The organism is Mesorhizobium sp. WSM4871 (assembly GCF_055811295.1).
Genome location: NZ_JBVVPU010000002.1, coordinates 72,430 through 114,135, shown reverse-complemented (window position 1 = coordinate 114,135; position 41,706 = coordinate 72,430). Strand labels below are relative to the sequence as shown.

The 41,706-nt window shown below is 63.7% G+C and carries 39 protein-coding genes and 1 pseudogene (1 of these 40 only partly in view); 18 read left to right on the top strand and 22 right to left on the bottom strand.

Annotated elements, in window-relative coordinates; genetic code table 11:
• From AC0L2H_RS03965 to nhaA, 4 genes are all read left to right on the top strand, one after another.
• Positions 1–1,178 (top strand): ATP-dependent helicase C-terminal domain-containing protein (locus tag AC0L2H_RS03965; protein ID WP_473588981.1); only part of this gene is annotated, 1,178 nt, incomplete at its 5' end.
• A gap of 207 nt (positions 1,179–1,385) precedes the next feature.
• Positions 1,386–2,711 (top strand): ActS/PrrB/RegB family redox-sensitive histidine kinase, encoded by a 1,326-nt coding sequence (locus tag AC0L2H_RS03960; protein WP_473589459.1) that lies wholly within the window; start codon positions 1,386–1,388, stop codon positions 2,709–2,711.
• A 75-nt stretch (positions 2,712–2,786) separates the two neighbouring features.
• The gene (locus AC0L2H_RS03955) at positions 2,787–3,350 is read left to right on the top strand and encodes an ActR/PrrA/RegA family redox response regulator transcription factor (protein ID WP_107649274.1); all 564 of its coding nucleotides are present in this window, start codon (positions 2,787–2,789) and stop codon (positions 3,348–3,350) included.
• A gap of 121 nt (positions 3,351–3,471) precedes the next feature.
• A complete protein-coding gene (gene nhaA, locus AC0L2H_RS03950) occupies positions 3,472–4,686 on the top strand; it encodes a Na+/H+ antiporter NhaA (RefSeq protein WP_473588980.1) in 1,215 nt (404 codons plus the stop codon).
• A gap of 311 nt (positions 4,687–4,997) precedes the next feature.
• On the opposite strand, the gene AC0L2H_RS03945 is transcribed toward nhaA, so the two are convergent.
• Entirely contained in the window at positions 4,998–5,498 is a 501-nt protein-coding gene (locus AC0L2H_RS03945; RefSeq protein WP_473588979.1) for an MmcB family DNA repair protein, read from the bottom strand.
• Between the two features lie 274 nt (positions 5,499–5,772).
• On the opposite strand from AC0L2H_RS03945, the gene AC0L2H_RS03940 reads away from it, so the two are divergent.
• Positions 5,773–6,036, top strand: a complete 264-nt coding sequence (locus AC0L2H_RS03940; protein WP_473588978.1) for a hypothetical protein — start codon at positions 5,773–5,775, stop codon at positions 6,034–6,036.
• Positions 6,008–6,499: a hypothetical protein gene (locus AC0L2H_RS03935; RefSeq protein WP_473588977.1), complete on the top strand. Its 492-nt coding sequence runs from the start codon at positions 6,008–6,010 to the stop codon at positions 6,497–6,499. The genes AC0L2H_RS03940 and AC0L2H_RS03935 overlap by 29 nt, the downstream gene beginning before the upstream one ends.
• Here AC0L2H_RS03935 and AC0L2H_RS03930 read toward each other — a convergent pair.
• The 5 genes and pseudogenes from AC0L2H_RS03930 to cueR form a co-directional block, all read right to left on the bottom strand.
• Positions 6,496–6,672, bottom strand: a complete 177-nt coding sequence (locus AC0L2H_RS03930; RefSeq protein ID WP_473588976.1) for a hypothetical protein — start codon at positions 6,670–6,672, stop codon at positions 6,496–6,498. The genes AC0L2H_RS03935 and AC0L2H_RS03930 overlap by 4 nt on opposite strands.
• 216 nt (positions 6,673–6,888) lie before the next feature.
• Entirely contained in the window at positions 6,889–7,407 is a 519-nt protein-coding gene (locus tag AC0L2H_RS03925; protein ID WP_473588975.1) for a hypothetical protein, read from the bottom strand.
• A 196-nt stretch (positions 7,408–7,603) separates the two neighbouring features.
• Positions 7,604–8,545, bottom strand: a pseudogene (locus AC0L2H_RS03920) (IS1595 family transposase).
• A 417-nt stretch (positions 8,546–8,962) separates the two neighbouring features.
• Positions 8,963–9,391, bottom strand: a complete 429-nt coding sequence (locus AC0L2H_RS03915; protein WP_473588974.1) for an OsmC family protein — start codon at positions 9,389–9,391, stop codon at positions 8,963–8,965.
• A 50-nt stretch (positions 9,392–9,441) separates the two neighbouring features.
• Positions 9,442–9,864 (bottom strand): Cu(I)-responsive transcriptional regulator, encoded by a 423-nt coding sequence (gene cueR / locus AC0L2H_RS03910; RefSeq protein ID WP_473589458.1) that lies wholly within the window; start codon positions 9,862–9,864, stop codon positions 9,442–9,444.
• Positions 9,865–10,090: 226 nt separating this feature from the next.
• Here cueR and AC0L2H_RS03905 point away from each other — a divergent pair, with 226 nt between their 5' ends.
• Positions 10,091–10,708, top strand: coding sequence for a L,D-transpeptidase (locus tag AC0L2H_RS03905; protein ID WP_473588973.1), 618 nt, complete (start codon positions 10,091–10,093; stop codon positions 10,706–10,708).
• A gap of 115 nt (positions 10,709–10,823) precedes the next feature.
• On the opposite strand, the gene AC0L2H_RS03900 is transcribed toward AC0L2H_RS03905, so the two are convergent.
• From AC0L2H_RS03900 to AC0L2H_RS03875, 6 genes are all read right to left on the bottom strand, one after another.
• Entirely contained in the window at positions 10,824–11,393 is a 570-nt protein-coding gene (locus AC0L2H_RS03900) for a NifU family protein (protein ID WP_473588972.1), read from the bottom strand.
• Positions 11,394–11,669: 276 nt separating this feature from the next.
• Positions 11,670–12,161: a universal stress protein gene (locus AC0L2H_RS03895; protein WP_107649287.1), complete on the bottom strand. Its 492-nt coding sequence runs from the start codon at positions 12,159–12,161 to the stop codon at positions 11,670–11,672.
• Between the two features lie 105 nt (positions 12,162–12,266).
• Positions 12,267–13,334, bottom strand: coding sequence for a tryptophan--tRNA ligase (gene trpS / locus AC0L2H_RS03890; protein ID WP_097576898.1), 1,068 nt, complete (start codon positions 13,332–13,334; stop codon positions 12,267–12,269).
• Positions 13,335–13,729: 395 nt separating this feature from the next.
• Positions 13,730–15,328 (bottom strand): murein biosynthesis integral membrane protein MurJ, encoded by a 1,599-nt coding sequence (murJ, locus tag AC0L2H_RS03885; protein ID WP_473588971.1) that lies wholly within the window; start codon positions 15,326–15,328, stop codon positions 13,730–13,732.
• A gap of 46 nt (positions 15,329–15,374) precedes the next feature.
• The gene (locus AC0L2H_RS03880) at positions 15,375–18,176 is read right to left on the bottom strand and encodes a [protein-PII] uridylyltransferase (protein ID WP_473588970.1); all 2,802 of its coding nucleotides are present in this window, start codon (positions 18,174–18,176) and stop codon (positions 15,375–15,377) included.
• Between the two features lie 33 nt (positions 18,177–18,209).
• Positions 18,210–19,061 carry a glycosyltransferase family 25 protein gene (locus AC0L2H_RS03875; RefSeq protein ID WP_473588969.1) on the bottom strand — a complete coding sequence of 284 codons (852 nt, stop codon included), beginning with the start codon at positions 19,059–19,061 and terminating at the stop codon, positions 18,210–18,212.
• 202 nt (positions 19,062–19,263) lie between these two features.
• Between AC0L2H_RS03875 and AC0L2H_RS03870 the strand changes: the two genes are divergently transcribed.
• The 4 genes from AC0L2H_RS03870 to AC0L2H_RS03855 all read left to right on the top strand — a co-directional run bounded on the left by AC0L2H_RS03870 (position 19,264) and on the right by AC0L2H_RS03855 (position 23,984).
• Complete coding sequence (locus tag AC0L2H_RS03870) at positions 19,264–21,768, top strand: heavy metal translocating P-type ATPase (protein WP_473588968.1); 2,505 nt, start codon at positions 19,264–19,266, stop codon at positions 21,766–21,768.
• A 42-nt stretch (positions 21,769–21,810) separates the two neighbouring features.
• Positions 21,811–22,200 carry a CopM family metallochaperone gene (copM, locus tag AC0L2H_RS03865; RefSeq protein WP_473588967.1) on the top strand — a complete coding sequence of 130 codons (390 nt, stop codon included), beginning with the start codon at positions 21,811–21,813 and terminating at the stop codon, positions 22,198–22,200.
• Between the two features lie 82 nt (positions 22,201–22,282).
• Positions 22,283–23,128 carry an aldo/keto reductase gene (locus AC0L2H_RS03860; RefSeq protein ID WP_473588966.1) on the top strand — a complete coding sequence of 282 codons (846 nt, stop codon included), beginning with the start codon at positions 22,283–22,285 and terminating at the stop codon, positions 23,126–23,128.
• A 97-nt stretch (positions 23,129–23,225) separates the two neighbouring features.
• Positions 23,226–23,984, top strand: a complete 759-nt coding sequence (locus AC0L2H_RS03855; RefSeq protein WP_473588965.1) for an MBL fold metallo-hydrolase — start codon at positions 23,226–23,228, stop codon at positions 23,982–23,984.
• A 3-nt stretch (positions 23,985–23,987) separates the two neighbouring features.
• Here AC0L2H_RS03855 and AC0L2H_RS03850 read toward each other — a convergent pair whose 3' ends face one another.
• The 3 genes from AC0L2H_RS03850 to mutS all read right to left on the bottom strand — a co-directional run bounded on the left by AC0L2H_RS03850 (position 23,988) and on the right by mutS (position 27,824).
• Positions 23,988–24,542, bottom strand: coding sequence for a TetR/AcrR family transcriptional regulator (locus tag AC0L2H_RS03850; RefSeq protein ID WP_473588964.1), 555 nt, complete (start codon positions 24,540–24,542; stop codon positions 23,988–23,990).
• Positions 24,543–24,550: 8 nt separating this feature from the next.
• Positions 24,551–25,015, bottom strand: a complete 465-nt coding sequence (locus tag AC0L2H_RS03845) for a nuclear transport factor 2 family protein (RefSeq protein WP_473588963.1) — start codon at positions 25,013–25,015, stop codon at positions 24,551–24,553.
• Positions 25,016–25,091: 76 nt separating this feature from the next.
• On the bottom strand, positions 25,092–27,824 hold the full coding sequence (gene mutS / locus AC0L2H_RS03840) for a DNA mismatch repair protein MutS (protein ID WP_473588962.1): 2,733 nt from the start codon (positions 27,822–27,824) through the stop codon (positions 25,092–25,094).
• 136 nt (positions 27,825–27,960) lie between these two features.
• Here mutS and AC0L2H_RS03835 point away from each other — a divergent pair, with 136 nt between their 5' ends.
• Together AC0L2H_RS03835 and AC0L2H_RS03830 are read left to right on the top strand one after the other, a co-directional pair.
• Positions 27,961–29,154, top strand: a complete 1,194-nt coding sequence (locus AC0L2H_RS03835; protein WP_473588961.1) for a glycosyltransferase — start codon at positions 27,961–27,963, stop codon at positions 29,152–29,154.
• 133 nt (positions 29,155–29,287) lie between these two features.
• Positions 29,288–31,567, top strand: a complete 2,280-nt coding sequence (locus AC0L2H_RS03830; RefSeq protein ID WP_473588960.1) for an NADP-dependent malic enzyme — start codon at positions 29,288–29,290, stop codon at positions 31,565–31,567.
• 72 nt (positions 31,568–31,639) lie between these two features.
• Here the strand turns inward: AC0L2H_RS03830 and AC0L2H_RS03825 are convergent, their stop codons facing one another.
• Entirely contained in the window at positions 31,640–32,317 is a 678-nt protein-coding gene (locus AC0L2H_RS03825; protein ID WP_473588959.1) for a hypothetical protein, read from the bottom strand.
• Between the two features lie 439 nt (positions 32,318–32,756).
• A complete protein-coding gene (locus tag AC0L2H_RS03820; protein WP_473589457.1) occupies positions 32,757–33,749 on the bottom strand; it encodes an adenosine kinase in 993 nt (330 codons plus the stop codon).
• Between the two features lie 261 nt (positions 33,750–34,010).
• On the opposite strand from AC0L2H_RS03820, the gene AC0L2H_RS03815 reads away from it, so the two are divergent.
• Together AC0L2H_RS03815 and AC0L2H_RS03810 are read left to right on the top strand one after the other, a co-directional pair.
• Positions 34,011–34,913 (top strand): DMT family transporter, encoded by a 903-nt coding sequence (locus AC0L2H_RS03815; RefSeq protein WP_473588958.1) that lies wholly within the window; start codon positions 34,011–34,013, stop codon positions 34,911–34,913.
• Between the two features lie 97 nt (positions 34,914–35,010).
• Entirely contained in the window at positions 35,011–35,781 is a 771-nt protein-coding gene (locus AC0L2H_RS03810; protein ID WP_473588957.1) for a sulfate transporter family protein, read from the top strand.
• Here AC0L2H_RS03810 and AC0L2H_RS03805 read toward each other — a convergent pair.
• The 5 genes from AC0L2H_RS03805 to AC0L2H_RS03785 all read right to left on the bottom strand — a co-directional run bounded on the left by AC0L2H_RS03805 (position 35,712) and on the right by AC0L2H_RS03785 (position 39,651).
• Positions 35,712–36,710: a proline racemase family protein gene (locus tag AC0L2H_RS03805; protein ID WP_473588956.1), complete on the bottom strand. Its 999-nt coding sequence runs from the start codon at positions 36,708–36,710 to the stop codon at positions 35,712–35,714. The two genes, AC0L2H_RS03810 and AC0L2H_RS03805, sit on opposite strands and share 70 nt — an antisense overlap.
• Before the next feature lie 14 nt (positions 36,711–36,724).
• A complete protein-coding gene (locus AC0L2H_RS03800; RefSeq protein ID WP_473588955.1) occupies positions 36,725–37,528 on the bottom strand; it encodes an isocitrate lyase/PEP mutase family protein in 804 nt (267 codons plus the stop codon).
• A gap of 412 nt (positions 37,529–37,940) precedes the next feature.
• The gene (locus tag AC0L2H_RS03795; RefSeq protein WP_473588954.1) at positions 37,941–38,597 is read right to left on the bottom strand and encodes an HAD family hydrolase; all 657 of its coding nucleotides are present in this window, start codon (positions 38,595–38,597) and stop codon (positions 37,941–37,943) included.
• 13 nt (positions 38,598–38,610) lie between these two features.
• The gene (dut, locus tag AC0L2H_RS03790) at positions 38,611–39,096 is read right to left on the bottom strand and encodes a dUTP diphosphatase (protein WP_107649309.1); all 486 of its coding nucleotides are present in this window, start codon (positions 39,094–39,096) and stop codon (positions 38,611–38,613) included.
• 84 nt (positions 39,097–39,180) lie between these two features.
• Positions 39,181–39,651 (bottom strand): Lrp/AsnC family transcriptional regulator, encoded by a 471-nt coding sequence (locus tag AC0L2H_RS03785; RefSeq protein ID WP_473588953.1) that lies wholly within the window; start codon positions 39,649–39,651, stop codon positions 39,181–39,183.
• Positions 39,652–39,766: 115 nt separating this feature from the next.
• On the opposite strand from AC0L2H_RS03785, the gene AC0L2H_RS03780 reads away from it, so the two are divergent.
• The 3 genes from AC0L2H_RS03780 to AC0L2H_RS03770 form a co-directional block, all read left to right on the top strand.
• Positions 39,767–40,021 carry a DUF6356 family protein gene (locus tag AC0L2H_RS03780; RefSeq protein ID WP_473588952.1) on the top strand — a complete coding sequence of 85 codons (255 nt, stop codon included), beginning with the start codon at positions 39,767–39,769 and terminating at the stop codon, positions 40,019–40,021.
• A gap of 16 nt (positions 40,022–40,037) precedes the next feature.
• Positions 40,038–40,832 (top strand): class II glutamine amidotransferase, encoded by a 795-nt coding sequence (locus AC0L2H_RS03775; protein ID WP_473588951.1) that lies wholly within the window; start codon positions 40,038–40,040, stop codon positions 40,830–40,832.
• A gap of 247 nt (positions 40,833–41,079) precedes the next feature.
• A protein-coding gene (locus AC0L2H_RS03770; RefSeq protein ID WP_473588950.1) for a class II glutamine amidotransferase crosses the window boundary here: on the top strand, positions 41,080–41,706 show its 5' portion. It continues 168 nt past the right edge of the window; only the first 627 of its 795 coding nucleotides appear in the window; its start codon is at positions 41,080–41,082; its stop codon lies beyond the right edge, outside the window.

Below are 41,706 nucleotides of genomic sequence, written 5' to 3'. Positions count from 1 at the left end.
CCCCCTCCTCCCGGCCCCCCCCCCCGGGGGCTGGCCGGGGCGCCCCCCGCCCCCCACCCCCCCCCCCCCCCCCCCCCCCCCGGGTGGGGGGGGGCGGCCCCCCCCCCCCGGGGGGGGGGGGGGGGCCCAGGTCGAGCGCGGCACCCCCACCCCGTCTCCCTCGCCTTGCCGCGCAAGGCTCGCTCGCCGACCCTCCCCTCGAGGGGGAGGGTAAAAGCGCCGGCGCCCTCCTCATCCATGCCTGGCCGGACCGCGTGGCGAGGGCGCGCGGCGAGCGTGGCCGGTTCGTGCTGGCCAACGGCTCCGGCGCGATGCTCGACGCCGCCGATCCGCTGGCCGGCGAGGCCTGGCTGGTCGTTGCCGACCTGCAGGGCAAGGCGCAGAACGCCCGCATCACCGCGGCGGCCGCGGTCGATGAGGCCGATATTCGCGCGGCTCTCGCGGAGAAAATCGAGACCCGCCGGGAAACCAGCTTCGACCGCGACAGGCGCGCCGTGCGCATGCGCGAGATCGTCCGCCTCTGCGCCATTACGCTGTCCGAGCGCATGCTGCCGGCGCCATCGGGCGCGGATGCGAATCGCGCCATCCTGGACGCCTTGCACGAACATGGCCTCTCGCTTTTGCCGTGGAGCAAGGAGGCGCAAACGCTGCGCCAGCGGCTTGGCTGGCTGCATCGCGGTCTTGGCGCGCCCTGGCCCGATATGTCCGATGCCGCACTTCTCGAAGGCCTTGACGACTGGCTGCTGCCTTTTCTCTCCGGCTCGGCGTCCTTCGCCGCGATCGATCAGGGCGTGCTTTCGGCCGGCCTGATGGCCCTGGTGCCGCACGACCTCCAGCGCAAGGTCGAGGCGCTGGCGCCGACCCATTTCGACGCGCCGTCGGGCAGCCATGTGCCGATCCGCTATGACGGCGAATGGCCGGTGCTGGCGGTCCGCGTGCAGGAGCTTTTCGGTCTCGACCGGCATCCGGCGATCGCCGGCGGCACGGTGCCGCTGACGCTCGAACTTCTGTCGCCGGCGCACCGGCCGATCCAGACGACGCGCGACCTGCCCGGCTTCTGGCGCGGTTCCTGGGCCGATGTTCGCACCGACATGCGTGGCCGCTACCCCCGGCATGTCTGGCCGGAGAACCCGCTTCTCGCCTCCGCAACCGCCCGCGCCAAGCCGCGCGGGACGTGAACCGGAGATTGAAAGTATCATGGACCAAGGCGTGTTGAGATTCAGGTCAGGCTGCGCCGAGCATGGTGGTTTCCGAGAACCGGAGCGGAGCGTACTTGAAGTACGTGAGCACCGGAAGCGCAGGAAATCACCGTTCGCAGGCCGGCATCACCTGAATATCAACACGCCTCATCGCACCGCTCCCTTTCCCGGTTATAATCCTTGGCCATGATAAAAATCCTGCACACGCCCGACTTCCAGCAAAGCCAGCGGCTGCGCCTCAACACGCTGATCAGGCTGCGCTGGCTGGCCATCGTCGGCCAGAGCCTGACGGTGCTCGTCGTTGCCTATGGGCTGGAGTTCCCGCTGCCGGTCAGCCTGTGCTTCGCGCTGATTGCCTGTTCGGCCTGGATGAACCTGCTGCTGACCTTCCGCTATCCGGCGGCGCATCGCCTGACCCCGCTCTCGGCCTTCGCCATCCTGACCTTCGACAGCCTGCAACTGGCCGGCCTGCTCTATATGACTGGCGGCCTCACCAATCCCTTTTCCGTGCTGATGACCGTGCCCGTGGTCATTTCGGCGGCATCGCTGCCGCTGCGGCTGACCGCCGTCCTCGGCGCGCTGGTGATGGTGGCGGCGAGCCTGCTGGTGTTCTTCCATCTGCCGCTGCCCTGGCACGAGGGCGCGCCGCTGGAGATGCCGTTCATCTATGTCGCCGGCATGTGGATGGCGGTGTTTTCCTCGATCGCCTTCACCGCGATCTATGCCTTCCGGGTGGCCGAGGAAGCGCGCCTGCTCGCCAACGCGCTTGCCGCAACCGAACTGGTGCTGCAGCGCGAGCAGCATCTGTCGGCGCTCGACGGTCTTGCGGCCGCCGCCGCGCATGAACTCGGCACGCCGCTCGCCACCATCGCGCTGGTCTCCAAGGAGATGGAGAAGGCGCTCGGTAAAGACCCGAAATATGGCGAGGACGTCACGCTGCTGCGTTCGCAGAGCGAGCGCTGCCGCGAAATCCTGAAGCGGCTCACCAGCCTGTCCTCCGAGGGCGAGGCGCATCTCTCCCGCCTGCCGCTGACCTCGCTGGTCGAGGAGGTGACGGCCCCGCATCGCGATTTCGGCATTTCGATCAAGCTTCGGCCCGGCGAGCGCATCGGCCCCGAACCGGTCGGACGGCGCAATCCCGGCGTCATCTACGGCCTCGGCAATCTGGTCGAGAACGCCGTCGACTTCGCCCGCAAGAGCGTCACCATACGCTGGAGCTGGGACGAGGCCGCGGTCACCTTCTCGATCATCGACGACGGGCCTGGTTTCCCGCCTGAAATCATCGACCGCATCGGCGAGCCCTACATGTCGACGCGCCAGGGCACCGAAGCCGGCGGCGGCCTGGGTCTCGGTCTGTTCATTGCCAAGACCTTGCTGGAGCGCTCGGGCGCCACGCTCGATTTCCGCAATTCGAGCGGGCTGGGCGAGGGCGCCATCGTGCAGATAGCCTGGCCGCGCAGCGTCTTCCTCAATCCCGAGCAGGCTCCGGCGACCATGTTCGACACGGCCTGACAAGTGCTAAAATTGGACATTGGCGCTTCAAAACTATATCTGCGTAAAAACCAGGCAGCAGGAATTCCAGAGACGATGAGTGGCGACGAAACGATTGGCGCAATGGTTGAAGGCGAGGACACCTCGCTGTTGATCGTCGACGATGACAAGCCGTTCCTGACGCGCCTTGCCCGTGCCATGGAAACCAGGGGTTTCCTGGTCGAGACGGCAGAGAGCGTCGAGGAGGCGGTGGCCAAGGCGCGCGCCAATCCGCCGGCCTATGCGGTGGTCGACATGCGGCTTGCCGACGGCAACGGCCTTGACGTCGTCGCCGCCATCCGCGAGAAGCGCGACGACGCCCGCACCATCATCCTGACCGGCTACGGCAACATCGCCACGGCGGTGACGGCGGTGAAGCTCGGCGCCGTCGACTATTTGTCGAAACCGGCCGATGCCGACGATGTTTTTGCAGCCCTCACCCGCACGGCGGGCGAACGCGCCGCACCGCCGGAAAATCCGATGTCGGCCGACCGCGTGCGCTGGGAACACATCCAGCGCGTCTACGAAATGTGCGACCGCAACGTCTCCGAGACCGCGCGCCGGCTCAACATGCATCGCCGCACCCTGCAGCGGATACTGGCCAAGCGCGCGCCGCGCTGAAGCATGGTGCCACCCGCGTCCCTGGGACGCGCGGCGCTGTCGAGACTTGCCCTGCCATTGGTGTTTGCGCATCATCGCACCAGGTGAAACCGGCCCTGCCGGCCGATAGGACGGAGAGTACATGCAGGACCAGAAGCAGCGACCGATTGCCATTCTTCGAAAGCGGCCGATCTCCATCCTTCGCGAATTCCTGTCCAGCGAGGCGGCCGGCGGCATCGTCCTGATGGCGGCTGCCGCCCTTGCCCTGATCGTCGCCAATTCGCCGCTGGCCGAGACCTATTTCTCCGCCCTTCACGCCTATCTCGGGCCGCTCAGCGTCTCGCACTGGATCAATGACGGTCTGATGGCGGTGTTCTTCCTGCTGGTCGGTTTGGAAATCAAGCGCGAGATGCTGGACGGCCAGCTTTCGACCTGGCCGCGGCGCGCCCTTCCCGGCATCGCCGCCGCCGGTGGCATGCTGGTGCCGGCCCTCGTCTATGTCGCCATCAACCGCGACAACCCGGCCGCTCTGTCCGGCTGGGCGATCCCGACCGCCACCGACATCGCCTTTGCGCTCGGCGTGCTGTCGCTGCTCGGCAGCCGCGTGCCGGTATCGCTGAAGATATTCCTCACCGCGCTCGCCATCATCGACGACCTTGGCGCCGTCATCATCATCGCGGTGTTCTACACAAGCGACCTGTCGCTCGCCTATCTCGGCGCCGCCTTCGCGGTCATCGCGCTGCTCGTCGTTCTTGGCCGCATGCAGGTGCTGGCGCTGCTGCCCTATCTCCTGCTTGGTGTCGTCCTGTGGGTTCTGGTGCTGAAGTCGGGCGTCCATGCCACGCTCGCTGGCGTGGCGCTGGCTCTCACCATACCCCTGAAGATTACTCCGGGCATCAGCCACGATCTCGAAGATTCGCCGCTGCACCGGCTCGAGCACGGCCTGCACAAAATCGTGCCGTTCGTCGTCATTCCGATCTTCGGCTTCGCCAATGCCGGTGTTTCGCTGGCCGGCCTGAGCGCCGCCACCCTTGTCGAACCGCTGACGCTGGGGGTGGCGGCCGGCCTCGTCGCCGGCAAGCTGGTCGGCGTGTTCGGCTCCTCCGCGCTTGCCATAAAGCTCGGCTTCGCCGATCTGCCGGTCAATGCCGGCTGGCTGCACATGGTCGGCATTTCGCTTTTGTGCGGCATCGGCTTCACCATGAGCCTGTTCATCGGCCTGCTCGCCTTCGCCGGCAATGTCGAGCTGCAGGACGCGGTCAAGGTTGGCATCCTGGCAGGCTCGTTCATCGCCGCCATCCTCGGCGCAGCGGTCTTGCTGATGGCGCCGGCGGTGGCGGACGAGGGCGAGGAGTAGAGCCGTCGGCGAAGCTGCTGATCTCCCCCCTTGCGGACAGGGCAATCGCATAAGGATTTTTTGCGAAGAGGACCCCCACCCTAACCCTCCCCACAAGGGGGAGGGAACGCTGCCGCGCGCCTTTCCTTCCTTCTTTGGCGCCGGAAGAGTGGCAATTTGCCGAGGTCAGCGCCAACGGAAGTCTCCCTCCCCCTTGTGGGGAGGGGTTAGGGGTGGGGGTACTCGTAGAGCGAAAGCCTCGGCTTTCCACCTGCGATAGCCCTGCCCGCAAGGGGAGATCGGATGTCGCGTCGGCTTTCGCCAACCGCCAGCTACTCGCTCTCCCCATCCAGCGCCGGCACCGATACGCCCGCCAGTTCCGCCGCCAAAAGCCGCGAAGCGCCCGCCCGCGCGATCCTCAGCATCAGCGCCTTGCGCGTTGCCGCCGCCATGCGGTGCTCCGGCGCATCGCGCAGGATTTCCGCGCCATAGCCGTCGGAGAGGATGAAGCCGCACTCCTCGGGAAAGATCTCCGAGGGCACGCCGGGGTGGGTGGCAAAGAAGAAGCGGTCGGAATGCAGCCGGTAGTCGGGCCATTTGCGGTCGACCCGGAAATCCTCGATCGAGGATTTGATCTCGATGATCCAGATGTCGCCCTGGCGGGTCAGCGCGACGAGGTCGGCGCGGCGGCCGGTGGCCAGCGAGATTTCGGGCAGCACATGCGCGCCCATTTCCCTGAGCAGCCGCTGCACGCCGCGTCGCACCAGCATGGCGCGATCCGACTGGCGACCGTCGATGAGGGGATTGAGGGGAATCGGGGAAATGATCGGCATGGCCTGCACCATGCCAGATTTTGTTCACGGTTTGAACCCCCAAAGGGGTGACGGTTACATGGTTGACAGACCCAAGGTGAAATAGGAATATATGCCTGATGGGCCGGGATAACCATTACCCAATGCAATGGGCATAAGCTGTTCACACCCTGTGGATGGCGCTGCCTCGGACTCTCTTTTTGAGTCGTGTCAATGGGACAGTGTGGATTTCCCCAGAGAATCCCTATATCCTGATAATGTAGGGGTAGTCTTGCCCTTAGGAGATGATTTTTAGATGGCTGAGTTAACGGTCGAAATCGCCGCCTACGAACGTATGCAGGCTGATCTGGAGTCGACCAACCTTGGGAAGTGGGCGCTCGTTCATGACGAACGGCTAGAGGGAGTTTTTGACTCTTTTGAAACCGCTGCTAGGGATGCTGTGAAAAAATTCGGACGTGGCCCCTACCTAATTAGGCAGATCGGCGCGCCGAGCTTAGTATTGCCAGCCTCTGTTATGTATCGGGTTTATAATGCCGACAGTCCAGTGCGGATTCAGTAACGGTCCTGGGGTTCTTGGTCAAAACTTGTTAGTTCAACGGGGTCCAACCCTGCAAGTGCAGATTGGGTTTGACCCGAACTACCAAGGCGCGCCGCAAATACCGGCGCTGCCGACCCAACTTATCGAAGCCCTGGTCGATTCAGGGGCAACCGAAAGCTGCATCGATAGCGGTTTGGCCATGCAGCTAAATTTGCCTGTCGTGAATCAAGTGGTGATTGCGGGGGTCGGCGGCGCTCACAACGTGAATGTGCATCTGGCGCATATCTACATAGCTGGCCTTGGCGTCACGATCGATGGGGCTTTCGCAGCCGTAAACCTTGCCGCAGGGGGACAAACCCATTTGGCTCTCATCGGGCGTACGTTCCTGATGCATTTCCGCATGATCTATGACGGACTGACGGGAGCCGTTTCGATTACTAATGACCCGATCATTCAAGCGGCTAATGCGGGCGGCGGCCCCTAACCCTGATCGCGCTTGCGGCGCACTAGTTCTTTTATCTGCTCCTGTGTGAGCTTCGGCGCGTGAGCGATCCTGTTCACCACAGCCTCAAAGGCGGCGTCGGACTGGTCGGCTTTCAGGTCGCGAGCCGCTTCACGGAATTTATCAATCTGCGGCTTATCCGCCGGTTTGGACATAGGAATATAGACTCCGAATCTGCCGTATGATAAACGAATGGGCGGGGATTGTTCCCCGCCCAAACTCTATCTTATGGCACACGGTCGCGAATAGCCCGCCGCGTGCGGTTCAAGGTGGAGGATCATGGGAACCTCCAGTCTCCGGCATCTACCAGTGCCGGTTCTGGCCGCCGTGGAAGCGGAATTGTTGGGATTGATGGCACCCACGCGCCTCCATCAATCCGTATCGCCGTTACGGGGTGGCGACCCCACCGGTGTGATCTGCGAAGCGCTCTCCGGTCCGCTGGGGAGCGCTTCTTTGTTCTTCTGCCATTCAGTCAGTGACCAAAGACCGGTTTCGTTGCCCTCGAAGGTGAAGACGTCGCGACGCGTTGAGAATTTAGCGGTCATATTCCCCTTCGGTGACTTTCCGGCGATCTTCACGCCGCGACGCATAAGCCGGTCGTAAATGTCCGCTGCCGTCATGGACTTCCCGGCCTCTCGCAAGACGGCTTCCGCCTCTGAAAGAACCACGGCAGTCGGAGAGGATGGCTCAAATACTGACCTGCCGTTGACGATGCGCAACGTTCCGGTGAGTGGCTTGCTGGCGGCTCGTTCTGGCGAGACAGATTGTCCACCTTCCGTGCCATCCGCGAGAAGTGCCTCACCAGTGATGATCCAGTCTTTGAGGCGGCGGATTTCACCCTCATGGAAGGCGATCTTGTCTCGCGCTTTTTGAAATGCATCCTGGGCCATGAGGTAAGCTCTAGAGGAGTCGCTCTAAACCGTCAAGGCCCCTCTAGGAGAGTCAGAGATTTCCTACTATGTTCTTCACAGACTAGAGGGTGCGGCTCTGGAGAAGGGAATGCACATATCTTTATATGGATTGCGTTTCGCCCTCCAGAGTGGAAACTCTAGCTGCACAGACTTTCGGAAATGCGTCCGCTTCTCGTCAAGCAGGTCTTTGATGCCGGAGACGCTTGCCGGCGGCACCTTTCACCGCGATGAAAGCGCGGGTGCCGTCATCGACGCCAAGCGCGATACGGTTCGAATAGCGGAAATCGAATTCGGCAAGGTAGCGGTGCAGGTGGTGTTTGCCGCAACGCTGGTAGACGCCCTTCATGCCGCGTTTGAAATCGAATAGTAGCCTTCGACGGTGTTCGTATGGGCGGTGCCGCGAACATATTCATCCTTGGAAATGCGTGACGAAATCGTGCGAGGCGAAATCCTGGCCGCCGCGGCGATAGATGCCGCTCTCGTCGGTCATCAATGCGCTTTCCCGCGCGAGATTGGCGCGCACGATTGGCATGACGTTGCCCATGCGGGCGGTATCGACATGGAAGGAACGTGCCTTGCCACCGCGCTCGACGAGGGTAACGATAAGTGTTCTTGTGAGCACCGCCACCACGCTTCACTGGAGCGCCTTTCAGCTTGCCGATGTAGGTCTCGTCAACTTCGACTGTCTTGCCGGAACCGCCATGGGAGACAGTTCGCCAGACGCCATTGCAAGGCGAATGCGATGGCACAGGAACCAAGCGGCCTCATAGGTGCATTCGAGTATGCGGTGCATCTGCTGAGCGCTGATACCCTTCTTAGAGGCGCACATAAGGTGGATAGCCTGAAGCCACTTGGTGAGCGGCAGATGGCTTTCTTCGAAGATCGAACCCATGCGCACGGTGAACTGAGAACGGCAAGCGCTACACTTGTGCAGGCCGTGGCGCTCGACGCCGTTCGGGTTCTTCTTGGAGGGCTTGGTGCGGACGCCCTTCAGTTTGTAGTGCTTGTCCACGGAACCGCACTTCGGGCAGACCGGACCATTCGGCCAAAGGATCGCCTCAACGTGCTCGAAAGCCTTGGCTTCGTCGTGGAATTCGGGGCGGGACAAAACGGACATGGCGATAACTCCTTAGAATCATTATCGCCTATTGGTTTGGGTTTGTCAACCATATAATCGCCTAAGGGGCGGAGATTGCCTGGTTGACACTCGCCTCATTCAGGCCGTTCGACGCAGCCTCCGAACAAGGTGAAGAAAGGTGCCTACAGCAAACACTGGATTGCCGCCCAGTAGTGGCCACCCCGTGCGCTTAACAAACTCTTCCTCCAATGGGTCCGATGGGCCGAGAGGCCCGCTTTCGACATACTCACGAGGAACTGCCGCTCGTCTTGCGGCCTTGATCTCTTCAAGGCGTGCGCCAAGCATTCTTAGGCGCAACTCCAAGTCGTTCTCCGTCAAGCTCGGCTCCATATGCCTATCATCGCACCAAGTCAGGATTCGGACAACGCAGATACCCGGCGGAGCGGGATGTCTCGCCTACGGGATTTGTAATGGCCCGTCCCCCGCCATCTCGATCTCCACCGGCACGCCCCGCCGCAGCGAGTTGCCGACCGCGGTGATTGCGTTGGCGCCGTCGATGACCTTCCTCGGGTCGGAGCCGTCCAGTGTCTCGCAGGAAACCGTCATCCTTGCCGACGTCGCCAGCAAGGGCTTGCCTTCGAGGTTCACCGTGACGGTGACGGCAATCTTTCCGAGCTTCACGCTCATGTCCTCGGCGACATAACGAAGGTCGTTGCAGAAGCATCCGCCGATCGCCAGCGCCAGCAACTGGGCGCCATTGAAGCCGAGGCCCATGCCGCCGGCTCTGCCTTCGGGCCGGTCGACGACGATCGTGTGTCCGCCGGCCCAGCCCATCGCGGCTTGCGTGCCTTCCACCGTGCGCAGTTCGACGGTCATGGAAACCATGTGTGGATATCCCCCTCGTTGCGGCTCTTCAACGCATTGGCGTGCGGTGCCTATACTGACGCCGATGCGCCCTTATTGCCATCCCCCGCACCACCCGCGATATCGTCCAGGATCGGGCAGTCTGGCCGCTCGTCACCGTGGCAGGCGTGGATCAGCTTCTGCAGGGTCGCGCGCATCGATTGCAGCTCGCGCACCTTCTCCTCTATTGCCGTGACATGGGCGGCCGCGATCTCGCGCACATCGTGGCTGGCGCGGCTGCGATCCTGGTAGAGCGCCATCAGCTGGCGGCAATCGTCGATGGAAAAGCCCAGGTTGCGCGCGCGGCGCAGGAAAGCCAGCCGGTGGATGTCCTCGCCCGTATAATCGCGGTAGCCGTTGCCGGCGCGCCGAGGGCGAATCAGGCCGATCTCCTCATAGTAGCGGATGGTCTTGGCCGGCAGGCCGGAACGGTGGGCGGCATCCCCGACATTCATGGTGACGTCCTCGACTTCGGCAGCCTTGACGGGCTGCCCCATTGATTTTGCTTCACAATCCTGTGAAGCCTGTTGCCGAAATGCCATAGTAACGCGGTTACCGGCACGTAAGCTCTGGCATATAGGCATCGCGCGCTTGGCAAGCAAAGCAAATGCCAGCATGAATGATGGCGACAAAGCGGCCGTAACGAGCCGCGCTATTTTAGGCGGGGCATCGGACCTTTTTATGCGCTTGAAGTCATTTGCAATCGTCGCCGCCCTCGCGCTTTCGACCGCTATCACCGGTTGCAGCACCATCGGCTCGCGGGTGTTCTCCAACGACTACGGCGCGATGACCGATGCCGGCTATTCATTGCCGCGTATTCCGATCGAAAAGGTGCCGTTCAAGTATCGCCGGCAAGTGGTGGAGTACGACACCAGCGAAAAGCCGGGCACCATCATCGTCGATACGCAGAACAAGTTCCTCTATTTCGTCATGGGCGACGGCGAGGCGATGCGCTACGGCATCGGCGTCGGCCGCGAAGGCTTTGAATGGCGCGGCACCGCCCGTATCGCGCTGAAGCGCGAATGGCCGACCTGGACGCCGCCTTCGGCGATGATCAAGCGCCAGCCGGAACTTGCCAAGTTTGCCGGCGGCATGGAGCCGGGATTGAAGAACCCGCTCGGCGCGCGCGCCCTGTACCTGTTCAACAGGGGCGGCGATTCGGGCTACCGCCTGCATGGCAGCCCGGAATGGAACTCGATCGGCAAGGCGATGTCGTCGGGCTGCATCCGGCTGATGAACCAGGACATTATCGACCTCTACGACCGCACATCGGTCGGCGCCAAGGTCATCGTCTTGTAAGACCAATTCTACGCGGACCGTCTAGGCAACAACTGACGTCCAAAACAGAAAACCGGGCAATTCGGCCCGGTTTTTTGTTTTTGCCCGAAGGGGCGGATTCTGGACGCTGAGTCTGTCAGGAGACCTGTTCGACCTGCTGCACCTCGGGCACAAAATGCCGCAAAAGGTTCTGGATGCCGTGCTTCAGCGTCGCCGTCGATGACGGGCAGCCAGCGCAGGCGCCTTTCATGTGCAGGAATACCGTGCCGTTCTCGAAGCCGCGGAAGGTGATGTCGCCGCCATCCTGGGCGACGGCCGGGCGCACCCTGGTGTCGAGCAGTTCCTTGATGGTGATGACCAGTTCCTCGTCGGCCTTGTCGTAGAATTCGCCGGTCTGGCTGGTTTCGGCGGCCGGGCCAGCCTTGGCCATCACCGGCGCGCCGGACATGAAATGCTCCATGATGGCGCCGAGGATCGCCGGCTTCAAATGCTGCCAGTCGGGCCCGTCCTTGGTCACGGTGACGAAGTCATAGCCGAAGAAGACGCCGGTGACGCCCGGGATCTCGAACAGCCGGCCGGCCAGCGGCGAGGCAGCCGCGGCAGCGGCGGCGTCGCGGAAATCGGCGGTGCCTTCGACAAGCACTTCCTTGCCGGGCAGGAATTTCAGCGTCGCCGGGTTCGGCGTCGATTCGGTCTGGATGAACATGGTCGTCTCCATGCCCGTTTCGGGCAATAGTTTGGAATAATTCTAAATAGGCTTTATCGGCTGGACATTCAAGCGAAACGCATCGCCGGAATGGCTGGCTGGCGGAATGTTTTGCTAGCGCCCTGAAACGCTTGGAGATGTGTTGAGATTCAGGTCAGGCCGAGCCGAAAATGGTGGTTTCCGAGAACCGGAGCGGAGCGTACTTGAAGTACGTGAGCACCGGAAGCGCAGGAAGCCGCCATTTGCAGGCCGGGCTCACCTGAATATCAGCACATCTCAGGCGAGGCTGTCGATCTCCTCGTCCGAAAGGTTCTGCGGGACAACGGTCACCGGGATCGGGAAGGCGGCGCCCTTGCCGGCGACCGCGCCAACCAGCGGTCCGGGTCCCTCTTTCCCGGCGCCCGCCGCCAGCACCAATATGGCGATGTCCTGGTCTTCCTCGATCAATTTGTGGATCTCTTCCGTCGGCTTGCCTTCGCGCACCACCAGTTCCGGCTCGATGCCAAGCTTCTGGCGCACCTTGTTGGCATAGCTGTCGAGGGCCGCTCGCGCCGTCGCGGTAGCTTCCTCGCGCATGATCTTCTCGACGCCCAGCCAGTGCTGGAAATCGTCGGGCTCGATCACATAAAGCAGCACCAGCACGCCGCTCGTGCTCTGCGCGCGCTTCGAGGCGTAGGCGACGGCGCGCTCGCATTCCGGCGTGTCGTCGATGATCGCCAGGAACTTGCGGCGATGACCGGCTTCGCGGCTGAGGCGTTTTGAGACCATGTCTATCTACTCGGTGGTTTTTCGATCGCAATCTGCCACTGCCGCAGACCGGCCGCAAGCGGCCGGCCATTGTGGCTGTGTTGGGTGGCAATGTCAGGAAAGGGATCAGGCCTGCAGCAGGCCGATAATGTCGCGCACCGTTTTCATCGTCGCTTCGGCCAGGACGCCGGCGCGTTCGCCGCCATCCTTCAGGACGGCGTCGACATAGGCGCGGTCGCCCGAAATACGGCGCATCTCGCTGGCGACTGGCGCCAGTCTTTCCACGGCAAGATCGGCCAGCGCCGGCTTGAACACGGAAAACTGCTGGCCGCCGAACTCCTTGAGCACCGCCTCCTTCGAGATTTCGGCGAGACCCGCATAGATGCCGACAAGGTTTTCCGCCTCCGGCCGGCCTGCCAGGCCGTCCAGCTCGCCCGGCAACGCCTCGGGGTCGGTCTTGGCCTTGCGGATCTTCTTCGAGATGGCGTCGGCGTCGTCGGTCAGGTTGATGCGCGACAGGTCCGACGGGTCCGATTTCGACATCTTCTTCGAGCCGTCGCGCAGGCTCATGATGCGCGCCGCCGGCCCGCCGATGACCGGTTCGGTCAGCGGGAAATAGCCGTTCACCGTCTCCTCGCCGACCTGCATCTCGACGCCGACGCCAAGGCCAGCGATGCGGTCCGAGAAATCATTGTTGAATTTCTGCGCGATGTCGCGGGTCAGCTCCAGATGCTGCTTCTGGTCCTCGCCCACCGGCACGTGGGTGGCGCGATAGAGCAGGATGTCGGCGGCCATCAGGCTCGGATAGGCAAGCAGCCCGAGCGAGGCGTTCTCGCGGTCCTTGCCGGCCTTGTCCTTGAACTGCGTCATGCGGTTCATCCAGCCGATGCGCGCCACGCAGTTGAAGATCCAGGCAAGCTCGGCGTGCTGCATGACCCGCGACTGGTTGAAGACGATGTGCTTCTTCGGGTCGATGCCGGAGGCGAGGAAGGCAGCGGTGATCGAGCGCGTCTGGTCGGCAAGGTCGTCATAGACGAGCTGCGCGGTCAGCGAGTGCAGGTCGACGACGCAATAGATGCAGTCGGACGTGTCCTGCAGGGCGACGAATTTCTTGATGGCGCCGAGATAGTTGCCGAGATGCAGGTTGCCGGTCGGCTGGACGCCGGAAAAGACGAGTGGCTTGAAGGCGGTCATGATGTCCTCATGGCTTGTGGAGGGCCGTTTCGCGCGCGGCGAAAGTCTTGCGACGGCGCGCTTATGGACGAGAGCGATGAGAGGATCAAGAGGCTGTCGGATAGACGCGGAGCTTCGGGCTCAGCCCAGTCAAAACGCTGCGGGAGACCCTGCTTGCCAAGCATGAAGAAAACCCGCCTCAACGACGGGTCGTCGGCGCAACTCGGCACTATGAATAAATTCCTAGCATAGTTGCCCTCACCTGTCAAGCGAGATCTGGCAAACCCAGGGGCGATCGCCTGAGCTTTGTGGCGGTCCGCGGCGTTCGATGGCGATTGGCGAAATCCGCGATGACGGCCGATCTCCCTCGCAAGGGGGGAGATCGGCAGCTTCGCCGACGGCGCAAGAGTTCCGGCTTACGGATCCGGAGATTGTTCCTCGATCGGCAAGGACCTCGTCCGCCGCATATTGCGCCTCAGCATGCCGAAATCGGCGCCGCCGGTGGCGAAGGCGGTGACGAAATAGAGCAGCGCCCCGCCGGCGACGAGCCCGAGCACCGTCGTCGCCTTGATCAGCAGCGGCGACCCGGGACCGATCCTGGCCGCGAACCAGTGTTCGGCGAAATAGAGCGCCGCCGCCATCACCGCCGCCGACAGCACCAGCCGCGGAATGCGTTTGAGCAGCGGCACGTCGCGGCCCCAAAGGCCGCGCCGGATCAGCACGCCGAGCAGCATCAGCGCATTGACCCAGCCGGCGACTGCGGAAGCGACCGCGATCCCCGGCGCACCCATCGACGGGAACAGGGTTAGCGCGGTCGTCACGTTCACCGCCACCGAGATGGCGGCGAAGATCATCGGCGTGCGTGTGTCCTCGCGGGCGAAATAACCTGGCGTGAACGCCTTGATCAGCACGAAGGCCGGCAGGCCGAGGCCGAAGATCGCCAGGATCGCCGCCACGGTTGGCGTCGAATTGTTGGCGGCAAAGGCCCCGCGCTCATAGACCAGCCGCACGATCGGCTCGGACATGACCAGCAGTGCGGCGGCGGCCGGCAGGGTCATGAACAGCGTGAACTCGACCGAGCGGTTCTGCAGATTGGCCGCTTCGATGAGATTGCCCGACTTCAGCGCCCGCGACAGTTCCGGCAACAAAACGATCGCGACGGCGACACCGACGACGCCGAGCGGCAACTGGTAGATGCGGTCGGCATAGGCGAGCGAGGACACCGCGCTGTCCTGTGCCGACGCGATCGCCGTGCCGATCAGCTGGTTGATCTGCGTGATGCCGCCGGTGATCGCCGCCGGCAGCGCCAGGATCAACAGCCGCTTGACGCTGGGCGTCATCTTCGGCCGGCGAAAGCCGATCGAGATGCCGGCATGGCGCACCGCCACCCAGACGATGGCGAGCTGCACCAGTCCCGCCGCCAGCACGCCCCAGGCCAGCCCGAAGCCCACCGTGCGGGCGTCCGATCCCTTGTACCAGGCATAGGCGAGCACGCCGATCAGGATGATGTTGAGGAACACCGGCGCTACAGCGGCCGCGAAATAGCGGCGCAGCGAATTCAGCATGCCAGCCATCATCGCGCCCAGCGACATGCAGATCAGGTAGGGAAACATGACGGTCGCAAGCTCGACCGTCGTCTCGAACTTCCCCGGCGTGTCGGCGAAGCCCGGCGCCACCAGGTAGCGCACGATCAGCGGCATCGCCAGTTCCATGGCGATGGTCAGCGCCAGAAGCGCTGTGAACAGCACACCGAACACTTCCTCGGAAAAGCGCTTGGCGCCGTCGGTGCCGTGGGTTTCGATCTCCTTGGCAAAGAGCGGCACGAAGGCGGCGTTGAAGGCGCCTTCGGCGAACAGCCGGCGAAAGGTGTTGGGGAACTGGAAAGCGGCGTTGAAGGCGTCGGCGACCGGCCCGGTGCCGAGTGCGGCGGCCATCAGCATCTCGCGGCCGAAGCCGAGGGCGCGGCTCATCAGCGTGCCGGAAGCGACGGTGGCGAATTTCTTGACGAGGCTCATGCGTTCGGAGACTGCCTGCGGGATTGGGACAAAGTGATGATAACAGTCACTCGGCAGCCGCCTTGGCCTTGCCGCCACGCTCGGGCGCTTTGCCTTCGAGTGCCGCGATCAGCCTGTTATGGATGGCGGCGATGCGCGCCGGGCTGTCGATCTTCTGGCCGGTGAGATCGGTAACGTAGAAAGTGTCGATGACCTTTTCGCCGAAAGTGGTGATATGGGCCGACGCGATGTCGAGCGACAGGTCCGACAGCGCCCCGGTGATCTCCGAAAGCAGGCCCGGCCGGTCCAGCCCTTCGACCTCGATCACGGAAAACCGGTTCGACAGCGTGTTACGGATTTCGGCGCGCGGCGGAATGCGGAACACCTTGGCGCCACGCCGCGGCTTGGTGCGCTTTTCGATCATCTCGGGCAGCCAGCTCTTGCCCGACAGCACGTCCTCGATCAGCCGGCCGACGCGTTCGGCGCGGCGGCGCTCGTCCTCGTCGCGGTCGAATTCCCTCGAGATCAGGATGGTGTCCAGCGCGCGGCCGTCCGAAGTGGTGAAGATCTGCGCATCGACGATGTTGCCGCCGGCCCCGGCACAGGCGCCGGCAATGACCGAAAGCAGCCGGGGATGGTCCTGCGCCAGAACGGTGATTTCCGTCACCGCCTCGAACTGGTGGGTCTTGACCATGGTGGCGAGCTTCTTGCCCGCGGCATCCGCCTCGCGGATGAACTCGGCATGACGAAGCTGGTCGGCGAGATCGACCGTCAGCAGATAGTTCTCATAGTGCAGGCCGACATAGCGCTTGCGGGCCTTGTCGGGCCATTCGGCGAGCGCTTCGGCCAATAGCTCGCGCGCCGCGGCCGTCCGCTTGGCGCGCGACACTTCCGAGAACCCGCCGGTCAGCAACAGCTCGGTCTCGTAGTAGAGCGTGCGCAGCAATTGCCCTTTCCAGCCGTTCCACACCCCCGGACCGACGCCTCTGATGTCGCAGATGGTGAGGACCAGCAGCAGCTTCAGCCGCTCGACCGACTGCACGACCGCCGCGAAATCCTCGATCGTCTTGCGATCATTGAGATCGCGGGTCTGCGCCGTCATCGACATCACGAGATGGTTCTCGACCAGCCAGGCGACCGTTTCGGTGTCGGCTGGCGAGAGCCCCATATGCGGGCAGATGCGCCGCGCGATCCGCGCGCCTGCCTCCGAATGGTCCTCCGGCCGCCCCTTGGCGATGTCGTGCAACAGCACCGCGACATAGAGCGCCTCGCGGCTTTTCCGCAAGCCCGGCATCAGCGTGTGCGAGAGCGGATGGAGCCTTTCGCCGTCGCCGCGCTCGATCTCGGCCAGCACGCCGATGCAGCGGATCAGGTGCTCGTCCACGGTATAGTGGTGGTACATCGAGAACTGCATCATGGCGACGATCTTGCCGAAATCCGGGATCAGCTTGCCCAGCAGGCCCGCCTCGTTCATGCGCCTGAGATTGAGCTCGGCATTACGGTCCGAGGTCAATATGTCGAGGAACAGCCGATTGGCCTCCTCGTCGCGGCGCAGCGCCCTGCCGACAAGGCCGAGCGACCGGGTCAGAAGCTTCAGCGCATCGGGATGGAATTCCAGCCCGTGCTTGTCGGCGAACCAGAACAGCCGCAACAGATTGACCGGATCGCGCTCGAACACCTGGTCGTCGGCAATGTTGATGCGGTGATTGTCGACAATGAAATCGGAGGTGCCGGCAAGCTTGCGCTTGCGGCGCGAGAAGGTGAGGAAGATGCGGTTGAAACCCGGCACATGCTTGGCCTGTTCCTCCTCGAGCGCCGCGCAGAAGATGCGGGTGAGGTCTCCGACATCCTTGGCGACGAGGAAGTAGTGCTTCATGAAGCGTTCGACCGCCGACAGGCCCGGATGGGTGGTATAGCCGAGCCGCTGGGCGATCTCGCGCTGGATGTCGAAATGCAGCCGCTCCTCGGCCTTGCCGGTGAGGAAATGCATGTGGCAGCGCACGGCCCACAGGAAGTCCTCGGCCTTCTGGAATTCGCGGTATTCGGCATCGGTGAAGACGCCTTTGTCGACCAGTTCCTCGCCGGTGCGCACCCGGTAGAAATATTTGCCGATCCAGAACAGCGTCTGCAGGTCGCGCAGTCCGCCCTTGCCGTCCTTGACGTTGGGTTCGACCAGATAGCGGCTTTCACCGGCCTTGGCGTGGCGCTCGTCGCGTTCGGCGAGCTTGGCCTGCACGTATTCGGGGCCGGTCGTGCGCACCACCTCGCGGTCGAAGCGCAGCAGGAGCTCGTCATAAAGCTTCTGCTCGCCCCACAGGAAGCGCGCTTCCAGGATCGAGGTGCGGATGGTGATGTCGGTGCGCGACAATCTCAGGCATTCGTCGATGTTGCGGGTGGCATGGCCGACCTTCAGCCCGAGATCCCACAGCATGTAGAGCATGTATTCGACGATCTGCTCGCCCCATGGCGTCTGCTTGTAGGGTAAGAGGAACAGGAGGTCGATGTCGGAGCCCGGCGCCAGCGTGCCGCGGCCATAGCCGCCGACCGCAACGACGGCCATGCGTTCGGCCGATGACGGGTTTTTCACGCGATAGACATGGTTGGCGGCGAAATCGTAGAGCGCGCGGATGATCTCGTCCATGAGATGCGACAGCCGGGCGGCGCAGGCGCTGCCGCTGCCATCCTCCATCAGCATGCGTTCGGCGATTGTGCGGCCCTCGTTGAGCCGGCTTTTGAGCAGCTGGAGCACGCCACTGCGCACTGCCTGCCCGGCGCCATTGCCTGCCGTGGCCGCGGTCAGAGCTGTCATGTCACGGCGCAAGGCTTCGCCGTCGATCAAATCGTCGAGTTTCAGGGCTATTTTTGCCATAAGTGCTGTTCGGCCTCGCCGTTTCGGCGGCGTCTATAGCGCGTTTTCGCGGCGCTGGGTATGGGGCGGGCGGATACGTTCTCCGCGATAGTCGAATGGGATGATTGTCTCTTGCCGCAGCCGGCAGAGGTCGGAGATCTGCTCGACTATCCGCTTGATCTCGGTGCGGATTTTGTTCAGTCCCGTCTTCCTGCGTCTTTTGATCATCTCGATGACGTCACGTTGCTCGCCGCGTTCCTGCTTGAGCATGCTCGGCAATCCGACGGCCCGCTCACCCAGGAACTGGTCCTGCAGGCATAGCGCCGGAACGAGCTGATAGATGGTCTTGCTGGACGACGTTGCCAGGGCCGAATTGAAGACGACGTGGTCGACCGGTATACCGATATCCTGGGTAGCGTCGACGAGGTCGCGCGCGGCTTGCCTTGAAATTATATAGCCCGCTGTCCCGATATGGAGCCCGTGGAGCCGGGAGACGGAAAAACCGTGGCCGGCCGAAACGCGCTTCCGCGCGATGGTGGTTTTCTTGAAGAATGTCTCCAGCTTGACGATGTCGGCGTCCGCCGGAATCCAGCCGGTATCGGCCAGCAATGCGCCGGCCTCTGCCGAAAAGACGATATCGTCTTCGAAGATGGCGCCGTAGGCATCGTCGCCGGCCGCGACGATCGCCCAGCAGGCCCTATGGCTGAGCAGGCAGCCGATCTCGGCGTCCGTCATGCGAAGCGGCGATTTGCGCCTGACGCGCAGCGGCATAAGGGCGAGGTCGGGTCGATCCTGGGCGTCGATCGCCGCAAACCGCTCGAACCCAACGCCGATCCGGGCAAACTCGGCCGTCATATGGGCGAGTCTGTCGCCGGACCGATCGAGATTGATGACCAGACATTTCATTTGCCAGGCACTTCGTTTGGATGGGATCGACGCGGTTGCCCTAAAGTGGTCGCGTCCATAGCACACCGGCACAAATGCGTGCGGTTTTTTCCGCCATGCGGTTCTGCGAGGAGCGGGCTCGAAAAATTGTGACTGGCCCTTGACCTTCCAGTTACTGGAAGCACTACCTCCGCATCAGTATCGAGACACCGAGGCAATTCGCATGACGCATTCCGACCACGATCATCACGCGCACAGCGGCTGCTGCTCGACGAAAGCAGCTCCATCCGCCGCGGAAGCAGTCGTCCGCGATCCGGTCTGCGGCATGACCGTCGATCCAGCCGCCGGCAAGCCGACGGCCGAGCATGGCGGCCAGCTCTATCATTTCTGCAGCGAGCGCTGCCGCCAGAAATTCGTCGCCGAGCCGGAGAAATATCTGACGGCCACCGATCCCGTCTGCGGCATGAGCGTCGACCGCGCCACCGCGAAGCACTTTTCCCGACACGAGGGCCAGGGCTTCTATTTCTGCTCGGCCGGCTGCCAGGCGAAATTCGAGGCGGAGCCGGCAAAATATCTTGGCGATCGGCCGCAGGCGCCGGCGATGCCGAAAGGCACGCAGTACACCTGCCCGATGCATCCCGAGATCGTTCGCGACAAGCCCGGCTCCTGCCCCATCTGCGGCATGGCGCTGGAGCCGATGGGCGTACCGACCGGCGATGAAGGCCCGAACCCGGAGCTGGTCGACTTCACCAGGCGCTTCTGGGTAAGTGCGGTGCTGTCCGTGCCATTGCTGATCATTGCCATGGCGCCGATGCTCGGACTGACCTTTCAAGCCTTCATCGACGATCGGACGAAGGTCTGGGTGGAACTGGCGCTGGCCAGCCCGGTGGTGCTGTGGGCCGCTTTCCCGTTCTTTCATCGCGGCTGGGATTCGGTTCTCAACCGCAGCCCCAACATGTGGACGCTGATTTCGCTCGGCGTCGGCGCCGCCTATGTCTACAGCGTCGTCGCCACGCTGTTTCCGGATATCTTCCCGCACCAGTTTCGCGGTCATGGCGGCACGGTACCGGTCTATTTCGAGGCTGCCGCTGTCATCGTGGCGCTGGTATTCTTGGGTCAGGTGCTGGAACTGCGCGCCCGGGAAAAAACCGGCTCGGCGATCCGCGCGCTGCTCGACCTGGCGCCCAAGACGGCGCGGCGGATCGGCGAGGACGGTTCCGAAAACGATGTGCCGCTCGATGCGGTCAAGGCCGGCGACCGCCTGCGCATCCGTCCCGGTGATGCCGTGCCGGTCGACGGCATCGTGCTCGAAGGCCGCTCGTCCATCGACGAATCGATGATATCGGGCGAGCCGCTGCCGGTCGAAAAAACCGAAGGCGATGCCTTGACCGGCGGCACGCTCAACAAGAACGGCTCGCTGGTCATGCGCGCCGACAAGGTCGGCGCCGAGACCACATTGGCCCGGATCGTCGAGCTCGTCGCCAAGGCGCAGCGGTCGCGCGCCCCGATTCAAGGATTGGCCGACCGCGTCTCCTTCTATTTCGTGCCGGCCGTCGTGCTGGTAGCGATCATTGCCTTCATCGCCTGGGCGGTCTTCGGCCCGCAGCCCAGCCTGATCTTTGCCATCGTCTCGGCGGTCTCGGTGCTGATCATCGCCTGTCCCTGCGCGCTGGGCCTGGCGACGCCGATGTCGATCATGACCGCCACCGGGCGCGGCGCGCATGCCGGCGTTCTGATCAAGGAGGCGGCGGCGCTCGAACGTTTTGCCTCCGTCGATACGCTGATCGTCGACAAGACCGGAACGCTGACCGAAGGTCGGCCGCGATTGACCGATGTTGTCGCCCTCGACGGCATGCCGGACGATGAATTGCTGGCGCTTGCCGCTTCCTTGGAGAAGGGCTCGGAGCATCCGCTGGCCGAGGCGATCGTCGATGGCGCCGGCGAGCGGGGGTTGAAAATCACTGATGCCAATGACTTCGAGGCGGTCACCGGCAAAGGCGTTTCCGGCACGGTGTCGGGCAAGAAGGTCGCGCTCGGCAATACGGCCATGATGGCCGATCTCGGCATCGACACCGCGCCGCTCGGTGAACAGGCCACGGCGCTGCAGGCGGACGGCAAGACGGTGATGTTCGTTGCCGTAGGGAAAAAGCTGGCCGGCATTGTCGCCGTCGCTGATCCGGTCAAGGCGACGACCGCCGAGGCAATCAAGGCGCTGCACGACAGGGGCTTGAGGATCATCATGGCGACCGGCGACAATGAGCGTACGGCCAGGGCTATCGCCGGCAAGCTCGGCATCGACGAGGTTCGCGCCGGCCTGCTGCCGGAACAGAAGGCGACACTTGTCGAGGAATTGCGCTCGAAAGGCGCCGGCGTCGCCATGGCCGGCGATGGTGTCAACGATGCACCGGCGCTGGCCGCCGCCGATGTCGGCATCGCCATGGGCACCGGCGCTGACGTCGCGGTCGAAAGCGCCGGGATCACGCTGGTCAAGGGCGATCTCAACGGCATCGTCCGGGCCCGAACGCTCGCTCAGGCAACGATCCGCAACATCCGCCAGAACCTGTTTTTCGCCTTCCTCTACAATGTGCTTGGCGTGCCGGTCGCTGCCGGCGTGCTCTATCCGCTCACCGGCACGCTGCTTTCGCCGATGATTGCGGCAGCGGCGATGAGCCTGTCTTCGGTTTCAGTGATCGCCAACGCACTGCGGCTCAGGACGTTGAAACTCTGAGTGAAGCCCCCAAATACGAATCCATTCGACAGGAGATTATGGATGAGCTTGGCTAAAAAAATCGTGCTGTTGCTGATGGCGGCGGGGATGCTGGTTGCAGTGTTTCTCGAAAGCGTTCCGGCGCAGTCCGAAGAGATGAAACATGACATGGGCGCGATGGCGATGGGCGCCGATAGCCCCTCGACCGAAGGTTACAAGGCGGCGATGGACAAGATGCATACCGACATGATGATCGAATATTCCGGCAATGCCGATGTCGACTTCGTCCGCGGCATGATCCCGCATCATCAGGGCGCGATCGACATGGCCAAGGTCGAATTGGCCAACGGCAAGGATCCGGAAATCCGCAAGCTGGCCGAGGCCGTCATCAAGGCACAGGAAGCCGAGATCAAGCAGATGCAGGATTGGCTCGCCGCCCATCCGGTGAAGTAGCCACCACGTTGAGTTCCGGGAAGGTCCTTTCCGGATTTCTCCCGCTGGTTATGATAGCCTCCGGTCCGGACTGGAGCACATGATGCCGTCGACGATAAGAACCACCACGTTGCCCTCTGGCGAAGCCGTTCCAGTGCTTGGCCAGGGCACCTGGAAGATGGGCGAGGACGCCCGTCGTCGTGTCGATGAGGTCAACGCCCTCAAGCTCGGGCTGGACCTTGGCGTCACGCTGATCGATACGGCGGAAATGTATGCCAGTGGCGGCGCCGAGGAGGTGGTGGCGCTGGCCATCGCCGGGCGTCGCGACGAGACCTTCCTGGTCTCCAAGGTGCTGCCGTCCAACGCCTCGCGCGCCGGCGTGGCGCGCGCCTGCGAGAACAGCCTGAAGCGCCTCGCCACCGACCGCATCGATCTCTATCTGCTGCATTGGCCAGGCAGCGTGCCGTTGGCGGAAACAGTCGAGGCATTCGAGGCCCTAGAGAAAGCCGGCAAGATCCGCCACTGGGGCGTCAGCAATTTCGATACCCACGAGGTGGAGGAACTGGTCGGCCTGCCGGGCGGCGGCAATGTCCAGACCAACCAGATCCTCTACAATCTGTCCCAGCGCGGCCCCGAATTCGATCTTTCGCCCTGGAGCCGGCAGCGCGGCATTCCGCTGATGGCCTATTCGCCGGTCGATCAGGGTACGCTGGCGCGCAACGCCAGGCTCGAAGCCATCGCTGCCCGCCACGATGCCACGCCGGCGCAAATCGCGCTTGCCTGGGTGATGCGCCAGGACGGTGTCATCGCCATTCCCAAGGCCAGCCGGCAGGAGCATGTCCGCCAGAACGTCGCCGCGCTCGATATCAGGCTCACCCCGGAAGACTTCGCCGACCTCGACCGCGCCTTCCCGCCGCCGACCCGCAAGCGTGGTTTGGAGATGATCTAGAATCCGAAAATTGGGAACCGGTTTTCGGAAGATGAGAGAGTGAGCATTGGAACGAATTTCAGCCGGGCATCATCACACAGCGTACAAAATCGGGGATATGACGGTCACGTCGCTGCGCGACGGTTATGTCGACATGCCAACCAGGCGGCTGCGCCAGCCTGGAAACATTGTATTCGGTGATGACCTGCCATCGCAGGTGGCGCTTGTCGACGGCGCGCTCAGGCTATCGGTCAACGCCTTTGCCATCGACGACGGCGACGAAATCACGCTGATCGACACAGGGGCTTCGAACGCCTGGCACCCGACAATGGGGCATCTCCCCGAGGCGCTGCGCGAGGCGAAGATCGCCGTCGGCCGGATACGCACTGTTGCCTTCACCCACACCCATCTCGACCATATCCACGGGCTCATCCTTGCCGACGGTCGGGACGGCTTCCCGCAGCTCTCTCGCCTGCTTGTCCCGCGAGCCGAGTTCGACATGTTCCGGGCGGAGGCGAGGCTGGAACGTTTCCACAGCCGGGCGCAGCCCTTCGACGCTGGACAGCACCTCAGCGCGCCCATCGATACGATCGCCACCCCTGGCCATGAAGTCGGCCACACCTGCTTCCGCGTCATGAGTGGGGGCGAAACATTGTTAATCTGGGGCGACATCGTGCATGTGCCGTCGCTTCAATTCGATCGACCGGAGATCACGTGGGAGTTCGATGCCGACCAGGAACAGGCGCGGGCAAGTCGGCTGCAAATCCTGGCGATAGCAACCGGCAACGGCTGCTACGTCGCGGGAGCGCATCTCGATTCGCCCGGCGTCGGCCGGGTTTTTCGAACCGAAACCGCGTTTCGATTCGAACCCCTGTAAGCGCTAGCCCAATGCCGCCCGTGCTCGCTGCAGGGCGCGGGAAAAGACCGCCGTATCGTCGAAAGCGCGTCCCAGCGTGAGTGCGCCCTGGATGGCGCAGACCGTCTCTTCGGCCAGTTCGTCCGCCCTGGCCGGGCTATGTCCGGTGCGGGTCAGCGCTTCGGCTAGATGCGCCACCCAGCGGCCGAAATAGCTTTTGATCGCCTTGGCAAAAAGGTCGCGGGACTCGTCAAGCGCGAAGGCGCCGATCAGACACACCCGCCGACCGGAGCGGAAATAGCGGTCGGTGGCCTCCAGCATGCGTTCGATGCCAGCATGCGGGTCAGCCCTGTCCTGCAGCGGCACGAAGACATTTTCCTCGAACCATCCATCTATATGGGCGATGACGGCCGCCGCCATCTCTTCCTTGCCGCCGGGAAAGAAGTGATAGAGGCTGCCTTTGCCTAAGCCGGTCGCCGCGCCGATCAGCGCCAGGCTTGCCCCTTCATAACCGTGCTCGCGGAAAACTTCGCCAATGATGGAGAGCAAGTCGGCGCGATCGGGCGCGATCCTGCGCATGCGCGTCCTTACAGGCCGAGTTCGGTGAGGCCGGGATGGTCATCGGGCCGGCGGCCGAGCGGCCAGTAATATTTGCGATCGCTCTCGCTGATCGGCAGATCATTGATGCTGGCGACGCGCCTACGCATCAGCCCGGCTTCATCGAACTCCCAGTTCTCGTTGCCGTAGGAGCGGAACCAGTGGCCACTGTCGTCGTGCCATTCATAGGCAAAGCGCACGGCGATGCGGTTTTCGTTCCAGGTCCACACCTCCTTGATGAGGCGGTAGTCGAGTTCGCGTGCCCATTTGCGCGCTAGGAAACCGACGATCTCGTCACGGCCGGCTATGAACTCGGCACGATTGCGCCACGCGCTGTCCTCGGTATAGGCGAGCGAAACCCGTTCCGGATCGCGGCTGTTCCAGGCATCCTCGGCAAGCCGCGCCTTTTGTGTCGCGGTCTCAAGCGTGAACGGCGGCAGCGGTGGACGGCTCATGGCATTATCCCATCGATTGAAGCGATGGGGGGCATTGTACCAATCGGTACAGTAGCGTCAAGGGCACTGAATGGTGCTATGGTTTCCCCGCCATCCCCTTCAGCCGATACAGCGCTTCCAATGCCTCGCGCGGCGTCATCTCGTCGGGATTGATCGCGCCCAACGCCTCACCCAGCGCATCGTTCCTGGCCGGCTTCGGCGCCTCCCGCTTCATCGCCACCGAAAACAGCGGCAGGTCGTCGACCAGCCGGTTGGCCTTGCCCGAGACTTCACCGGCTTCGAGCTGGTGCAGCACCTCCTTGGCCCGGCCGACCACGGCTTCCGGCAGGCCGGCCAGCCGCGCCACCTGCACGCCATAGGAGCGGTCGGCCGCACCCTTGCCGACCTCGTGCAGGAAGACGACGTCGCCCTCCCATTCCTTGACCCGCATGGTGACGTTGTGCAGCCGCGGCAGTTTCCCGGCTAGCGCCGTCATTTCGTGGAAATGGGTGGCGAAGATCGCCCGGCAGCGGTTCTTCTCGTGCAGATATTCGACCGCCGCCCAGGCGATCGACAGGCCGTCGAAGGTGGCGGTGCCGCGGCCGATCTCGTCGAGGATGACCAGCGCGCGCTCGCCGGCCTGGTTGAGGATGGCCGCCGTCTCGACCATCTCGACCATGAAGGTCGAGCGGCCGCGCGCCAGGTCGTCGGAAGCGCCGACACGCGAGAACAGCCGGTCGACGACGCCGATATGGGCTGATGTCGCAGGCACGAAGGAGCCGGTCTGGGCAAGGATGGCGATCAGCGCGTTCTGCCTGAGAAAGGTCGACTTGCCGCCCATATTCGGACCGGTCAGCAGCCAGATCGCGCCATTCTTTGCCCCTCCTTCCGGCGACAGGTCGCAATCATTGGCGACGAACGGGCCTTCACCCGAACGGCGCAGCGCCTGCTCGACCACGGGATGGCGCCCGCCCGAAATCTCGAAGGCAAGGCTTGCATCGACCACCGGCCGGCACCAGGCTTCGCTTTCCGAGAGCAGGGCGAGCGCTGCCGAGACGTCGAGCACGGCAAGCGCTTCGGCGCCGGCGCGGATTTTATCCGCCTCGCCGACGGCTTCAGCCGTCAGCCGGTCGAAGGCGGCAAGCTCGATGCTCAGCGCCCGGTCGGCGGCATTGGCGATCTTCGATTCCAGTTCGGCCAGTTCCGTCGTGGTGAAGCGCATGGCATTGGCCATGGTCTGGCGATGGATGAAGCGCGCCTTCGCCCCGTCGCTGCCGGTCATGATCGAATGGTGGTTGGCCGTCACCTCGATGTAGTAGCCCAGCACGTTGTTGTGCCGGATTTTCAGCGAGCGGATGCCGGTCTCCTCGATCAGCGAGCGCTCCAGCCCGGCAATCACCTTGCGCGACTCGTCGCGCAGCGCCCGCATCTCGTCGAGCTCGCCGTGATAGCCGGAGCGGATGAAGCCGCCGTCGCGCTTCAGCAGCGGCAATTCCTCGCCCAGCGCCTGCGTCAGATGGCTGGCCAGCGGTTTAGGCAGCGCTTCGATCGCCGCGAGTGCCGCCGCCAATTCTTCCGGTGGGGCGGCAGCGGCAAACAGTTCGGCAATCGCGCCCGCCGCCTCGAAGCCGGCGCGCAGCGCGCCAAGATCGCGTGGGCCGCCACGGTTGAGCGCCAGCCTGGACAGCGCGCGCGGCATGTCGGCGACGCTCTTCAGGCTCGCCCGCACCGCCTGGCAGAGCCGCGTCTCGGAGCGGAAGAACGACACCGAGTCCAGCCTGGCGCCGATCGCCGCCGGATCGGTCAGCGGCGCCATCAGCCGGTCGGCGAGCAGCCGCGCCCCGCCACCGGTCACCGTGCGGTCGATCGCCTTGAACAGCGAGCCTTCGCGGCTGCCGGACAAGGTGCGCAGCAGCTCCAGATTGGCGCGCGTCGCCGGGTCGATGAACAGCGTCGAGCCCTGCTCCTCGCGTTCGGGCCGCGACAATGGTGGCCGCTCGGCCTTCTGCGTCTTCTCGACATAGGCGATCGCGCCCGAGATCGCCGACAGCTCGGCGCGCGAAAACGTACCGAAACTGTCCGGCGTCGCCACCTCGAAGAAGCGGGCGATGCGCCCTGCCGCCGAGGCCGAATCGAACAGCGAGGGCGGCTGCGGATTGGCGACGCGGCCAAGCACGTCGAACACCGGTTTCAGCTCCGGGTCATAAAACACCGGCTCGGCGACGATCAACTCACGCGGGTCGACACGGAAGACATCGGCGAGCAGCCGGTCGGCGGTGGTCTCGGCGACGTGAAAGCTGCCGGTCGAGATCTCGATCCAGGCAAGCGCGAAGGAGTGCTCCGCTCCGCCCTTCACCCGTCCCAGCGCCATCAGGAAGCTCGATTCCGAGGGCGCCAGCAATTTGTCCTCGGTGATGGTGCCGGGCGTCACCAGCCGCACCACGTCACGGCGCACCACCGATTTGCCGCCGCGTTTCTTCGCTTCCGCCGGATCCTCGATCTGCTCGCAGACGGCGACGCGGAACCCTTGGCCGATCAGCTTCTGCAGATAGTCGTCGGCCGCATGCACCGGCACGCCGCACATCGGAATGTCGTGGCCCTGGTGCTTGCCGCGCTTGGTCAGCACGATGCCCAGCGCCCGGCTTGCCTTTTCGGCGTCGTCGAAGAACAGCTCGTAGAAATCGCCCATGCGGTAGAACAGCAGCGAATCCGGGTTCGCCGCCTTGATCTCGATATACTGCTCCATCATCGGCGTGACGGCGCCGCCCGTCACGGGCGCGGGCGTCGTCGCCTCGGGGGCGTCGGGCTCGGTTGGCATGTGCATGTTCATGCCGGCACGCTAGCAGATGTGACTGCCGGGTTTAATGCCGGCAACTCGAAAAGCAGGGGAAAGGGGCGTCGGGCTCGCCACGTTGCCTGAAATCCAAATCGCGAATACTGAGGGATCGGAGCTTGGGCGGGGCACAGTGGACAAGGACAGGCACGAGACATTCGAGGAGATGATCGGTCCCGTCGGGTCGCCGCTGCAGCGCGTGCTGCTCAGGGCGGCGCGCCGCGCCAACCGAACCGCGGACAAGCTCAGGCTCTCGGCGCGAAAGCGGTTTCCCTTCATTCTTCCGTCCCGTGGTCCGCTGTCCGACCTCGACAGCGGCATCCAGGTTTCCGTGCACGTGGTCAGCCGCGATCCGCTGGTCTTGTATACGCCGGTCGGCGGGCCGCGCCCGTTTTACTCCGTTGCCGCCATCGGCCGGCGCCTGGCGGCGCGGCGCGCGGCATTCCTGCTGATGCCGAGCTGGACTTTGGAGCGGCCGGCCGTCGTCGAGCAGATCGGCCGGGATCTCGCCTGGTATGCCAGGCTTTGCCCCGATCACGAGGTCATCTTCCTCTGCAACACCGAGGAGGAGCGCCGCCTGATCGCCGCGGTTGGCGGCACCGCGATCTTTTCCAATCACAATCTGATGATATCGGACGACGTGTTCCGGCCGCTGCCGGACGTACCGGTCGAGTTCGACGCCGTCTACACCGGCCGCATATCCCACACCAAGCGGCATTACCTGGCCTTCGATGTCGAAAGGCTGGTTCACATCGCCACGTCGATCGGCGAACTGCCGCCCTCCGGCGCCCGCGCCTTCATCCGCCGCCTGCAAGCGCAGTCGCCGCTCCATCGCATCGCCAATCCGATCGTCGATGGCATGACCGCAAGCCTGTCGCAGGCGGAAGTCAATCGCGTCTACAACCAGGCCGCGGTCGGGCTCTGCCTGTCGGCGGCGGAAGGCGCGATGTATTCCAGCATGGAATATCTGATGGCCGGGCTGCCGATCGTCTCGACGCCGAGCCTCGGCGGTCGCGACGTCTATTTCGATCCGGACTATTGCCTGATCGCCGAACCGGAGCCCGCGGCGATCAGGAAGGCTGTCGAGACGCTGCGCGACCATCGGATACCGCGCGAGGAGATCCGTGCCCGTACTCTTGAAAAGGTGCGCGCGCAGCGGCTGGAGCTGATGGCCTATCTGTCGGCGCTGCTGCGGCGCATGGGCAGCGACGCGCCACCGCTTTCGCAATGGCCATTTCCCCCGACCTCCGCGCTGATGCGGTGGGCCCCGGTGCGTGACCACGCGCGCGAGCTTGCCACGCTGGCCTCCTCGTCTGATCGGGCCTGACCAGAGACGCGCTCAACCACGATTCCCCATCGCTTGGCGGTTTACAGCGGCGGCGTGTGGCCTTAATTCGGAACTCCACAAAAAAGCACCCGTCTCAAGCGGTGCTGTACCGGCGAGGAAATCAAAAAGCATCATGGCCAGGAAAACCGAAAACAACGGCCCCTCCGTCAGCGCCCAGGAGGCGCTGGAGTTCCACGCCATGGGCCGCCCGGGCAAGCTGGAGATCGTCGCCACCAAGCCGATGGCGACGCAGCGCGATCTGAGCCTTGCCTATTCACCGGGCGTCGCGGTGCCCGTACTTGCCATTGCCGAAGACCCAAGCCGCGCTTTCGACTATACGACGCGCGGCAACATGGTCGCCGTCATCTCCAACGGCACGGCCATCCTCGGCCTCGGCAACCTTGGCGCGCTGGCCTCCAAGCCGGTCATGGAAGGCAAGGCGGTGCTGTTCAAGCGCTTCGCCGATGTCGATTCCATCGATCTCGAGGTCGATACCGAGGATGCCGACGAATTCATCAATTGCGTGCGCTATCTCGGCCCTTCCTTCGGCGGCATCAACCTCGAGGACATCAAGGCGCCGGAATGCTTCATCATCGAGCAGCGCCTGCGCGAATTGATGGATATTCCGGTCTTCCACGACGACCAGCATGGCACCGCCATCATCTCGGCCGCTGGCCTGATCAACGCGCTGGAGATCACCGGCCGCGACATGAAGACCACCAAGATGGTCTGCAATGGCGCCGGTGCGGCCGGCATCGCCTGCATCGAACTGATGAAGGCGATGGGTTTTTCGCCCGAAAACATCGTCCTGTGCGACACCAAGGGCGTCGTCTTCCAGGGCCGCACCGAAGGCATGAACCAGTGGAAGTCGGCGCATGCGGTCAAGACCGAGGCCCGCTCGCTGGCCGAGGCGCTCGACGGCGCCGATGTCTTCCTCGGCCTCTCCGCCAAGGGTGCGTTGACCACCAAAATGGTGCAGTCGATGGCCAGGAACCCGATCATCTTCGCCATGGCCAATCCCGATCCGGAGATCACACCGGAGGAGGTGGCCAAGATCCGCACCGACGCCATCATGGCCACCGGCCGTTCGGACTATCCGAACCAGGTCAACAATGTGCTGGGTTTCCCCTACATCTTCCGCGGCGCGCTGGATGTACGCGCCACCACCATCAATGACGACATGAAGATCGCAGCCGCCAGGGCGCTCGCCGAGCTGGCGCGCCAGGACGTGCCCGACGACGTCGCCGCCGCCTATCAGGGCAACCGGCCGAAATTCGGCCCCAGCTACATCATCCCGGTGCCGTTCGACCCGCGCCTGATCGCGGCCATCCCGATGGCAGTGGCCAAGGCGGCGATGGACAGCGGCGTCGCCCGCAAGCCGATCCTCGATCTCGACCGCTATGCGCAGGAACTATCGGCCCGCCGCGATCCCATTGCGTCCACGCTGCAGCGCATCTACGACCGCGTCCGCCGCCAGCCCAAGCGCATCGTCTTCGCCGAGGGTGAGGAGGAGCAGGTGATGCGCGCCGCCGTCTCCTATGTGAACCAGCGGCTCGGCACCGCCATCCTGCTCGGCCGAGACGACGTCATCAAGGAGAACGCCAGGCATGCCGGCATCGAGCTCAACAAGCAGGGCATCGAGATCATCAACGCCAGGCTGTCGCGCCGCAACGGCGTCTACACCGACTATCTCTACGAGCGCATGCAGCGCAAGGGCTTCCTGTTCCGCGACTGCCAGCGCCTGATTAACAATGACCGCAACCATTTCGCCGCCTGCATGGTGGCGCTGGGCGACGCCGACGGCATCGTCACCGGCGTCACCCGCAACTATTCGACCGCGCTCGACGATATCCGCCGCGTCATCGACGCCAAGCCTGGCCACCGTGTCATCGGCGCCTCGATCGTGCTGGCGCGTGGCCGCACCGTGATCGTCGCCGATACCGCCGTGCACGACATGCCGAATGCCGAGCAGATCGCCGACATCGCCGAGGAGGCCGCCGGCTTCGCCCGCCGCATGGGCTACGAGCCGAGGCTCGCCATGCTCGCCTATTCGACCTTCGGCCATCCGCAGGGAGAGCGCTCCGAGCGCGTCCAGGAAGCGGTGCGCATCCTCGACAAAAGGCGCGTCGATTTCGAATATGATGGCGAGATGGCCGCCGACGTGGCGCTCAATGCCCGCGCCATGGCGCAATATCCGTTCATCAGGCTCACCGGCCCGGCCAATGTGCTGATCATGCCGGCCTTCCACTCGGCCTCCATCTCGACCAAGATGCTGCAGGAACTCGGCGGCTCCACCGTCATCGGCCCGCTGCTGGTCGGCCTGAACAAGCCGGTGCAGATCGTCTCGCTCAACGCCAAGGACTCGGACATCGTGAATATGGCGGCCATCGCGGCTTATACCGCAGGGGCTTGAGCGACGTTTGCATCGCGCAAAAAACCTTCCCCGCGTGCGAGGGGAAGGCCAAGTACATGGTGATGGGATAGCTCATTGCCAGCCGCGGCAGCTCTGATAGGCGTGCCGCCAGTAGCGCCAGCCGGTCGTCTTCCATTTCCAGAATTCATAGCCGCAGCCGCCGTGATCGGAAGCGACGATCGTCACGCCGCCCCAGAACCAGGAGCCGTGCTTGTGATGGCCATGGTGATTGCCGTGGTGGCCGTCATGGTCCTTGCCGGGGTTGCATCCGAACACCTTGCAATGCAGCTTGGGCCTATGCTTGAGGATCGGCGGCTTGGCCTTGCAGCCAGTCACGGCGCAGTCGATTTTCGCATTTATCCTGGGGCGGATCTTGTCGCCAAGGGACGGCAGTTTGTCTGTCGGCCGGAGGGTTTCGCTGCGACGGGCGAGGCGCGTTTGCGGCATTGCCGAATTCTGCGTCACCGCCTGTGAAATACCCTGTTTCACCTTGAACTTGTTTCCTTCGGCCTGGGCGCCGTTGGTGACGGCCATCGCCCCGATGATCGTCGCCAGCAGCAGGACGATGCCGGGCAGGCGACGTCCGATGCTGAACATCGATGTCAGGCGCGCCATGCCTTTGGCGGGCACGGCCGATCTTTCCTGACGCGCGCGAGCCATCGCGCCGGTGTAGAGTTTTTCGTGCTGCGTCGGCGTCAACGCACGGGGATCGACGCCGCTGAAAGCGTCGACTGCTACGGGAGTAAACATCTTCCTGATCCTTCAGTTGGTTAGCGGCCTCGGCCGCGGAGCCGTCCCGTCGGGGTTCGCTCCATGGCGCGGTTTTTCGCTGCCGCCTGTTTCGGATGAATGCCGAAACTCGACCGAAGTGTTTCAATTGTTGCGCTTCGTGGTGCGAAGGCAAAAAGCCGCCGCTGTTGCGCGGCGACATCCCGTCAAGGGCAGGGCTATCGCAGGTAGAAGGTCGAGGCTTTCGCTCTACGATGGACCCCCACCCCTAACCCCTCCCCACAAGGGGGAGGAACTTCCGTTGGCGTTGACCTCAGCAAATCGCCAGCCTTTCGGCGCCAAAGAGGAAGCAGAGGCACGCGGCAGCGTTCCCTCCCCCTTGTGGGGAGGGTTAGGGTGGGGGTCCATCTTCGTAAGAACTCGATACGATTGCCCTGCCCTTGCGGGGAGATGGAAATCGCTAAATCAGCCCCGCCTGCTCGGCCTCTTTGCGCAAATTCTGGCGCGGCCTTGGTCCGATCTGCTGGATGACCAGCCCGGCCGCCAGCGAGCCGAGATCGCCGCACGCCTTCAGGCTGCGGCCTTGCGTGTAGCCGTAGAGGAAACCGGCGGCATAGAGGTCGCCGGCGCCGGTGGTGTCGACCAGCTCGCGGATCTTCGTCGCCTGGATGGTGACGGTTTCGTCGCCGCGCACGATCACCGATCCCTTTTCCGAGCGGGTGACGGCGGCGATCTTGCAGTCCTTGCGAATCTGGGCCAGCGCCTCGTCGAAGGAGGCGGTCTGGTAGAGCGATTTGATCTCGTGGCTGTTGGCAAAGACGATGTCGACCGTGCCCGAGCGCATCAGGTCGAGGAACTCGTCGCGGTAGCGGTCGACGCAGAACGAGTCCGACAGCGTCATCGACACTTCACGCCCCGCCGCATGCGCCAGTTTCGCCGTCTGCCTTATCGCTTCCTTGGCGCGCGGCGGGTCCCACAGATAGCCCTCGAAATAGGTGACCGCCGCACCCGAAGCCTTGTCCGCCTCGACATCCTCCGGGCCGAGCTCGACGCAGGCGCCGAGATAGGTGTTCATCGAGCGCTCGCCGTCGGGCGTGACGAAGATCATCGAGCGCGCCGTCGGCGGTTCGCCCTGAAGCGGCCTTGTGTCGAAGGCGACGCCCTGCGCGTGGATGTCATGGGCATAGATCTCGCCGAGCGGGTCGTTCGAGACCTTGCCGAAGAATGCGGCGCGTCCGCCGAAGGAGGCGACGCCCGCCGCCGTGTTGCCGGCGCTGCCGCCGGAGGCTTCGATCGCCGGGCCCATGCGGCTGTAGAGCAGTTCGGCGCGGTGGGTGTCGATGAGGTTCATCGCGCCCTTGATGATGCCGTTCGTCTCCAGGAATGCCTCGTCGCACTGGGCGATGATGTCGACGATGGCATTCCCGATGCAAAGCACGTCATAGTCCGGCATCAATATCTCCGCCATGAACCCACCGGCTTTCTGCCACGCCGGCCGCAGGCGGGTCTAGCGATTTGCCGCCACTTTGCCTACCCGAAAAATCGTCGTGACGGCCCTGGTGACGATTCTGTGTCCGCTGCTGCAGCCATCGCATCGAACTGGACCATACCGGCCGTGCCGCCGGCGGCTATGGTTGCGTCCACATCGAAGCATTTTCGTTTGTCATCGGCTAAAAGCGGATCCAATCGAAGTTTCCGAAGGCGCGGACAAGCTATGCCAGAAAAGATCAACATGACGACGGAACTGGCCCTGCTCGGCGTGCTGGCCGTTCTGTGGGGCGCGTCCTATTCCTTCATCAAGGTCGGCGTCGAGACGATTCCCCCGGTGACCTTCATCGCTGGACGGACCCTGATCGCCGGCGGCATCCTGCTCGCGCTCCTCCACTGGCGCGGCCTTGCCATGCCGAGGGATGCGGCAAGCTGGCGCCGGTTCATGTTTCAGGCCTGCATGAACAGCGTCGTGCCGTTCACGCTGATTGCCGCCGCCGAGCGCACCATCGACGCCGGCCTTGCCATCATCCTCAACGCGACGTCGCCGATCTTCACCTTCCTGTTGACCGCGCTCATCACCCGCCATGAGCCTGTGACCATGCGCAAACTGTTCGGCGTCGGGGCGGGCATCGCGGGCATATGCCTCATTGTCGGCACCCAGGCGCTGGGCGGTCTTGGCCATCAGCTCTGGGCGCAGCTCGCCGTCATCGCTGCCACCGTTAGCTACGCGGGCGCCGCTATTTTCGGGCGCAACTTCAGGGGGCTCGACCCCATGGTGCCGGCGGCCGGCTCGATGATTTGCGGCGCGGCAATCCTCATCCCGCTGAGCCTTGTTTTCGACCGGCCTTGGACGCTCTCGCCGTCGACGGCCTCAATCCTTGCGCTGCTTGGACTTTCGGTATTTTCGACCGCGCTCGCCTTCTCGATCTTTTTCCGTCTCATCCACACGCTGGGCTCGGTCGGCACCACCTCGCAAGCCTATCTGCGCGTGCCGATCGGCGTCGGCATCGGCGCGCTCTTCCTTGGCGAGAGCCTCGGCCCGACAGCCTGGTTCGGCATGGCCTTCGTCGTCGCCGGCGTGGCGGCGATGACCATCCCCGCCCGCAAGCCGGCGCTCGCGCGGTAGGCGGCTCTATCAGCCCCAGTTGCGTTGGTGGCCGGTCCTTCCTATCTCGGGAGCGTCCTGCCCGAAATGGGCTTCACACATTGGGTTCGAAAACGCCGTGATATCAGACGCCGCCCGCGCCGCCTTGAGCCGGCTGTTCTCACCCGAATTCCGCTCGGTTTTCATCAAGACACTGGGGCTCACCTTGCTGGCACTGGTGGCCTTGTGGTTCGGGCTGACCAGCCTCGTCGAATGGCTGGCCCTGCCATGGCTTGAGGCACTGATGCCTGGCCTGCCGTCCTGGGCCGGCTGGCTGGGCGGCATCATCGCCGCTATCGCTCTTGCCTTCGGCATGGCGCTGCTCATCGCGCCGGCGACGGCGATCGTCGCCGGCCTGTTCCTCGATGATGTCGCCGAGGTGGTCGAGCGCACCGACTATCCCGGCGATCCGCCCGGCAGCGCCGTGCCGGCGCTGCGCTCGCTGGTGCTGGCGATAAAATTTTTCGGCGTCGTCATCGTCGGCAACATCGTGGCTCTTCTGTTGCTCCTGGTGCCGGGTGTCAACATCGCCGCCTTCTTCATCATCAACGGCTATCTGCTTGGGCGCGAGTTCTTTGAATTCGCCGCCATGCGCTTTCGGCCTGAGGCCGAGGCCAGGGCGCTGCGCCGGAAATATGCCGGCACGGTGTTCCTGGCCGGCCTGCTCATCGCTGCCTTCCTCGCCGTGCCGTTAGTCAACCTGGTAACGCCGCTCTTCGCCGCCGCCATGATGGTGCATCTGCACAAGGCGATATCGGCACGGGAGGGGCGGGAGATCGCTCAGAACAGCAAGAAGCCGCGTCCGAGCTCGTCGTCGGGCTCGACGATGAATTCGGCCCGGCCCGAATAGTAGGCGCGGCCGCCGACGCGGGCGATGACGGCGTCATGCGGTCCGGCTTTTGCCGTCCGTGTCACGCTGCCGGAAAAACGCGAGCCGGCGATGCTTTCGAATATCCGTGCCTGCCCGATCGCGATCTCGCCCCTGGCATGCATGGCCGCCAGCCGTGCGGTGACGCCCGAGCCGGTCGGCGAGCGGTCGACCTGGGCCTCGGCGAAGACACAGATGTTCTTTGTCGCCTCGCCGGAAAACGCGTCCCTGCCGTCGGTCAGGATGCTGCCATAGAGAAAGGCGAGATCGGCATGGTCGGGATGCGACAGCGGGAATTCCGCCTTCAGCGTCTCCGTCAGCACCGTTGCCGCATCGACGAAATCTCGCACGCGGCTCCTGCCGAATTCCAGGCCGAATTGGTGGCAATCGGCCAGCGCGTAGAATGCGCCGCCATAGGCGATGTCGAACCCTGTCATCCCGAAACCCGGCAGCTCGATCTGCTGGTCGCGGGCGAACAGGAAGGCCGGCACGCTTTCGAACGACACCGCACCCGCTCTGCCATCCCTGACCTCCACCGAAGCCACCACCAGCCCGCATGGCGCCTCGATGTTGACTGTCGTCACCGGCTCCCGCCGGGCCACCAGCCCCTCGTCGACGGCATAGCGGCCGAGCGCGACGATGGCGTGGCCGCACATGGTCGAATAGCCCTCATTGTGCATGAACAGCACCGCGAGGTCGGCGCCGGGCAGGTCGGGCTCGACCAATAGCGCGCCATACATGTCGTAATGGCCGCGCGGCTCGAACATCAGTATCTTTCGGAGATGATCGAGGTGATCGCGCACATAGGCGCGTTTTTCCAGGATGGTGCCCTTGGGTATCGCGGGATAGCCGCCGGTGACGATCCTGAGTGGCTCGCCGCCGGTGTGCATGTCGACGACGGTGAGCGTCATGCGTCGGGGCCCATCTAAGCCGGGGATTTGGAGAACAGCTCTTGCAGCTTGCTGAAAGGCATGGCGGCGCGAGTGAAGCCGAACGTGCCGTCCTGCTGGATCTCGCGTGCCGCTGTCTCCAGCATGCCGAAAGCGAAATTGGTCAGCCAGGGCCCGAGCGAAATGCGCTTGACGCCTGCCAGGGCAAGATCGGCAACGGTGAAGCCAGGCCTCGCCATGACATTGACCGGCTTGCTCACCGACGAGCAGATGGTCTGCACCGTCTCGATATCGCCGATGCCCGGCGCATACAGCACGTCCGCGCCGGCCTTTTCGAAGGCTTGCAGCCGCTTGATCGTGTCGTCGATGTCGGTCTTGCCCCAGAGGAAATTCTCGGCCCGCGCGGTGAAGACGAAATCGCGCTTCAGCGCCCGTGCCGCCTCCGCCGCGGCAGCGACGCGCTCGACCGCATGCGAAAAATCGTAGATCGGCTTGTCGGGTTCGCCGGTATGGTCCTCGATCGAGCAGCCGGCGAGGCCCGCCGCTTCGGCCGCGAAGATGGTCTCGGCGGCACTTGTGGCGCTATCGCCCTTGCCCTTTTCGAGATCGGCCGAGACCGGCAGGGCGGTCGCCACCGTCACCTCGCGGCAGTGATGGATCATGGCGTCGAAGGTCACCGCGCCGTCGGGCAGGCCGCGCGAAAAGGCAAAGCCGGCGCTGGTCGTCGCCAGCGCCTGGAAGCCGAAGGAGGCGAGCAGCTTCGTCGTGCCGACATCCCACGGATTGGGCATGACGAAGATCGAGGCATGCAGGTCGCGAAAGATCTTGCCCTTGTCCATGAATGCTCCTCTTCAGATGCAAAGATGTGAAAAGGATTCTAGCGTGCCGATTTGTGCCGGGCAAACGAATGCGATTGGTTCAGAAGCGTTTGGCGTTTTCTGCTGACAATTTGTCCAGTGCTCGTTGGGAGACGATTAATTGTTGAAGTTGGCGCTGCCCCTCATCCGCCTGCCGGCACCTTCTCCCCGTATAGTGACGGGGAGAAGAGGGCTGGCCGCAACCTTGGCGCTTCTTTTGCAACGTTAGTTATTGGCGAAATCCTTTGCGAAGGCGTCTTTCTCCCCGTCACTATACGGGGAGAAATGCCCGGTAGGGCAATGAGGGGCAGCGCCGACGTCCGGAATGGGTAAGAACGAGGGGGGAACTCAGGCCTGAAGCGATTGCCCTGTCGAATCCGAACTTCACATTACATCAGTGGATCGGCACCAGCCCGGCCAACTCGCGCATGTCATCGAACAGGATGCCGCCGGCTCCGGCGAGGCCGTCACGGTCGGAATAGGGGTCGCCGTGATAGGAAAACACCCGCATGCCGGCGGCAATGCCGGCTTGTGTTCCGGCGACGCTGTCCTCGATGACGATGCAGTCGGCGGGCGCGAAGCCCATCGTGGTTGCGGCGTGCAGGAACAGGTCGGGGAATGGCTTGCCGCGCGAGACCATGGTGGAGCTGAACAGCGCATGCTCGAACAGCGGCAAAAGCCCGGTCTGGCCGAGCGTGATGTGCATTTTCGACACGCGTGCCGACGATGCGACGCAAGCTGGGATGCCGGCTGCGTGAACAGCCTCGATGAAGTCCCTGACATAGGGGATCGCTTCGACGCCATGGGCGAACAGATCCGGCAGGCCGGCGTTCCAGCGATCGACGAAATCGACGCCGAGGCTGACGCCGACGGCCTCGACCTCCTTCTGCACCGAGACCATGCTGCGGCCGGAAAAATTCTTGCGGCAATATTCGAAGCTGGCTGGATACCCGGCGGTAGTAAGCCATTCGGCGAGGCGGTGATTGGCCAGGTTCTCGGTGTCGACCAGAACCCCGTCGCAATCGAAGATGACGAGCTTGGGTTTTCTCATTTCGCTACGCTCATCAGGCCGTGCCGGTCGATCCGAACCCGCCCGAGCCTCGCGCCGTGCCGCCGGCCAATGTGCGTTCCTCGACCGTCGCCTGCATCACCGACGCAAAGACGATCTGGGCAATCCGCATGCCGCGCGTCACCGCGAAATCCTCTTCGCCGAGATTGATCAGCAGCACCTTCACCTCGCCGCGATAGTCGCTGTCGATGGTGCCCGGTGTGTTGAGGCAGGTGAGGCCATGCTTGAAGGCAAGTCCCGAACGCGGCCGGACCTGGCCTTCCATGCCTTCCGGGATTTCCAGGATCAGCCCCGTCGGCACCAATGCGCGTTTCCCGGGCAGGATCAGCAGCGGCCGATCATCCGGCACTGCGGCGCGCAGATCCATGCCCGCCGCACCCGCACTTTCATAGGCCGGCAGCGGCAGGCCTTCGCCATGCGGCAGCCTGACGAAACCGACGGAGGGGCCGATGACGGGAGTGGGATAAAGGGCAGCACGCATAAAGCCACTCCTATCGGCACGAATGCCGATTCGGTCAACTCGGCCGCAGGGCTATCAACGGCTTTCTTTTTAGGTAGTTCCGCCTCAACGCAGTTCCACCGGAACGATTGTCGTTTCCTTGATCTCTTCCATGACGAACGAGGCCGAAACATCCGACAGCGCCACCTTGGCGATCAGCCGCTGGTAGAGCCGGTCATAGGCCTTCATGTCGGCGACGCGGGCCCTGAGCACATAGTCGAGATCGCCGGACATGCGGTAGACCCCGGTGATCTCGGGGAAACCGGTCACCGCCGCGCGGAACTTCCGCAGCCAGTCCGGATCGTGGTTGGAGGTGCGGATCAGGATGAACACAGAGAGGCCGAGCCCAAGCTTGTCGGCATCGACCAGCGCCACCCGCCCGGTGATGACACCATCCTCCTCCAGCCGCTTGACGCGACGCCAGCAGGCATTGCGCGACAAGGCCACCCGTTCCGACAACTGGTCGGCCGACAACGTGCCGTCGCGCTGCAACTCGGCCAGCAATCTTCGATCGATTTCATCGATATCGGGCGCCATTTGGGATGTTTGTCCCAAACAATCACCAGAAACAAGGACAATTTGAGACCGATGCACCGCGAGCCCGTGCCAGGATACTTAACATCGGGGCTTATCCCGGCAGGAGAGGATCATCATGACGGCACGGCTTGCCAAGCTCTTCACCTCTCACCCGGCCAAGGTGGGCGAAACCTATTTCAGCCATATGGCCTTTGCCGCGTGGTTCTGCTCGCGCCTGTCCATGGCCGCGGGCGCCGCGTTCATTCACGCTTTCTTGCCATTTCTGTTTGAGACTACCGCCAGCCGAATCGTCCGTGAGCTCTACGAGCGCACGCACAACAGAGGCCCACACGCGGTCAAGGAGCCGGCGGCTCTCATGGATCGCGCATAGCGAACGGTAGAAGCGAATGTGCCGATGGGCGGCCTATCTTGGTGAAGCGGTCTTCCTCGAAGACATCGTCACCGCGCCCTGCCACTCGCTGATCACCCAGAGCCATTGCGCCCAGGAAGCCAAGTCGCCGACCAATGGCGACGGTTTCGGGCTCGCCTGGTATGGCGATCGGCCAGAGCCCGGCCTCTATCGCGATATCCTGCCGGCCTGGTCCGATCCCAACCTGAAGAGCCTGTGCCGGCAGATCCGCTCCGGCCTGTTCCTCGCTCATGTGCGCGCCTCGACCGGCGGCGCCACCAGCCGCATGAACTGCCACCCGTTCATCTCGGGCCGCTGGTCGTTCATGCACAACGGCCAGATCGGCGGCTTCGAGAAGATCCGCCGCGCGCTGGAAAATTCGCTTTCCGACGCTGTCTTCGACCAGCGCGAAGGCACCACCGATTCCGAACTCTTTTTCCTGCTGATGATCGACGAGGGTCTGGCCAGTGATCCGCAAGGCGCTGTCGCCCGCGCGACCAGCCGTGTCATCGACGCCTCCCGCCGCGCCGGTCTTGAGCCGGCTTTGAAACTCACCGCCGCCTTCTCGGACGGGCAAGCGCTCTACGCTGTGCGCCATGCCAGCGACGGCCACGCGCCGACGCTCTACACCGCTGCCAAGGGCGCCGGCCGCTGCATTGTCTCCGAGCCGTTCGACCGAGACGGCGGCGACTGGCAGGCCATCCCGCCGTCGAGTTTCGTCACCATGACCCGGGACGGCATCATTATCCGTCCGTTTGTATCCGCTACAGCCAAGCTGTCGCTGGTCAGCTGAAGCGCAATCCAGGTCGTGCATAATCCTCGAATGCCGAATCTGGCCTGGACTCGCGCCGGATCATCCGGAGCAACTGTCCCGTTGGCAGCGTCTCGTTGCACAAAAAGAGACAAAGGATCAGAAGAATATAAGAACGGCGTAAGGACACTTGCCTGCCCACCCTGCAATTCTCGCTCTGCCTGACAGCGGCGAGCGGGATTCATCCGCAAGCTTCTCGGAGCGGGTGAACAGCAGAGGAAATGGAAAAATGTGCCGTTGGGCGGCCTATCTTGGCGAAGCGATCTTCCTCGAGGATATCGTCACCGCGCCTAGCCATTCACTGATCGCCCAGAGCCATCGCGCCCGGGAGGCAAAATCACCGACCAATGGCGACGGTTTTGGTGTCGCCTGGTATGGTGGCCGGCCAGAGCCTGGTCTTTACCGCGACGTACTGCCGGCTTGGTCCGACCCCAATCTGAGGAGCATATGCCGACAGATCAAATCGGGGCTGTTCCTCGCCCATGTGCGCGCCTCGACCGGCGGCGCCACCAGCCGCATGAACTGCCACCCCTTCGTTTCCGGCCGCTGGTCGTTCATGCACAACGGCCAGATCGGCGGCTTCGAGAAAATCCGCCGCAGGCTGGAGAATTCGCTCTCTGACGCTGTTTTCGACCAGCGCGAAGGCACCACCGACTCAGAGCTGTTCTTTCTGATGATGATGGACGAAGGCCTGGCCAGGGATCCGCAAGGCGCTGTCTCGCGTGCAACCAGCAGGGTGCTGGAGGCCTCGCTTAGCGCCGGCCTTGCACCGGCGCTGAAACTGACAGCTGCCTTCTCCGATGGGCAGGCGCTGCATGCCGTTCGCTACTCCACCGACGATTACGCGCCAAGCCTA

Excerpts from the sequence above, each read along its gene's own strand:
- AC0L2H_RS03960 (WP_473589459.1), top strand. The coding sequence starts at position 1,386 with ATGATAAAAATCCTGCACACGCCCGACTTCCAGCAAAGCCAGCGGCTG.
- AC0L2H_RS03955 (WP_107649274.1), top strand. The coding sequence starts at position 2,787 with ATGAGTGGCGACGAAACGATTGGCGCAATGGTTGAAGGCGAGGACACC.
- nhaA (WP_473588980.1), top strand. The coding sequence starts at position 3,472 with ATGCAGGACCAGAAGCAGCGACCGATTGCCATTCTTCGAAAGCGGCCG.
- AC0L2H_RS03945 (WP_473588979.1), bottom strand. The coding sequence starts at position 5,498 with ATGCCGATCATTTCCCCGATTCCCCTCAATCCCCTCATCGACGGTCGC.
- AC0L2H_RS03940 (WP_473588978.1), top strand. The coding sequence starts at position 5,773 with ATGGCTGAGTTAACGGTCGAAATCGCCGCCTACGAACGTATGCAGGCT.
- AC0L2H_RS03935 (WP_473588977.1), top strand. The coding sequence starts at position 6,008 with ATGCCGACAGTCCAGTGCGGATTCAGTAACGGTCCTGGGGTTCTTGGT.
- AC0L2H_RS03930 (WP_473588976.1), bottom strand. The coding sequence starts at position 6,672 with ATGTCCAAACCGGCGGATAAGCCGCAGATTGATAAATTCCGTGAAGCG.
- AC0L2H_RS03925 (WP_473588975.1), bottom strand. The coding sequence starts at position 7,407 with ATGGCCCAGGATGCATTTCAAAAAGCGCGAGACAAGATCGCCTTCCAT.
- AC0L2H_RS03915 (WP_473588974.1), bottom strand. The coding sequence starts at position 9,391 with ATGGTTTCCATGACCGTCGAACTGCGCACGGTGGAAGGCACGCAAGCC.
- cueR (WP_473589458.1), bottom strand. The coding sequence starts at position 9,864 with ATGAATGTCGGGGATGCCGCCCACCGTTCCGGCCTGCCGGCCAAGACC.
- AC0L2H_RS03905 (WP_473588973.1), top strand. The coding sequence starts at position 10,091 with ATGCGCTTGAAGTCATTTGCAATCGTCGCCGCCCTCGCGCTTTCGACC.
- AC0L2H_RS03900 (WP_473588972.1), bottom strand. The coding sequence starts at position 11,393 with ATGTTCATCCAGACCGAATCGACGCCGAACCCGGCGACGCTGAAATTC.
- AC0L2H_RS03895 (WP_107649287.1), bottom strand. The coding sequence starts at position 12,161 with ATGGTCTCAAAACGCCTCAGCCGCGAAGCCGGTCATCGCCGCAAGTTC.
- trpS (WP_097576898.1), bottom strand. The coding sequence starts at position 13,334 with ATGACCGCCTTCAAGCCACTCGTCTTTTCCGGCGTCCAGCCGACCGGC.
- murJ (WP_473588971.1), bottom strand. The coding sequence starts at position 15,328 with ATGAGCCTCGTCAAGAAATTCGCCACCGTCGCTTCCGGCACGCTGATG.
- AC0L2H_RS03880 (WP_473588970.1), bottom strand. The coding sequence starts at position 18,176 with ATGGCAAAAATAGCCCTGAAACTCGACGATTTGATCGACGGCGAAGCC.
- AC0L2H_RS03875 (WP_473588969.1), bottom strand. The coding sequence starts at position 19,061 with ATGAAATGTCTGGTCATCAATCTCGATCGGTCCGGCGACAGACTCGCC.
- AC0L2H_RS03870 (WP_473588968.1), top strand. The coding sequence starts at position 19,264 with ATGACGCATTCCGACCACGATCATCACGCGCACAGCGGCTGCTGCTCG.
- copM (WP_473588967.1), top strand. The coding sequence starts at position 21,811 with ATGAGCTTGGCTAAAAAAATCGTGCTGTTGCTGATGGCGGCGGGGATG.
- AC0L2H_RS03860 (WP_473588966.1), top strand. The coding sequence starts at position 22,283 with ATGCCGTCGACGATAAGAACCACCACGTTGCCCTCTGGCGAAGCCGTT.
- AC0L2H_RS03855 (WP_473588965.1), top strand. The coding sequence starts at position 23,226 with ATGACGGTCACGTCGCTGCGCGACGGTTATGTCGACATGCCAACCAGG.
- AC0L2H_RS03850 (WP_473588964.1), bottom strand. The coding sequence starts at position 24,542 with ATGCGCAGGATCGCGCCCGATCGCGCCGACTTGCTCTCCATCATTGGC.
- AC0L2H_RS03845 (WP_473588963.1), bottom strand. The coding sequence starts at position 25,015 with ATGAGCCGTCCACCGCTGCCGCCGTTCACGCTTGAGACCGCGACACAA.
- mutS (WP_473588962.1), bottom strand. The coding sequence starts at position 27,824 with ATGAACATGCACATGCCAACCGAGCCCGACGCCCCCGAGGCGACGACG.
- AC0L2H_RS03830 (WP_473588960.1), top strand. The coding sequence starts at position 29,288 with ATGGCCAGGAAAACCGAAAACAACGGCCCCTCCGTCAGCGCCCAGGAG.
- AC0L2H_RS03825 (WP_473588959.1), bottom strand. The coding sequence starts at position 32,317 with ATGTTTACTCCCGTAGCAGTCGACGCTTTCAGCGGCGTCGATCCCCGT.
- AC0L2H_RS03820 (WP_473589457.1), bottom strand. The coding sequence starts at position 33,749 with ATGCCGGACTATGACGTGCTTTGCATCGGGAATGCCATCGTCGACATC.
- AC0L2H_RS03815 (WP_473588958.1), top strand. The coding sequence starts at position 34,011 with ATGCCAGAAAAGATCAACATGACGACGGAACTGGCCCTGCTCGGCGTG.
- AC0L2H_RS03805 (WP_473588956.1), bottom strand. The coding sequence starts at position 36,710 with ATGACGCTCACCGTCGTCGACATGCACACCGGCGGCGAGCCACTCAGG.
- AC0L2H_RS03800 (WP_473588955.1), bottom strand. The coding sequence starts at position 37,528 with ATGGACAAGGGCAAGATCTTTCGCGACCTGCATGCCTCGATCTTCGTC.
- AC0L2H_RS03795 (WP_473588954.1), bottom strand. The coding sequence starts at position 38,597 with ATGAGAAAACCCAAGCTCGTCATCTTCGATTGCGACGGGGTTCTGGTC.
- dut (WP_107649309.1), bottom strand. The coding sequence starts at position 39,096 with ATGCGTGCTGCCCTTTATCCCACTCCCGTCATCGGCCCCTCCGTCGGT.
- AC0L2H_RS03785 (WP_473588953.1), bottom strand. The coding sequence starts at position 39,651 with ATGGCGCCCGATATCGATGAAATCGATCGAAGATTGCTGGCCGAGTTG.
- AC0L2H_RS03780 (WP_473588952.1), top strand. The coding sequence starts at position 39,767 with ATGACGGCACGGCTTGCCAAGCTCTTCACCTCTCACCCGGCCAAGGTG.
- AC0L2H_RS03775 (WP_473588951.1), top strand. The coding sequence starts at position 40,038 with ATGTGCCGATGGGCGGCCTATCTTGGTGAAGCGGTCTTCCTCGAAGAC.